Annotated in this window: 54 protein-coding genes and 1 tRNA gene (2 of these 55 running past the window's edge); 32 read left to right on the top strand and 23 right to left on the bottom strand. The window is 67.7% G+C overall.

Translation table 11 applies throughout. The annotated features are described in order from the left end of the window. The 6 genes in view from ACFXHA_RS09855 to ACFXHA_RS09830 are tightly spaced (at most 35 nt apart) and all read right to left on the bottom strand, a layout consistent with a single transcriptional unit that may run on beyond the window. On the bottom strand, positions 1-651 hold the 5' portion of the coding sequence (locus tag ACFXHA_RS09855; protein WP_379354831.1) for an LLM class F420-dependent oxidoreductase. 210 nt of this gene lie to the left of the window's left edge; only the first 651 of its 861 coding nucleotides appear in the window; the start codon lies at positions 649-651; its stop codon lies beyond the left edge, outside the window. Between the two features lie 14 nt (positions 652-665). Continuing rightward, positions 666-2138, bottom strand: a complete 1473-nt coding sequence (locus tag ACFXHA_RS09850; RefSeq protein WP_379354829.1) for an FAD-dependent oxidoreductase — start codon at positions 2136-2138, stop codon at positions 666-668. Positions 2139-2167: 29 nt separating this feature from the next. After that, complete coding sequence (locus ACFXHA_RS09845) at positions 2168-2542, bottom strand: carboxymuconolactone decarboxylase family protein (RefSeq protein WP_379354827.1); 375 nt, start codon at positions 2540-2542, stop codon at positions 2168-2170. Beyond that, positions 2539-3366 carry an NAD(P)-dependent oxidoreductase gene (locus ACFXHA_RS09840; protein WP_379355055.1) on the bottom strand — a complete coding sequence of 276 codons (828 nt, stop codon included), beginning with the start codon at positions 3364-3366 and terminating at the stop codon, positions 2539-2541. Before ACFXHA_RS09840 ends, ACFXHA_RS09845 begins: the two co-directional genes overlap by 4 nt. A 35-nt stretch (positions 3367-3401) precedes the next feature. After that, on the bottom strand, positions 3402-4154 hold the full coding sequence (locus ACFXHA_RS09835) for an SDR family oxidoreductase (RefSeq protein WP_379354825.1): 753 nt from the start codon (positions 4152-4154) through the stop codon (positions 3402-3404). Positions 4155-4165: 11 nt separating this feature from the next. Next, positions 4166-5635: an aldehyde dehydrogenase gene (locus ACFXHA_RS09830; RefSeq protein WP_379354823.1), complete on the bottom strand. Its 1470-nt coding sequence runs from the start codon at positions 5633-5635 to the stop codon at positions 4166-4168. Positions 5636-5868: 233 nt separating this feature from the next. Between ACFXHA_RS09830 and ACFXHA_RS09825 the strand changes: the two genes are divergently transcribed. The 8 genes from ACFXHA_RS09825 (at position 5869) to ACFXHA_RS09790 (ending at position 14802) form a co-directional block, all read left to right on the top strand. Further along, the gene (locus tag ACFXHA_RS09825; protein WP_379354821.1) at positions 5869-7074 is read left to right on the top strand and encodes a cytochrome P450; all 1206 of its coding nucleotides are present in this window, start codon (positions 5869-5871) and stop codon (positions 7072-7074) included. After that, positions 7074-7850, top strand: coding sequence for an SDR family oxidoreductase (locus ACFXHA_RS09820; RefSeq protein WP_379354819.1), 777 nt, complete (start codon positions 7074-7076; stop codon positions 7848-7850). The genes ACFXHA_RS09825 and ACFXHA_RS09820 overlap by 1 nt, the downstream gene beginning before the upstream one ends. A 55-nt stretch (positions 7851-7905) precedes the next feature. After that, on the top strand, positions 7906-8424 hold the full coding sequence (locus ACFXHA_RS09815) for a nuclear transport factor 2 family protein (RefSeq protein ID WP_379355053.1): 519 nt from the start codon (positions 7906-7908) through the stop codon (positions 8422-8424). Next, the gene (locus tag ACFXHA_RS09810; RefSeq protein ID WP_379354817.1) at positions 8418-9674 is read left to right on the top strand and encodes a hypothetical protein; all 1257 of its coding nucleotides are present in this window, start codon (positions 8418-8420) and stop codon (positions 9672-9674) included. Before ACFXHA_RS09815 ends, ACFXHA_RS09810 begins: the two co-directional genes overlap by 7 nt. Positions 9675-9698: 24 nt before the next feature. Next, on the top strand, positions 9699-11309 hold the full coding sequence (locus ACFXHA_RS09805; RefSeq protein ID WP_379354815.1) for an acyl-CoA synthetase: 1611 nt from the start codon (positions 9699-9701) through the stop codon (positions 11307-11309). Positions 11310-11350: 41 nt separating this feature from the next. Further along, a complete protein-coding gene (locus ACFXHA_RS09800; RefSeq protein ID WP_379354813.1) occupies positions 11351-12058 on the top strand; it encodes an acetoacetate decarboxylase family protein in 708 nt (235 codons plus the stop codon). Further along, positions 12055-12825, top strand: coding sequence for an SDR family NAD(P)-dependent oxidoreductase (locus ACFXHA_RS09795; protein WP_379354811.1), 771 nt, complete (start codon positions 12055-12057; stop codon positions 12823-12825). Before ACFXHA_RS09800 ends, ACFXHA_RS09795 begins: the two co-directional genes overlap by 4 nt. Before the next feature lie 192 nt (positions 12826-13017). Continuing rightward, positions 13018-14802: an ABC transporter ATP-binding protein gene (locus ACFXHA_RS09790; RefSeq protein ID WP_379354809.1), complete on the top strand. Its 1785-nt coding sequence runs from the start codon at positions 13018-13020 to the stop codon at positions 14800-14802. A gap of 4 nt (positions 14803-14806) precedes the next feature. Here ACFXHA_RS09790 and ACFXHA_RS09785 read toward each other — a convergent pair whose 3' ends face one another. Beyond that, positions 14807-15628 carry a crotonase/enoyl-CoA hydratase family protein gene (locus ACFXHA_RS09785; protein ID WP_379354807.1) on the bottom strand — a complete coding sequence of 274 codons (822 nt, stop codon included), beginning with the start codon at positions 15626-15628 and terminating at the stop codon, positions 14807-14809. Positions 15629-15761: 133 nt separating this feature from the next. Between ACFXHA_RS09785 and ACFXHA_RS09780 the strand changes: the two genes are divergently transcribed. Beyond that, complete coding sequence (locus ACFXHA_RS09780; RefSeq protein ID WP_379354805.1) at positions 15762-17351, top strand: succinic semialdehyde dehydrogenase; 1590 nt, start codon at positions 15762-15764, stop codon at positions 17349-17351. On the opposite strand, the gene ACFXHA_RS09775 is transcribed toward ACFXHA_RS09780, so the two are convergent. Beyond that, entirely contained in the window at positions 17348-17953 is a 606-nt protein-coding gene (locus ACFXHA_RS09775) for a YbhB/YbcL family Raf kinase inhibitor-like protein (RefSeq protein WP_379354803.1), read from the bottom strand. The two genes, ACFXHA_RS09780 and ACFXHA_RS09775, sit on opposite strands and share 4 nt — an antisense overlap. A 121-nt stretch (positions 17954-18074) precedes the next feature. Between ACFXHA_RS09775 and ACFXHA_RS09770 the strand changes: the two genes are divergently transcribed. Then, positions 18075-18932 (top strand): helix-turn-helix transcriptional regulator, encoded by an 858-nt coding sequence (locus ACFXHA_RS09770; protein ID WP_379354801.1) that lies wholly within the window; start codon positions 18075-18077, stop codon positions 18930-18932. A gap of 47 nt (positions 18933-18979) precedes the next feature. Beyond that, positions 18980-20182 carry a cation:proton antiporter gene (locus ACFXHA_RS09765; RefSeq protein WP_379354799.1) on the top strand — a complete coding sequence of 401 codons (1203 nt, stop codon included), beginning with the start codon at positions 18980-18982 and terminating at the stop codon, positions 20180-20182. Positions 20183-20254: 72 nt separating this feature from the next. Here the strand turns inward: ACFXHA_RS09765 and ACFXHA_RS09760 are convergent. The 4 genes from ACFXHA_RS09760 to ACFXHA_RS09745 form a co-directional block, all read right to left on the bottom strand. After that, a tRNA-Pro gene (locus tag ACFXHA_RS09760) sits at positions 20255-20328 on the bottom strand. 65 nt (positions 20329-20393) lie between these two features. Continuing rightward, positions 20394-21176: a hypothetical protein gene (locus ACFXHA_RS09755; RefSeq protein WP_379354797.1), complete on the bottom strand. Its 783-nt coding sequence runs from the start codon at positions 21174-21176 to the stop codon at positions 20394-20396. A 289-nt stretch (positions 21177-21465) separates the two neighbouring features. Beyond that, complete coding sequence (locus tag ACFXHA_RS09750; RefSeq protein WP_379354795.1) at positions 21466-22434, bottom strand: hypothetical protein; 969 nt, start codon at positions 22432-22434, stop codon at positions 21466-21468. Between the two features lie 52 nt (positions 22435-22486). After that, complete coding sequence (locus ACFXHA_RS09745) at positions 22487-23452, bottom strand: metallophosphoesterase (protein ID WP_379354793.1); 966 nt, start codon at positions 23450-23452, stop codon at positions 22487-22489. A gap of 83 nt (positions 23453-23535) precedes the next feature. Here ACFXHA_RS09745 and ACFXHA_RS09740 point away from each other — a divergent pair, with 83 nt between their 5' ends. Then, the gene (locus ACFXHA_RS09740; RefSeq protein ID WP_379354791.1) at positions 23536-24000 is read left to right on the top strand and encodes a GatB/YqeY domain-containing protein; all 465 of its coding nucleotides are present in this window, start codon (positions 23536-23538) and stop codon (positions 23998-24000) included. 56 nt (positions 24001-24056) lie between these two features. Here ACFXHA_RS09740 and ACFXHA_RS09735 read toward each other — a convergent pair whose 3' ends face one another. Further along, the gene (locus ACFXHA_RS09735; protein WP_379354789.1) at positions 24057-26423 is read right to left on the bottom strand and encodes a penicillin-binding protein; all 2367 of its coding nucleotides are present in this window, start codon (positions 26421-26423) and stop codon (positions 24057-24059) included. 301 nt (positions 26424-26724) lie between these two features. On the opposite strand from ACFXHA_RS09735, the gene ACFXHA_RS09730 reads away from it, so the two are divergent. Further along, the gene (locus tag ACFXHA_RS09730; RefSeq protein ID WP_379354787.1) at positions 26725-27048 is read left to right on the top strand and encodes a WhiB family transcriptional regulator; all 324 of its coding nucleotides are present in this window, start codon (positions 26725-26727) and stop codon (positions 27046-27048) included. Positions 27049-27195: 147 nt separating this feature from the next. Here ACFXHA_RS09730 and ACFXHA_RS09725 read toward each other — a convergent pair whose 3' ends face one another. Then, the gene (locus ACFXHA_RS09725) at positions 27196-28377 is read right to left on the bottom strand and encodes an ArsA family ATPase (RefSeq protein ID WP_379354785.1); all 1182 of its coding nucleotides are present in this window, start codon (positions 28375-28377) and stop codon (positions 27196-27198) included. Between the two features lie 2 nt (positions 28378-28379). Further along, positions 28380-29402, bottom strand: coding sequence for an ArsA-related P-loop ATPase (locus ACFXHA_RS09720; RefSeq protein WP_379354783.1), 1023 nt, complete (start codon positions 29400-29402; stop codon positions 28380-28382). Positions 29403-29517: 115 nt separating this feature from the next. On the opposite strand from ACFXHA_RS09720, the gene ACFXHA_RS09715 reads away from it, so the two are divergent. The 3 genes from ACFXHA_RS09715 to ACFXHA_RS09705 all read left to right on the top strand — a co-directional run bounded on the left by ACFXHA_RS09715 (position 29518) and on the right by ACFXHA_RS09705 (position 31019). Beyond that, the gene (locus ACFXHA_RS09715) at positions 29518-29682 is read left to right on the top strand and encodes a hypothetical protein (protein ID WP_379354781.1); all 165 of its coding nucleotides are present in this window, start codon (positions 29518-29520) and stop codon (positions 29680-29682) included. Continuing rightward, positions 29682-30137: a RidA family protein gene (locus ACFXHA_RS09710; protein ID WP_379354779.1), complete on the top strand. Its 456-nt coding sequence runs from the start codon at positions 29682-29684 to the stop codon at positions 30135-30137. Before ACFXHA_RS09715 ends, ACFXHA_RS09710 begins: the two co-directional genes overlap by 1 nt. A gap of 75 nt (positions 30138-30212) precedes the next feature. Next, positions 30213-31019 carry an MBL fold metallo-hydrolase gene (locus tag ACFXHA_RS09705; protein ID WP_379354777.1) on the top strand — a complete coding sequence of 269 codons (807 nt, stop codon included), beginning with the start codon at positions 30213-30215 and terminating at the stop codon, positions 31017-31019. Positions 31020-31081: 62 nt separating this feature from the next. On the opposite strand, the gene ACFXHA_RS09700 is transcribed toward ACFXHA_RS09705, so the two are convergent. Further along, complete coding sequence (locus ACFXHA_RS09700; RefSeq protein WP_019044571.1) at positions 31082-31756, bottom strand: Crp/Fnr family transcriptional regulator; 675 nt, start codon at positions 31754-31756, stop codon at positions 31082-31084. Between the two features lie 273 nt (positions 31757-32029). Beyond that, complete coding sequence (locus ACFXHA_RS09695) at positions 32030-32272, bottom strand: hypothetical protein (protein ID WP_153802894.1); 243 nt, start codon at positions 32270-32272, stop codon at positions 32030-32032. Between the two features lie 244 nt (positions 32273-32516). On the opposite strand from ACFXHA_RS09695, the gene nth reads away from it, so the two are divergent. From nth to ACFXHA_RS09675, 4 genes are read left to right on the top strand one after another with little or no spacing between them, the layout of a single operon-like run. Then, entirely contained in the window at positions 32517-33224 is a 708-nt protein-coding gene (gene nth, locus ACFXHA_RS09690; RefSeq protein WP_379355051.1) for an endonuclease III, read from the top strand. Then, a complete protein-coding gene (locus ACFXHA_RS09685) occupies positions 33221-33883 on the top strand; it encodes a TlpA family protein disulfide reductase (RefSeq protein WP_379354775.1) in 663 nt (220 codons plus the stop codon). Before nth ends, ACFXHA_RS09685 begins: the two co-directional genes overlap by 4 nt. Then, the gene (locus ACFXHA_RS09680) at positions 33880-34608 is read left to right on the top strand and encodes an NUDIX hydrolase (RefSeq protein WP_379354773.1); all 729 of its coding nucleotides are present in this window, start codon (positions 33880-33882) and stop codon (positions 34606-34608) included. The genes ACFXHA_RS09685 and ACFXHA_RS09680 overlap by 4 nt, the downstream gene beginning before the upstream one ends. Further along, positions 34605-35798, top strand: coding sequence for a MarP family serine protease (locus ACFXHA_RS09675; RefSeq protein WP_379354771.1), 1194 nt, complete (start codon positions 34605-34607; stop codon positions 35796-35798). The genes ACFXHA_RS09680 and ACFXHA_RS09675 overlap by 4 nt, the downstream gene beginning before the upstream one ends. A gap of 49 nt (positions 35799-35847) precedes the next feature. On the opposite strand, the gene ACFXHA_RS09670 is transcribed toward ACFXHA_RS09675, so the two are convergent. From ACFXHA_RS09670 to acs, 4 genes are all read right to left on the bottom strand, one after another. Beyond that, positions 35848-36798 carry an alpha/beta fold hydrolase gene (locus ACFXHA_RS09670; protein WP_379354769.1) on the bottom strand — a complete coding sequence of 317 codons (951 nt, stop codon included), beginning with the start codon at positions 36796-36798 and terminating at the stop codon, positions 35848-35850. A gap of 23 nt (positions 36799-36821) precedes the next feature. After that, positions 36822-37337, bottom strand: a complete 516-nt coding sequence (locus ACFXHA_RS09665) for a phage holin family protein (RefSeq protein WP_379354767.1) — start codon at positions 37335-37337, stop codon at positions 36822-36824. 41 nt (positions 37338-37378) lie between these two features. Beyond that, positions 37379-38605 carry a Na+/H+ antiporter NhaA gene (gene nhaA, locus ACFXHA_RS09660; RefSeq protein ID WP_379354765.1) on the bottom strand — a complete coding sequence of 409 codons (1227 nt, stop codon included), beginning with the start codon at positions 38603-38605 and terminating at the stop codon, positions 37379-37381. Between the two features lie 203 nt (positions 38606-38808). Continuing rightward, on the bottom strand, positions 38809-40758 hold the full coding sequence (gene acs, locus ACFXHA_RS09655) for an acetate--CoA ligase (RefSeq protein ID WP_379354763.1): 1950 nt from the start codon (positions 40756-40758) through the stop codon (positions 38809-38811). A gap of 241 nt (positions 40759-40999) precedes the next feature. On the opposite strand from acs, the gene ACFXHA_RS09650 reads away from it, so the two are divergent. From ACFXHA_RS09650 to ACFXHA_RS09630, 5 genes are read left to right on the top strand one after another with little or no spacing between them, the layout of a single operon-like run. Next, a complete protein-coding gene (locus ACFXHA_RS09650) occupies positions 41000-42664 on the top strand; it encodes an ABC transporter substrate-binding protein (RefSeq protein ID WP_379354761.1) in 1665 nt (554 codons plus the stop codon). A gap of 5 nt (positions 42665-42669) precedes the next feature. After that, entirely contained in the window at positions 42670-43596 is a 927-nt protein-coding gene (locus ACFXHA_RS09645) for an ABC transporter permease (RefSeq protein WP_379354759.1), read from the top strand. Beyond that, entirely contained in the window at positions 43589-44536 is a 948-nt protein-coding gene (locus ACFXHA_RS09640; protein WP_379354757.1) for an ABC transporter permease, read from the top strand. Before ACFXHA_RS09645 ends, ACFXHA_RS09640 begins: the two co-directional genes overlap by 8 nt. Before the next feature lie 4 nt (positions 44537-44540). Further along, positions 44541-46229, top strand: a complete 1689-nt coding sequence (locus ACFXHA_RS09635) for a dipeptide ABC transporter ATP-binding protein (protein ID WP_379354755.1) — start codon at positions 44541-44543, stop codon at positions 46227-46229. 35 nt (positions 46230-46264) lie between these two features. Beyond that, positions 46265-47011 (top strand): oxidoreductase, encoded by a 747-nt coding sequence (locus tag ACFXHA_RS09630; protein WP_379354753.1) that lies wholly within the window; start codon positions 46265-46267, stop codon positions 47009-47011. Between the two features lie 436 nt (positions 47012-47447). Here the strand turns inward: ACFXHA_RS09630 and ACFXHA_RS09625 are convergent, their stop codons facing one another. Continuing rightward, entirely contained in the window at positions 47448-48248 is an 801-nt protein-coding gene (locus ACFXHA_RS09625) for an HAD family hydrolase (RefSeq protein ID WP_379354751.1), read from the bottom strand. Between the two features lie 457 nt (positions 48249-48705). On the opposite strand from ACFXHA_RS09625, the gene ssd reads away from it, so the two are divergent. The 7 genes from ssd to ACFXHA_RS09590 all read left to right on the top strand — a co-directional run bounded on the left by ssd (position 48706) and on the right by ACFXHA_RS09590 (position 53955). Continuing rightward, complete coding sequence (gene ssd / locus ACFXHA_RS09620) at positions 48706-50043, top strand: septum site-determining protein Ssd (protein WP_379354749.1); 1338 nt, start codon at positions 48706-48708, stop codon at positions 50041-50043. 153 nt (positions 50044-50196) lie between these two features. Next, positions 50197-51393 (top strand): TadA family conjugal transfer-associated ATPase, encoded by a 1197-nt coding sequence (locus tag ACFXHA_RS09615; protein ID WP_379354747.1) that lies wholly within the window; start codon positions 50197-50199, stop codon positions 51391-51393. A 171-nt stretch (positions 51394-51564) separates the two neighbouring features. Then, positions 51565-52377: a type II secretion system F family protein gene (locus tag ACFXHA_RS09610; protein WP_379354745.1), complete on the top strand. Its 813-nt coding sequence runs from the start codon at positions 51565-51567 to the stop codon at positions 52375-52377. Beyond that, positions 52374-52973: a type II secretion system F family protein gene (locus ACFXHA_RS09605; protein WP_379354743.1), complete on the top strand. Its 600-nt coding sequence runs from the start codon at positions 52374-52376 to the stop codon at positions 52971-52973. The genes ACFXHA_RS09610 and ACFXHA_RS09605 overlap by 4 nt, the downstream gene beginning before the upstream one ends. Positions 52974-53051: 78 nt before the next feature. Then, positions 53052-53246 (top strand): DUF4244 domain-containing protein, encoded by a 195-nt coding sequence (locus ACFXHA_RS09600; protein WP_379355049.1) that lies wholly within the window; start codon positions 53052-53054, stop codon positions 53244-53246. A gap of 35 nt (positions 53247-53281) precedes the next feature. Continuing rightward, positions 53282-53596: a TadE family type IV pilus minor pilin gene (locus ACFXHA_RS09595; protein WP_379354741.1), complete on the top strand. Its 315-nt coding sequence runs from the start codon at positions 53282-53284 to the stop codon at positions 53594-53596. After that, a complete protein-coding gene (locus ACFXHA_RS09590; protein ID WP_379354739.1) occupies positions 53593-53955 on the top strand; it encodes an Rv3654c family TadE-like protein in 363 nt (120 codons plus the stop codon). Before ACFXHA_RS09595 ends, ACFXHA_RS09590 begins: the two co-directional genes overlap by 4 nt. 347 nt (positions 53956-54302) lie before the next feature. Here ACFXHA_RS09590 and ACFXHA_RS09585 read toward each other — a convergent pair whose 3' ends face one another. Beyond that, positions 54303-56446: the 3' portion of a DEAD/DEAH box helicase gene (locus ACFXHA_RS09585; protein ID WP_379354737.1), read on the bottom strand. It continues 253 nt past the right edge of the window; 2144 of the gene's 2397 nt are visible here — the last part of the coding sequence; the start codon falls outside the window, past its right edge — the gene reads right to left on this strand; the stop codon is at positions 54303-54305.

Genomic DNA, 56446 nt, shown 5'->3' with positions numbered 1-56446 from the left:
CAGCAGCGAAGTGGAGGCGGAGACGTCGGATTCGGTGGGGGTGGTGATCCAGCCGTCGGCGGAGCGGGCGATCCATTTGAAGGTTTTGTCGGTGCCGCCGGCGCCGATGAGGAGGGGGATGTGGGATTGGGTGGGTTTGGGGTAGGCCCAGCTGGGGCCGAAGGAGACGAAATCGCCGGAGTAGGAGGCTTCTTCCTGGGTCCAGAGGGCGCGCATGGCTTCGATGTATTCGCGCAGGACTGTGCGGCGTTTGTTGCCGGGGACGCCGTGGTCGGTCAATTCGTCGGTGTTCCAGCCGAATCCGGCACCCAGGGTGACGCGGCCGCCGGAGAGGTGGTCCAGGGTGGCGATCGTCTTGGCGAGGGTGATGCAGTCGCTTTCGGTGGGAAGCGCTACGGCTGTGGACAGTTCGATGCGGCTGGTGACGGCGGCGGCGGTGCCCAGGGCGACCCAGGGGTCGAGGGTGCGCAGGTAGCGGTCGTCGGGGAGGTCGGCGGTGCCGGTGCCGGGGTGGTTGGCCTCGCGTTTGATCGGGATGTGGGTGTGTTCGGGGACGAAGAAGGAGTCGAATCCTCGATCTTCGGCGGCTTTGGCGGCGGTCGCGGGGGTGATGCCGCGGTCGCTGGTGAACAGGACGATGCCGAAACGCATGGGGGAGGGTCCTTTCAGAGCTGCTTGGCGGCGGAGATGCCGGCGCGGCGACCGTAGAAGCTGCCGTCGCCGAGGGAGCAACCGGAGGCGTAGCCGCCCGCGCAGATGCCGGAGGTGACGCGGCCCGCCGCGTACAGGCCGGGGATGGGGTCGCCGGAGACGTGCAGGACCCGGGAGTCCAGGTCGGTGCGCAGGCCGCCGAGGGTGAAACCGCCGGTGTAGCCGCGCAGGTCGTAGGCGCCCAGGGGAGTGCGGATCGGTTTGACCCACTCGGGCTTCTTGTTCAGGAAGGGGTCCGAGCCCTGTTCGGCGTGGTGGTTGTAGAGGTCGATGGTGGACTGCAGGGTGTTCTCCGGCAGGCCCATTTCGCTCTCCAGCTCCGCGACGGTCTCGGCCACCCAGGTGGGTGCGATGCGCAGGAACGACAGGGAGGACTGGCTTTCCATGGCCTCCTCCAGCGCGATCTCGTCGATCACCAGATACGCCTGGTTGTCCTGATTCTGCAGGACCGCCTGGCCCATGCGGCCCGCGTAGGTGTCCTCGGTGATGAAGCGCTGGCCGCGGCCGTTCACCAGGATGCCGCGGGCGACCAGTTGCGGGTCGGCCACCAGGGCGACCTCGGTGGCGTCCATGTGCGCCAGATCCGCGCCCAGGGCTTGCGCCACCTGGATGCCGATGCCGTCGTGTTCTTCGACGGTGGCGGTGGGGCGGCCGAGGATCTTGGGGGCGTACTGCTCCACCATGGCGTGGTTGTAGGCGAAGCTGCCGGTGGCCAGGACCACGCCGCGGGTGGCGCGGACGTTGACGGGTTTGCCGTAGCGGGTGGCGGAAACGCCTACGACGCGGCCGGTTTCGTCGACGATGAGGCGGCGCAGGCGGACGTCGTATTCGTGGCGGACGCCGAGTTCTTCGGCCCGCTGGGCGAGGGGCTCCATCAGCATGTAGCCGCCGCCCTTCTCGCCCAGTTTCTTGTCCTTGGTCCAGGCGAGGTGGCCGCGGGGGGCCGGCGGGACGAGATCCTTGAAGGGTGCGGCGTTTTCGCCGCCGGAGTACATCAGGCCCTGGTCGCCGGGCGGCTCGTAGCCGGGCTCACCCCAGAACTCCTCCTTGAACGGGACACCGTGGGCGACAAGCCAATCGAAGTGGTCGACGCTGCCCTGGCAGTAGTCGTGGATCTTGGCCTTGTCCACGCCGGGGCCCAGGGCCGCGGTGAGGAATTTCTCCATGTTCTCGACGGTGTCCTCGAAGCCGAGCTTCTGCTGCAACGCCGTGCCGCCACCGAGGTAGATGAAGCCGCCGGACATGGCGGCCGCGCCGCCCCAGCCGCCGGTGCGTTCCAGGACCAGGACGTCGGCACCCGAATGTGCGGCCTCGATGGCCGCGCACACCCCGGCTATACCGAAGCCCACGACCACCACATCGGCCTCGTGGTCCCAGGTTTCGACGTCGCTGGCCTGTAACGGCCGGACGGTTGCGGTTTCCGCCATGTCTGTGAATTCCTTACTGCGGGTAGGGATTACTTCTTCTTGTCCTTGGCCAGCGTCTTGCGAATCGCGCCGTCCAGCTTGGTGGCGGCGGGCCAGCCCACGTAGTGGGCCAGGAACACCGCGATCTCGCGCAATTGGTCCGCGTCGAGTTCGCCGTTGCGCAGGGCCGCGCCGACCTGGATCTCGGCGATCTCCGCATGTCCTTGCGCGGTAATGGCTCCGAGCAGCAACAGGCGGCGGTCGCGCAGGGACAGGCCGGGGCGATTCCAGATATCGGCGAACAGGTGGTCGACGGTGACCTCGAAGAACGGGTCGCCTTCCAGGTTCGGGAGGTCGAAACCGTAGACCTCCGACATCTTCTTCAGGCCCGCCTGCCGGACCTCGGAGGGCTGCTGCTCGGTCATAACTGCTCCTTTGCGATCGGGCCGGGACCTACGCCGAGTCCGTCACCCAGGTCGTGCAATGCGTGTTGTGCCAGCGGCAGATTCACATCCAGCCGGGTGGCGAGATCCAGGGCCAGGGACAGGTCCTTCTCGCCGAGATCGCGGACGTGGCCGAGGATGGGGAACCAGAAATCGTCGGGCTCGACGGGGGCGGTGGTCTTGCGCAGCATGATCGCGCCGGGACCGCCGGTGTGCGAGTCGGAGTGGCGGACCACCTTGCCGAGGGCGGCGATGTCGAGTCCGGCGGCCTCGGCGAGGCGCTGGGCTTCGGCGGCCGCGGTGAAGGCGACGAAATGCAGCAGGTTGCGGGCCAGCTTCATGCGGGTGCCCGCGCCGACGTCACCGGCGTGGATGACGAGGGAACCGAAGCGGGAGAACGGTTCTCGGACGGTTTCGAAGGCGGTCGCGCTGCCGCCGACCATGACGGCCAGGGCGCCGCGCTGGGCGGCGGGAGCGCCGCCGCTGATCGGGGCATCGACGAATTCGATCCCGTGCGAGGCACATTCGGCGGCCAACTCGACGGCGGTGCGGTCGCTGATCGTGGAGTGCACGGCCACCACGGTGCCGGGTTTCGCGGTTTGCAACAGGTCGGTGACCACGGTGCGGACCTGATCGTCGTCGAGGACCACGATCGAGATGACGCGGCAGGATTCGGCGAGTACGGAGGGGTTTTCGGCTGCTTGCGCTCCGGCGTCGGTGAACGGTTGCACTGCGTCCGGGCGCATATCGCACACCACCAGCCCGCCCGGCCAGTCGGTCAGTCGTTGAGCCATCGGCGCGCCCATATTGCCGAGGCCGATGAAACCGATCGGGAAGTCGCTCACGGCCGGAACACCTGCCCGCCATCGACATTCAGGACCTGCCCGGTCACCCAGGCGGCATCGTCGGACAGCAGGTACAGGCAGGCCCCGACCATGTCTTCGGTGGTGCCGAGCCGCTTCAACGCCATCTGCTTGACCAGCTGATCGACGAACTGCTCCGGCACGATGCTGCGGGTCGCCTCGGTATCGGTCGGGCCGGGCGCGATGGCGTTGACGCGGATCTTGGAGTGGCCCAGCTCGTGCGCCAACTGCTGGGTCAGGCTGTTGATTCCGGCCTTGGCCAGCCCGTAGAAGCCGGAGTAGGTCCAGGCGGCGGTGGAGGATTGGTTGACGATCGAGCCGCCGCCCGCCTTGGCGAGGTGCTTGTAGACCGCGCGGGTCATGTTCAGTGCGCCGTCCAGATTCACGGCCATGAACTTCTTGTAGTAGTCCCACGGCACGGTGAGCAGGATGTCGAGCTTCATATCGCCGTAGATGGCGGCATTGTTGACCAGGTGGTTGATGCCGCCGAACTCGGCGACGGTGAAATCGGCTACGGCCTTGGCGGATTCGGGGTCGGCGACGTCGAGTTGCGCGAAGACGGCGGTGCCACCGTTCGTGGTGATCTCCTTGGCGGTGGCCTCGCCCAGTTCGGTGTTCAGGTCGGCGACAACGACTTTCGCGCCTTCGGCGGCGAGTGCGCGCGCGTACGCCGCGCCGATGCCGCGGGCGGCTCCCGTCACGATGATCGACCTGTCGGTGAAACGGCTCATGTCGGTACTCCTCAGCAGCCGGTCGCGATGAGTTTGGTCTCGGTGTATTCCTCGAAGCCGAGGACGCCCATTTCCCGTCCGATGCCGGACTGCTTGTAGCCGCCGAAGGGCGCGTCGGCCGAATACCAGATGCCGCCGTTCACGCTGAGCGTGCCGGTGCGGACGCCATTGGTCACCGCGCGCAGGCGCTCGGGATCGCGGCCCCAGACCGAGCCGGACAGGCCGTAGGGGGAGTCGTTGGCGATGCGGACGGCGTCCGCGTCACCGTCGAACGGGATGACGGTGAGGACCGGGCCGAAGATTTCTTCCTGGGCTACCCGGGAAGAGTTCGGCAGGCCGGTGATCAGGGTCGGTTCGATGAACCAGCCGGCGGTTTCGGGGCGGTTGCCGCCGGTGACGATGGTGCCGCCCTCGGTGCGGGCGAGTTCCAGATAGCGTTCGATGCGGGCCAGTTGGCGTTCGGAAATGACGGGGCCGCAGACGGTTCCGGGCTTGGCGGGGTTGCCCGGCTTGATGTTCGCCAGGGTGCGCGCCGCTGCTTCGACCGCCTGATCGTGGTGTGCTCTGGGAACCAGGAGCCGGGTGCTGATCGCGCAGCCCTGGCCCGCGTGCACGCAGACGCCGAAGGCCGCGTAGCTCGCCGCCGCCGCGATGTCCGCGTCGTCGAGCACGATGAACGCCGACTTGCCGCCGAGTTCCAGGAAGACCTTCTTCAAAGACGCTGCCGCCGTGGTCATCACGGCCTTGCCGGTGGCGGTGGAGCCGGTGAAGGAGATCATGTCCACGCGTGGGTCGGCGACCAGTTGCGCGCCCAGTCCGTGATCGTCGGAGGTGACGATATTGACGACACCGGCGGGAATATCGGTGTGCTCGGCGATGATCCGGCCCACCGCGGCCGCGCACCAGGGGGTGTCGGGGGCGGGTTTGAGGACGACGGTGTTGCCGGCGGCCAGGGCCGGGCCGAGCTTGGCGAAGTTGATCTGGTGCGGGAAGTTCCAGGGGGTGATGGCTCCGACCACGCCGATGGGTTCGCGGCGCAGGGTGCGGGAGCTTTTGATGCCCATGGGGGAGGCGATGCCGAGATCGGTTTCCCAGGCATAGGTTTCGGCGAGGTCGGCGAAGTAGGCGAGGTCGGCGACCGGGCCCTCGAGTTGGGGGCCGCTGGTCAGCATGCGGGGTGCGCCGGCCTCGGCGATGGTGATTTCGCGGAGGGCCTCGATGTTGTCCTGCAGGGCATCGCGGAGTTGGCGGAGACCTTTGGCGCGGACCTTCGGATCACGCGACCAGTCGGTGGTGTCGAAGGATTGCCGGGCCGCGGCTATCGCCGCGTCCATGTCGGCCGCGTCGGCATTGGCGGCCAGGCCTAAGGGTTGCCCGGTAGCCGGATTCGACGTGCTGAACACGCCGCCGCCGCCCGGCGTCAGCTTGCCGTCGATCAGCAACCGCGAACCGGTCTCGGGTACGAGATCGCTCGGGCTCATAGGTAGCTCCCATGCTGTCCGGACACGTGTACGGACTATATGTACGTAGCTCGGATACGCGCAAGAACATGTTTCAGTTCTGGACACCGCGTCCGCGCTCGGTTTCGGGATTCCGTTGTCAGACCATCCCGTCGCTAGTACCGTACAGACACATGTCCAGCTATGTGTCTCCGTTGCTGGAAAACGTTCGTCAGAGCCGATGAACGCGTTATCGAATACGAGGTGCAGACCTTATGACCGCAGCCTCCCTCGAGCCGCTGCTGTTCGACCCCTACGACTACCGAATGCACGAGGACCCGTACCCCGTGTACCAGCGGTTGCGCGCCGAGGCCCCGGTGTATCACCACGCGGAACTCGACTTCTGGGCGCTCTCGCGGCACGTGGATGTGGCCGCCGGATTCCGTGACGGTGCCCGGCTCTCCAGTGCCAATGGGGTGTCCCTGGATCCGGCCGCCTGGGGGCCGCACGCCTGGCGGACCATGTCCTTCCTGGCGATGGACGACCCGCGCCACCTGCGGCTGCGCAAGCTGGTCTACCAGGGGTTCACGCCCCGGCGGGTCAGCGAGATGAGCGACCGCATCCGTGAGATCACGCTGCGCTACCTCGAACCCGCGCTGGCGAGCGGCGATTTCGACTGGATCGACGCGGTTGCCGGGCAGGTCCCGATGGATGTCATCTCCGAACTGCTGGGCGTGCCGGACTCCGATCGGGCCGAATTGCGCAGGCTCGCCGATCTGCTGGTGCATCGCGAGGAGGGCGTGCTGGACGTGCCCGTCGCGGCCATGGAAGCGGCGCTGCAGCTGGCGGGGTACTACAACGACATCCTGGCGGCCCGCAAGAAGCAGCGCGGCGATGATCTGACCTCGGCTCTACTGGATGCCGAGGCGGACGGGGACCGGCTCACCGACGAGGAAATTCTCGGGTTCATGTTCCTCATGGTGGTCGCGGGCAATGAGACCACCACGAAACTGCTCGGGAATGCCCTGTATTGGGCGGGCCGCAATCCGGAGCAGTACGCGAAGGTGGCCGCGCATCCCGAACTCGTCGATGACTGGGTGGAGGAGACGCTGCGTTACGACGCGTCGAGTCAGATCCTGGCCCGGACCGCGGCCGTGGACCTCGAGTACTACGGGCGGACGATTCCGCAGGGTTCGAAGGTGCTGCTGCTCATCGGATCCGCCAATCGCGACAGTGCGGCCTTCCACGAACCGGACCTTTTCGATATCGAACGGGCGGACAAGGGCGGGCTAATCAGTTTCGGGCGCGGCGTGCATTTCTGCCTGGGTGCGCACCTGGCCAGGTTGGAGGCCTCGATCGTGTTGCGGGAGTTCGCTACCCGGGTGCGGGGGTATGGGATCGGTGAATCCGGGATCGGCCGGGTGCATTCGGTGAACGTGCGCGGGTTCGCGCAGCTGCCCGTGTCTGTGGAGGTGCGGTGATGGCACGATTCGCACCGCATCCCGACCGGCGGCCGGCGATCGTCGCGGGCGCGTCGTCCGGCATCGGCGCTGCCACGGCGGAAGCGCTTGCCGCGCTGGGTCATCCGGTCGCGCTGGGTGCGCGCCGGGTGGAGATCTGCGAGACGCTTGCCGAGAAGATCCGGGCGACCGGAGGCGAGGCGTTCGCCGGGCGGCTGGATGTCGGGGATACCGCTTCGGTCGATGAGTTCGTCAGTGCCGCCGAGGAAGCGCTCGGGCCCACTGAAATTCTGGTGTCCGGGGCCGGTGACCTCGAATTCGGTCGTGGCTGGGAAATGGATCCCGACCTGTTCGAATCCCAGGTCCGGGTGCACCTGGTCGGCGCGCAACGGCTCGCGCACCGGGTCCTGCCGGGCATGCTCGAACGGCAACGCGGCGACTTCGTGATCATCGGCTCCGATTGCGCCGTGCGTGCCCGGCCCGGCGCGGGCGCGTACAACGCGGCCAAGGCCGGCGTCGAGGCCTTCGCCACCCAGCTGCGCATGGAGTTGGAGGGCACGGGTGTTCGCTCGTCCATCGTGCGGCCCGGCCAGACCCTGACCGGAATGGGCATGCAGGCCACGCCCGAGGTGGTGGGCCCGCTACTGGAGAACTGGGTGAAGTGGGGATTCGCCCGGCACGCGCACTTCCTGCGGCCCGCTGATCTGGCGGCCGCCGTGACGGCGGTCGTATCCATGCCCCGTGGCTCGCATCTCGTCCTGGTCGAGGTGCAGCCGGAAGCTCCGATTACTCAATAGATATCGATAGATTCAGGAGGCCGTCGTGGCCTGGTCCCGTGATGAGCTCGACGAGATGGTCCGCCGCTGGGTGGACGAGAACAAACAATGTGAGGCAGCGGGGGACTGGAAACCCCTGGAGCACTTCTACACCGAGGACGCCACCTACGGGTGGAACTACGGTCCGCAACAGGAGTTCATGGCCGTCGGGCGGGACGAGATCCGGGAGATCGCGCTCGGGCAGGAGATGTTCGGGCTCGAGGGGTGGACTTATCCGTATCAGGAATTCGTGGTCGACGAGCGCAACGGGTCGGTGATCGGGTTCTGGAAGCAGGTCAACGACCAGCAGCGGGCGGATGGTCGGCCGTACTCACCCGAGGGGATCGGGGGGAGCTGGTTTCGCTATGCCGGTGATTTTCAGTGGAGCTGGCAGCGTGACTTCTTCGACTTCGGCAATGTGACAGCGCTTTTCGTGGAAATGATCTCGAACGACGCGCTTTCTTCCGGCATGCGCAAGCGCATGGAACGGTCCATGTCGGGTCAGCCGCTGCCCGGCTGGTACCCGATCGGAAAGGGGCCGGTGCCCCTGTGGTGACCAGCAGATACGAATCGCTGACCAGATCCGAACTGGCGCTGCTGGTTCCGGAACTACTGCTGTGCGGGCACCTCATCGACCGGTCCGGTATGGCGCATGTGCTGGGCGCGCTCGGGCGGCCGGGCATGACGGCGGTGGCCATCGACGAATGGCAGCTGGCCAGTCCGGTGTACACGCGGCGAATGCGCAAGGCGCTCAATATCACCGGTGACGGGGTGAGCGATATCTTCAAGGGCTTCCAGCTGGATATCGGTGCGCCACCGCAGTTCATGGACTTCCGGTTCCGGGTGATCGACCACGATCACGGGGAGTTCCATCTGGATCATTGTGGTGCGCTCGCCGATGTCGAGCCGATGGGGACCGAGTTCGTGGTCGCCATGTGCCACGAGATCGAAGATCCGACCTTCGATGCGACGGCCCTGGCCACCAATCCGTTCGCGCAGGTGCGGCCGGTGCATCGGCCGCCGCGGGTACCCGCGGATCGGAAGCCGGTGTGCGCGTGGACGGTGGTGATCGATCCCGCCCATGAACCGCCGGTCGCCCCGCCCGGTGCGGAATTGATCGCAGGATCGGAGGCGGCGGGGACGATCCTGGCTCCGATCGATCCGGATGATGACGGGATGCGGGACTATTCGGGTCCGTTGCTCAACGATCTGCGCTTCGCGGATTTCTCGCGTTCGGCGCTGATCCGGATCGCCGACGAGGTGAGTCTGCAGCACCATCTGCTCACCCTCGGGTATCGAGCGGCGGTCGAATCTCGGACGAAACCGGAAGTGGCGCTGGATATTCTGCGCAAGCAGTTCACCGGGATCGCCGGACTCACCGCCGAACGTCTGCGCACCGCCCTCGGACTCGGTGATGATTTCGCCGCCCTTGCCAAGATCTTGCGGGTGCATCCGGCGTTCAATCCAGCCGCGTACGTGGATATCGAGGTATCCAGTGAGACCACCGGCGGCGAGCAGTCGGTGGAATTGCGAATCGGGCGGGCCTGCGGGGCCGGCGATGACGGTGCCTGGGCGGCGCTGCTGGATCCAGAACATCTGCAGCCGTTGGATGCGCTGGTGCGCGGGGTGAATCCGCGCTTCTTCACTCAGGTGCGGGAGGCCACCGACTGCGCGCTCACCCTCGAGATCCGCCGGGCGGACATGCCCTTCCGGGTCGCCGACGAGGTCGCCATCACCCGGTTCAGTTCGGGGGCGGGCTTCGCCTTCGCCGACCGGGGCACGCCCCTTCCGCTCACCGTGTTGTAGCACCGACCACCAGGAGATACGGCCGTGGCCTGCAATTTCGCCGACCTCTACGAACACATCGCCGATGCCGTGCCGGATCGGATCGCCGTCATCGAAGGCGAGCGGCGGCGCACCTTCGGCGAACTCGACGCCCGTGCCAACCGGCTGGCCCATCACCTCGCGGCGGCGGGGGCGGGGCCGGGAACGCATGTCGGGTTCCATATGCACAACAGCATCGAATCGCTCGAAACGCTGTTGGGCTGCTACAAGATTCGCGCGGTGCCGGTGAATATCAATTATCGGTACCGGGCGGAGGAGCTGCGGTATGTCTACGACAACGCGGACCTGGAAATGGCTGTGCATCACCGGTGTTACGCGCCGCTGATCGAGGAGATCCGGCCGGCATTGCCGAAGCTGCGGCACACGGTGGTGGTCGAGGACGATCAGGGCGGGGCCGGGTTGTCCTCGAACTCCTTCCCCTATGAGCAGGCTCTCGAATCAGGCGCGCCAGGACGGGATTTCGGTCCGCGCAGCCCCGACGACCACTTCATCATGTACACCGGCGGAACCACCGGCCTGCCCAAGGGCGTGATCTGGCGCCAGGAGGACATGTGGCGGGTGCTGGGCGGCGGGATCGACTTCTATACCGGGGAGCCGGTCGCCGACGAATATCAGCAGTCCCGCATGGGTGCGGCCAACTCCACGCCCATGACCTGGTTCGTCCTGCCGCCGTTGATCCACGCCGCCGCCATGATGCCGACCTTCACCGCATTGTGGTCGGGCAATGCGGTGCTGTTCCAGCCGCGCTTCGATCCCGACGAGGTCTGGCGGGTGGTGGCGCGGGAGCGGCCGCACGTGCTGGTCGTGACCGGGGATGCCATCGCCCGGCCGCTGGTGGACTCCTATCGGGCCGCGCCCGTGGACGCCGCCTCGCTGATCTCCATCGGGTCGGGTGCCGCGCAGCTCACCCAGCCGGTGAAGAACGCGCTGCTGGAACTGTTTCCGAGCACGCTGGTCACCGAATCCATCGGATCGTCCGAAACCGGGTTCGGCGGTATCGGATTCGCGCAGAAGGATGACGATCCGGCCCGCGCGCCGCGGGTCACCACCGGGCGCGGCGCGCTGGTGGTGGATGACGACGGGCATCCGGTCGGTCCGGGCGCCGAGGGCTGGGTGGCCAAGACCGGGAATGTGCCGATCGGGTACTACAAGGATCCGGTCAAGACCGACAAGCTGTTCCGGACCGTGGACGGCGTCCGGATGGTCATCACCGATGATCGGGCGCGGGTCGAGGCCGACGGGTCGGTGACCTTGATCGGGCGCGGGAACATGGTCATCAATACCGGCGGCGAGAAGGTCTTTCCCGAGGAGGTCGAGTCGATCCTCAAGGCCCATCCGGCCGTGTACGACGCGATCGTCATCGGGGTGGCGCACGAGCGGTGGGGGCAGCAGGTGGCGGCGGTGGTGTCGGCGGCCAGCGGTGCGATCGACTTCGAGGCGCTGGCGGCGCATGTGCGTGCGCATCTGGCGGGATACAAGCTGCCGCGCCGGATCTGGGTGGCGGAGTCGGTGTCACGGACGCCGAGCGGCAAGCCCGACTACCGCTGGGCCAAGTCCTGCGCGGAGTCCGCCGAACCGAATTGGGAAAGTCGATGAAACCACTGACACCCGGTACTGAAACCTGTTCTAATTTTGGCGTGGAGGCGCATTCCGTACTAGGCGAACAGGTCCGCATGCCGGTGGAGATCCGGCACGCCGACGCCTGCTCGGCGCTGTTCCTGGTCGATGCCGTCGCCGCCCGCGGGCTGCTCGCCGACGCGGGGCTGCAACCGGTCACGATGCTCGGAAAGGCCGTGCTGTCACTGGCTTTCGTGCGATACGTGGACGGCGATCTCGGGCCGTACCACGAGTTCGCCTTCTCGCTGATGGCCAAGCAGCGCGGGCGCAAGAACAGCACCGGGGCCTACATCCACTGGTTGCCGGTCAATCAGAGCTTCACTTGTGAAGCCGGACAGTCGATCTGGGGCTTTCCCAAGCTGATGGCTGATATCACCATCACCCCGGCCGGTCGCGGGCATCGGTGCGAGGTGCGACTGGACGGGCAGTTGGTGATCGCCATGCGTGTCGGGGACGGCATCCCGATGCCCGGCGGCGCGGGCGGCGCGTCCATCGACGCCTACACCTCGCGCAATGGAATCCTGCGCCGCACACCGTGGGTCATGAATCCCGGCGCGGTGACCGGGCGGCCCGGCGGGACGCGCGTGGAGCTCGGCACCCATCCCGTGTCCGACCAGCTGCGGGCCCTCGGGCTGCCGAAGGGGGCCTTGTTCTCCAGCCGCATCGGCGCGCTCCGGATGACCTTCGGGGAAGCCGCCACGGTATTGCAGACCAAGGAGGTCCGATGACCCGGACGGCACTCGTCACCGGCGCTGCCAGTGGCATGGGACGCATTGTCGCGCAACGGCTCGCGGCCGCTGGATGGACCGTGGCCGCGGTCGACATGAACGGCAACGGTCTGGCGGAGACCGCCTTCCGGTCGCCGAACATGCACACCTACACCTGTGATGTGTCCGATCCCGGCCAGGTGCGTGCGGTCGTCGACAAGGTGCGCTCGGAGCTCGGCACCATCGATCGGCTCGTGCACGCCGCGGGCATGTGCCACGTGCACGCCTCCGTGCTGGATCACGATGTGGCCCAGATCCGGAAGATGATCGACGTCAACTACATCGGCACCGTCAATCTTTGTCAGGCCGTCATCCCGGCCATGAAGCAGGCGGGCGCCGGCACCGTGGTGCTGTTCGCCTCGCTGGCGGGCTGGCTGCCGTCGCCCGGGATGGCCGGGTACACGGCCTCCAAGCATGCGGTGATCGGGTTCGCCGACAGCCTCTCCTACGAACTGCACGGCACCGGGGTCCGTTTCCTGGTGCTGTGCCCGCCCATGGTGGAGACGCCGTTCCTGGATGCGGTGCGCAAGGAGAACGCCAGCGTGCTCGGCAATACCGGCGGGGCCTCGCCGGAGAGCATTGTGGACGCGCTGGAAAAGGCGCTGGCCAAGCCGAAAACGCCATTGTTCGTCTTCCCCGGGCAGGCCCGCCCGGCGTATCTCATGCGGCGTTTCCTGCCGAATATCGCCCGGTCGATAGTCCGGAGCTCGGTGCATCCCACCGAATAACCCCCGCACGTGGATGTCGGCAAGTGCTCCGCTCGACATCCGCACCCGGCGCTGGGCAGCCATGATCCTGTGGCTGCTCAGCGCCGACAATCCAGCTACCGGCCGGCAATAATTCGGTGGCGGAACCATCTCCTCGACGGGCACTGTGGGCTGTCTGCACTGCTCACGAGCACCTGTCGCGAGAGGAGATGAATGAGTTCGCGCACGTCCGCTGTGATGCTGGTTCTGCGCTATTACGGCCGGGAGATGTCCCGGCGCAAAGTGATAACGGCCCTGGGCATGCTGGGACCGGCCCTCGGAAAAACCTGTCAGCTGTATATCGCGCCGCTGCTGGTCGCGGTACTGGTCGGCAAGGTGGCCACCACCGGTGACTCCTCCCTCGGTACCGTCGGACCGTACGTCCTGGCCTTCGCCGGGGTGTTGCTCCTGTCGGAGGTGTTCTGGCGCATCGGAATCCACTTCCTCAACCGGCTCGACGCCTACGGTATCGAGAACCTCTACAACGTTGCCATGGACGAGCTGCTCGCCAAGGACGCGGCGTTCTTCCACGACAACTTCGCGGGCTCACTGACCAAGCGGTCGCTGAGCTTCGCCACCCGGTTCGAGGAGTTCGCCGACACCCTCGCCTTCGAGATCGTCTCCGCGCTGGTGCCGCTCGGCTTCGCGTGCGTGGTGCTGTGGCGCTACGACCCGATGCTGGTGGTCGCCCTGCTCGGCCTGATCGCGCTGTGCGGCGTGGTCGTCACCCCGCTCATCAAGCGGCGGCAGCGACTCGTCGACGAGCGGGAGGCCGCGGTCGCGCTGGTCTCCGGGCACGTCGCGGACAGTCTGTCGAATATGCAAGCGGTGCGGGCCTTCTCGGCCGAACCGCAGGAGGCTGCCGAACATCGGCGTCGAGTCGTGGGGCAGCGGCGCAAGACGCTGCTGTCGTGGGACTACAACAATCTGTTCATCGACACCGCGGTCATGCCGCTCATGGTGATCGTGAACGTGCTCGGCCTGCTGATCGCCCTGGGCATCGACGGCGGGCACGCCTCGGTCGAGGTGATCATCGTGGTGTTCACCTACTACTGGAACGCCACCGAGATCATGTTCCGGTTCAACCAGATCTACCGGCGCTTGGAGAGCTCCACCACCGAGGCCGCACAGTTCACCGAACTGCTGCTGGAATCGCCGACCGTGGTGGACGTGGCGCAGCCGGAGGCATTGCGGCCCAACGGGTCCGGCATCCGGTTCGAGCGGGTGGACTTCGCGCACGCGGGGGCCGCCCCCTTGTTCCGGGGGCTGGATCTGGATGTGCCGAGCGGATCGCGCATCGGGCTGGTCGGGCGTTCGGGCGGTGGTAAGAGCACCATCACCCAGCTGCTGCTGCGCATGATGGACATCGACGGCGGTGCGATTCGGATTGGCGGGCAGGATATTTCGCGGCTTCGCCAAAGTGATCTCCGCAGCCTGCTGGCCTACGTGCCGCAGGATCCGGCCATGTTCCACCGGACGCTGAGCGAGAACATTCGCTTCGCCCGGCCCGACGCCACCGATGCCGAGGTGCGCCGTGCGGCCAAGGCCGCGCACGTCACCGAATTCGCGGACGGGCTGCCCGAGGGCATGGACACGCTCATCGGCGAGCGTGGCGTGAAACTGTCGGGCGGACAGCGGCAGCGGGTCGCGCTGGCGCGCGCCATCCTGCGGGACGCGCCCATCCTGCTGCTGGACGAGGCCACCAGCGCCCTCGACTCCGAGAGCGAAATCCTGGTGCAGCAAGCACTCTGGGAGCTGATGGAAGGGCGTACGGCGCTGGTGGTCGCGCACCGGCTGAGCACGGTGGCCGATATGGATCGGCTGGTCGTGCTCGATCGCGGGCGGATCGTCGAACAGGGCAGCCACGAGGAGCTGTTGCGTGCCGAGGGCACGTACGCCTCACTGTGGCGGCACCAGTCCGGCGGTTTCCTGGGTGAGGAATTGGCCGTTCGGCCGTAACCCCTTACTTGCCTTGGAAGTTCGGCTTCCGCTTCTCGGCGAAGGCGCGAGGGCCCTCCTTCGCGTCTTCGCTGCGGAAGACCGGCAGGCCGACGCGGGCGTCGATCTGGAAGGCGTCCTCCTCGTGCATGCCCTCGGTGTCACGGATGACCTTGAGGATCGCCTGGACCGCCAGCGGCCCGTTGTTGTTGATCAGCTCGGCGATCTCCAGGGCCTTGTCCAGCGCGGTCCCGTCCGGCACCACGTGCCCGATCAGCCCGAAGTTCAGCGCCTCGGTCGCGGTGATGTGCCGGCCGGTCAGCAGCAGTTCCGCCGCCACGGTGTACGGGATCTGACGCGGCAGCCGCACCGCCGACCCGCCCATCGGGAACAGGCTCCACTTCGCCTCGGAGACACCGAATTTGGCGCTCTCACCGGCGATGCGGATATCGGTGCCCTGCAGGATCTCGGTGCCGCCGGCGATGGCCGCGCCCTCGACCGCGGCGATCAGCGGCTTGGTCAGGCGGCGGCCCTTGAGCAGGCCCGGCATCCGGGTCGGGTCGAAGGCGGAGCCCTCCGACATGCCGTCGCTGGGGCTGCGCTTGTTCATGGCTTTGAGGTCCGCGCCCGCGCAGAACGCGCCGCCCGCACCGGTGAGGATGCAGGAGCGGATCTCGGGATCGTTGTCGACGGTGTCCCACGCCTCGGTCATGATGGCCAGCATCTCGCCGGTCAGCGCGTTCTTGGACTTGGGCCGGTTCATGGTGACGATCAGCGTCGCGCCGCGCTTCTCGACCAGCGCGTGCGGCTCGGTGTTGCTGGGCGTCTCGGTAGTCGCTGCGGTCATCGCCGACCCTTCTTCCACTTTTAAGGCTGATTCCGGCACGAAACTACCCCGCACCGTTGTCCTGAACAATAACGTGTTCTAGTTTGGATCATGGTGACCGCCGTCACGGGCGGCAAGTACTGGAGAGAGTCCCATGAGCACAACGAGCAAGGCGAAGCTTCCGCCCCGCGTCACGGAATCCCTCATCAACCGGCTGACCGCCATGGTGACGGCCGGCCAGGCGGGCGAGGCTCGCGAGCCCTTCGAGATGACCGAGGTCTACACCGGCGACGTCGTCGGCTACCTGCCGCAGTCCTCGCCCGAGGACGTGGTCGCGGCCGCCGAGATGGCGCGCGCGGCGCAGAAGGAGTGGGCGGCCCGGCCGCTCAAGGATCGCCTCGCCGTATTCGAGCGTGCTCACGAGTTGATTCTCTCGGAGATCGAGACCCTCGCCGACCTGATCCAGATCGGTTGCGGCAAGGCGCGACGCATGGCCATCGAGGAGGCCTGCGATACGCCCATGGTCATCGCGCACTACCTCAAGACGGCCGAGAAGACCCTCAAGCCCAAGAAGCGCTCCGGGCCGATGCCGGTGATCACCTCCTCCACCGAGGAGCACCGGCCCAAGGGTGTCGTCGCGGTCATCGCGCCGTGGAACTTCCCGTTCGCCATCTCCATGTCCGACTCCACCCCGGCGCTCATCGCGGGCAACGGCGTGATCATGAAGCCGGACAACAAGACCGCGCTGTGCACCCTCTACGGCATCGAACTGCTGCAGAAGGCGGGCCTGCCGCGCGGACTGGTCCAGGTCGTGTGCGGCGGCGGGCCGGACGTCGGCCCCACGCTGATCGACAATGTCGACTTCGTCATGTTCACCGGTTCGACCGCCACCGGCCGCACCATCGGTGAGCAGGCCGGGCGCAACCTCATCGGCTGCAGCCTGGAACTCGGCGGCAAGAACCCGATGATCGTGCTCGACGACGTCAACCTCGACGAGGCCATCCCGTCGGCCATCTTCGCCGTCTTCGGCAACACCGGCCAGGCGTGCATGCACATCGAGCGGATCTACGTGCACGAGCGCATCTACGACGAGTACCTGCGCCGATTCGTCACCGCCGCAGAGGAACTCGGCAAGACCATGGGCGCCAGCTACGACTTCGACCCCGAAATGGGTTCGCTGGTCTCGGTCGACCACATGAAGCGGGTCGCCTCCCACGTCGACGAGGCTCGGGACAAGGGCGCGACCGTCGTCACCGGCGGCAACCCCCGCCCCGACATCGGCCCGGCCTTCTTCGAGCCGACCGTGCTCACCGGCGTCACCAAGGACATGGCCCACGCCACCATGGAGACCTTCGGGCCCGTGGTCAGCATCTACAAGTACGGCTCGGTCGACGAGGCGGTGGAGCTGGCCAACGACACCGCCTACGGGTTGAACGCCAGCATCTGGACCGGAAACATCGAGCGCGCAACGAAACTCGCCGAGCGCATCGAATCCGGGGCAATCAACATCAACGACGGCTTCGTGACCAGCTACGCCGCCAAGGGCACCCCGTCCGGTGGCGTGAAGCAATCGGGCGTCGGCACCCGCCACGGGGCGGCCGGTCTGCTCAAGTACACCGACACCATCAATGTCGGGGTGCAGAAGAAGCAGATCATGGCCGCCCGCGCGTCCATGCCTTACGAGAAGCAGCTGAAGTCCACCCTGGTCACGTTGCGCCTGATGCGCCGCCTGCACCTGGGCTAGCGCTGGGCCGTCAGGCTCAGCTTCGCCACGCCGATGATGTGCGATCCCATCGAGAAGGACGCCACCGTCGGCGTGGTGGCAGCGGGCAGGCCCAGGCTCGGGGTGTCCAGGGCCAGCACCGAGATCTGGTAGGTGTGGGCCTTGTCGCCCGCGGGCGGGCACGGGCCCAGGTAGCCCGGTGCGCCCGCGTCATTGGCTCCGGCCACGCCCACCGTGCCCGCCGTGAAATCCGTTGCGGTGGTGGGGATGTCCCAGTTCATCCAATGCCAGAAGCCCGCGCCGGTCGGGGCGTCGGGGTCGAACATGGTGACCGCGAAGCTCTTTGCGGCCGCCGGCGCTCCGGACCAGGCCAGGTGCGGGGCGTGGTTGGCGGCGGTGCAACCGAAGGCACCGGCGTAGAAGTCGGCGGGGAAGGTGCCGGTGGCATCGGCGGTGACGGTGAAGGTCGCGGCCGTGGCCGGAACCACCGGCCGAACCTGGACCGACGTCGGTGCCGGGCTGGTGGTCGCGGTGCTCGAATTCTGCTCGCTGCCACATGCGGTCAGCCCGGCCAGGGCCGCCACGGCGAAGGTTGCGGAAACGATGCGTGCGGTGCGGTTCATGGCGATCCTCCTCGGTGTTTCGAATGCTGAGATCAGATTCCTGCAATTCGAGACCGGCTGGGAGATCCTGCGCAGCCTGGTATCCCGCATACCACCCGGGATCGCCGCCTAGGCTGGACCGGTGAACAGTACGGAATCCGGTAAGGAGCTGGGCGCGTTCCTGCGCGCGATGCGGGAGCGGCTCGCGCCGGAAGACGCCGGGCTCGCCACCATCGGCACCCGACGCACTCCCGGGCTGCGGCGGCAGGAGGTCGCGCAGCTGGCGGCGGTGAGCATCGACTGGTACATCCGGCTGGAGCAGGGGCGGGTCGGCATGCCGGGAGCCGCGATCCTCGACGCCCTCGCCGAGGCGCTGCGGCTCACCGATGCCGAACGCGCGCACCTGCACCTCATCGCCCGCGGCGCCCAGCCGCCCGCCCGGCGCACCACGGAGCCGCCCGCCTCCCTGCGCGCCATTCTCGACGGTATGCCGTCGCTTCCGGCCTATCTGAGCGATTTCCGCCTGGACGTACTGGCCCGCAATACCGCCGCCGCGGCCCTGTTCGGCCCGGAATTCGGGCCCGGCACCAATGTGGCCCGCCTGACCCTGCTCGATCCCGCCACCCGTGCCACCCAGCTCGACTGGGACCGCATCGCCCGCGAGACCGTCGGCAACCTGCGCCGCAATCTGGCCCGGCACCCCGACGATCCGCGACTACGCGAGGTGATCGCCGGATTGCGCACGGAGAGCCCGGAATTCGCCACCTGGTGGGACGATCACGCCGTCCAGGACCGCAGCCACGGCAGCAAGCGCATCCGCCACCCCGAAGCCGGTGACCTGACCGTCCACTACGACAACCTCACCAGCCCGGACGGCGCGGACCACAGCCTCACCGTGCTGACCCCCGCCGACGCGGCCACCGAGGTGGCGCTGCGCGACATCCTCACCACCCACGCGAATCGACTGGGCGGCACCCGCCTTCGACCCGTCGCGGGCTGACCCGCTTCGTTCGCGAACTGTTCGGTTTCGTCTGCCAAGATGGCTGAATGATTGCCACCATGCTGGCGGTTGCCGTCTCGCTGACTGTCTGGGCGCTGTTCGCAGCCAAATTCGACCAGTGGCGCATCTCCGCGCCCATGCTGACGGTGTTCGCCGGTGTCGTGGTCGGGCTCATGGTGCGCGACTCCATCGGCGGCACCCTCGACACCGAGACCGCGCTGCACGCGGCGGAAATCGTGCTCGCCGTGCTGCTGTTCGTGGACGCCACCGAGGTGCGCGGCGGACTCTTCGGCCGCAATCCCGGTGCGGCACTGCGGCTTCTGCTCATCGCGCTGCCGCTGAGCCTGGCGGCGGCGGTCGGCCTCGGGATGTGGTTGATTCCAGGTACCGGCTGGGCGCTGATGCTGGTGATCGCCTGCGTGGTGGTGCCCATCGACTTCGCGCCCGCCGCCGCGATCCTGCGCGATCGGCGAATCCCGGTGCGCGTCCGCAACATCCTCAATGTGGAGAGCGGCTACAACGACGGCATCGCCTCGCCGATCATCCTGTTCGCCCTGATCCTCGCGGGAGACCTGACCCAGGATCACACCCCGATCAGTGCCCTCGGCACCGTCGGACCCGCCGCGCTCAAGGCGCTACTCGTCGGCGCGGGATGCGGTGCGGCCCTGGCCTTCCTGACCAACCGCGCCGATGCCGCGCGCCTGATGAGCCTGCAATCCAAACGCCTCATCATGGTCGCCGCCCCGCTGGGCTCCTACGCTCTGTCGGTCGCGATCGACGGCAACGGCTTCGTCGCGGCCTTCATCTGCGGCTTCGTGATCCACCGCGTCCGCAAGACCGAAGAGCATCACCGTGAACTCGAACTCATCGACGACATCGGCTTTCTGCTCACCGTGGTCATGTGGTTCGTCTTCGGCGCCGTCGCCGTCTTCACCCTGTGGGGCGGCGTGAACTGGCGTCTGCTGCTGTACTGCGCGGGCGTGCTGACCGTCGTGCGCATCGTGCCGGTCATGCTGTCGCTCATCGGCTACCGGCTCACCTGGATCGAGAACTTCCTCATCGCCTGGCTCGGCCCGCGCGGCACCACCTCGATCGTCTTCGGCCTGCTGGCCTTCAACAAACTCCGCGAGGATCGAGCCGAACTGGCCCTGACAGCAATGGTGATCACGGTGCTCGGCAGCGTTCTCCTGCACGGCCTCGGCTCCCCGTTGACCGCCCGCGGCTATCGCCGCCGCATGGCCAAACGTTGAAAACCCCCGGATACGAGTAAGGCCCTGACCGGAAAACCGGCCAGGGCCTACTGCTGTGTCTCAACCAACACGTCGGGGTGACAGGATTTGAACCTGCGACCTCTTCGTCCCGAACGAAGCGCGCTACCAAGCTGCGCCACACCCCGTGATGCGAACCTGGAGTAGCTTAGCGCACCCGTTGTCCAGGTGTTAAATCGGCTGGTCAGATGCCCTAAAGGAGACGGAAAGAGGCGAACATTTTACGCGCGGAATCGGCGGTGACCGAGTGATCGATGCCCGTGTCGGCGACGATCGCCAGCACCAGTGATCCCTTGCCCGTGGTGCCGACGCTGATGGCGAAGGTGTAGACGGAATAGGTCGTGGCGCAGCCGGCGGGCGAGGTGAACGCGCCGCTGGTCTCCAGGAAGATGCCGTGCAGATTGCCGTCGGTGGTGCTGAGTTGTTGCGGCGCACCCGCGGTCAGCGAGGTCTTGGCCGCGTAGCCGATGCGAGCGGAGTGCGCGCCGACATCGGTGGCCGCCGCGGTCGCGTCGTCGATATTCGAATTGCTCAGGAACATGGTGGTGCGGGTGTTGTCGGTGCAGTAGTCCACACCGTCCTGTGCGTAACCCACGGCGGGAATGCTGTCGCTGCTGGTTCCGAAGATCGTGATGCTCTGATCGATGCCCCAATCCTTGGGAATGTCCCACGCGGCCTTCAGATCTTTGGGCACATCGACCTGGTAGCCCGAAATTTGCGGCGTCAGCGTGGACTGCGGTGCGGTGGTGGTGGTCGGGTGCGGTGACGTGGTGGCGGGCTTGGTGGTGGAGCTCGCGGGTGCCGCCGAGGTGCCCGAATCATGCGTCACCACCACGATCGCCACGACCGTGACGACGACCACCACCAGCGCGCCCACGGCCGCGAGTAGCCAGATTCGACCGCGACCGGGCGGGGGAGCGCCGCCGGGAGGCATGGGCGGGAACATGTTCGGACCCGACAGATACGGGTTCTGCACCGGTGGAACGGGATTAGGACCAGCCTGGTACGGCCTCGGCCCCGTCGCATACGGATTCGGCGCGGAGACATACGGATTCGGGCCGGAGGAGTGCGGATTCGGCCCGGAAACTTGCGGATTCGGCCGTGGATACGGTGGCTGCGGTGGCGGGTTGGGCGGGCTCGGCCGTCCGCCCACCGGTCCCTGCCACCAGTCCCCGCTGGAGGTGGTCCGCTCCGGGTCGATGTTTCGGTCGTCGTTTCCACTGTTCATCGTCTGACCCCCTGTCTGACGAGTTGTGCTGTCGCCCTTATTGAATCGGGCGGATGCTGGCGAGGATCTTCTTGGCCATGGTCGCGTCGACCGCCTGGTCCACCCCGGTGTCGGCCGCGATCGTGAACACGAACGCGCCGTTGTCGCCGGGGAAGGCGAAGGTGTAGACGGAGAAGGTCGAGGCACAGCCCGCGGCCGCCTGGGTGGTGCCCTTGGTCTCGAGGTAGATGCCCTGCAACTGCTCGTCGGAGGAATGGAACGACTCCGGCGCGCCGGAGGTCGTACCGCTGGCCCCGGACCAGCCGATGCGACCCAGCCGCGTGCCGATATCGGCGGCCGCCTTGGCCGGATCCGACTCCCCGGACTGGGTCAGAAAGATGTTGGTGCGCACATTGTTCGGGCAGTAGTCGCTGCCGTCCTGCGCCAGCCCCGCCACCGGAATGGCGTCCGCGCCGGAACCGAACGAGCTCTGCCCGCTGCGATCCACCTTCCAGCTCTGTGGAATGTCGTATGCCGCACCGTTGTCCGGGATCACCACCACCTGGTAGCCGGGAATCACCGCGGCGGGTGTGGAAGTCGGCTTCGGACCGGTGGTCTTGGTGGCCGTCGGACGGTTCGACCCCGTCGGCTTGGCCGTGGTCGAGGTGAGCGCGCTGATCAGCGACGGTGTGGTGTTCGACTTCGCCGCCGGCTCAGCGGAATTCCGGTTCACCAGCGCGACGACCACGACCGCCGCGACGATCGCCAGCACCAGCGCACCCAGGCCCGCGAACAGCCACCCGCGGCCCTTGCCGCCACCGGGCGGTGCCGGAGGCGGGGGATAGTAGCCGGGCGGCGGCGGGCCGAACGACTGCGTCGGCTGGTAGCTCGGCTGACTCCACGCCGGCTGCGGGGCAGGCGGATACACCGGCTGCTGCTGCCAGGCCGGCTGCTGGGTCGTTTCGCCCTGCCACCAATCGGGTTGCTGCCGACCGGGCTCGTTGCCGCGGTCGTTTTCATTGGTCACGGTTGCCCCCTGACTGACGACTACATACCGCGTTATGTATCGCGGCAGGCGCTCACCGCGCGACAGCCTCCGACGACGCGGTGCGACCGCGCCCCGACTCGGTGGCGGGCTTCTTCGGCGGCGCGCCGACCAGGGTCAGCAGGGTGGCTTCCGGACGGCAGCAGAAGCGGTAGGGAGCCCACGGCGAGGTGCCCAGGCCCGCCGACACGTGCAGCCGGGTGTGCGCGCCCCAGCGTGAGGCGCCCTTCACCCGGGCCCGGTCGATCCCGCAATTGGTCACCAGCGCACCGAAACCCGGCACGCACAGCTGCCCGCCGTGGGTGTGGCCCGCCATCACCAGGTCGTAGCCGTCGGCCGCGAACCGGTCGAGCACCCGCGGCTCCGGCGAATGGGTGAGCCCGATGCTCAAGTCCGCCAGCGGATTCGGCGCGCCCGCGATGGTCTCGTAGCGATCCCGCTGCAGATGCGGATCATCCACGCCCGCGGTCGAGATCTTCACCCCGGCGACCTCGAGATCGCGGCGCACGTGCGTCAGATCCAGCCAGCCCCGCTCGGTGAACGCGGCCCGCATGTCCTGCCACGGCAGCGGATCACCGTAGACCCGCTTGTGGTCCTTCTTGAAGTACTTCAGGGGGTTCTTCGGCACCGGCGCGAAGTAGTCGTTCGAGCCGAAGACGAAAATGCCGGGGCGCGCGAGCAATCCGCCCAGCGACTGCACCACCGACGGCACCGCCTTCTGATGCGACAGGTTGTCCCCGGTGTTCACCACCAGATCCGGCTCCAGCCGGTCCAGCTCGCGCAGCCAGGCCTGCTTCAACTGCTGACCCGGCATCATGTGCAGGTCGCTGATGTGCAGCACGCGTAGTGAGGGCTTGCCCGGTTCCAACACCGGTAACGTCGCCTCCCGCAGCGTGAAGGCATTGCGCTCGATGAGCGTCGCGTATCCGATTCCGGCGACCGCGACCCCGGCGGCTCCGAGTGCGGCACGGCTGAGGTTGGAGGTCGAGAAGACGGGCATTTGCCCAGAATAGGCGACCCGGCGGAGAAACATCGAGTCAAATGAGCTGGACCACGATAGAAGTCCCTCGTACCGTGTCGCTCATGTCGGAACTCAAAACCAAGCTGCGCTCGGATATGACCACCGCGATGAAGAGCAAGGACACGCTGCGCCTGGGCACCCTGCGCATGCTGCTGTCCGCGATTCAGAACGCCGAGGTCGCCGGTCCCGCCGCCCGCGAGCTTTCCGATCCCGAGGTCGTCGCCGTCCTGCAGAAGGAGGCGAAGAAGCGCAACGAGTCCGCCGTCATCTACGAGCAGGCCGGGCGCGGCGAGCTGGCCGCCAACGAGCGCGCCGAAGAGCAGATCATCGACGAGTACCTGCCCACCCAGCTCACCGACGCGGAGGTGGCCGATATCGCCGACACGGCCATCGCCGACATCGCCGAGGAGATCGGGGAGCGGCCGGGCATGAAGCAGATGGGTCAGGTCATGAAGGTCGCCACGGCGCTGGCCGCCGGGCGGGCCGACGGGTCGCGGATCTCGGCGGCGGTGCGCGCCAGGCTCTGATACCTCATCAATACGAAAGACCCGGAGTGACCATGTCACTCCGGGTCTTTCTTTGCCTACCGCGGGATCGGGATGGGGATCGGGATCGGTGGCAACTGCGGAATCGTGATGCCCGGCAATCCCGGTATCGACACCGGTGGCGCATTCGGCGCGGGCGCGGGTATCTGACTGCCGTCGCTGACGTACAGCGTGATCACCGAGCCCGGAATCGCCGACCCGTTGGGCGAGACGTTCATGACCGTCCCCTTGGCCGCGCCCGGCTGGGTCGTCACCGAGACCTGGAAGCCCGCCGCGACCAGCGTCGAGGTGGCCTCCGCCTGCTGCATGCCGATCACGTCCGGAATCTGCGAATTGTTCGATCCGCGAACGTACTTGTCATCGGTCGGCGGCAGCGCCGCCGGCGGGAACCGGTCGAGCACGTTCTTCATCGCGCCCAGATAGGTCCGAGCCGGCTCGTTACCGCCGTACAGGTTTCCGCTGCCACAGCTGCGCAGCGGGTAAGAGCAGATCTCGCCCGGGGTCGGGCTGTCACCGTAGATGTAGGAGGCCCCGGCGAAGCCGTTGGTGAACGCGAGGAACGCCGAGGACCGGTGGGTCTCGGTGGTGCCGGTCTTGGCGGAGGTCGGGATGTTCCAGCCGACCGCATGTGCCGACGCCGCACCGGTACCGCCCACCACGTCCTGGCTCAAGGCGTTGGCGAGGGTATTGGCCAGACCGGGATCGACCACCTGCTCACACGCCTGCTGGGTCAGCGGCACCGACTTGCCGTTGCGGTCCACCACCTCCTTGATCGGGGTGGGCGGGCACCACTTGCCGCTGGAGGCCAGGGTGGCGGCCACATTCGACAGTTCGAGCGGGTTGATCGCGACCGGGCCCAGCGTGAACGAGCCCAGGTTCTGATCCTTGACCATGTCGGCCAGGCTCTGGTTGCCGTGGCCGGAGGTGCCCGGCTGGGTGTAGGAGCGCATGCCCAGGCGCACCGCCATATCGACGGTCGGGGATACGCCGACGGCCTGGATCAGCTTGACGAAGGCCGTGTTCGGCGAGGTCGCCAGCGCCTGCGTCACCGACATCGAGCCCGCGTAGTTACCCGCGTTCTTCACGCAGTAGGTCTCCGGCGGGCAGCCGGGGGTACCCGAGTTACCCATGCCCTTGGCCTGGAAGTTGGCCGGCACGTCCAGCGTGGCATTGATGCCCAGGCCCTTCTCCATGGCCGCGGCCGTGGTGAAGATCTTGAAGATCGAGCCCGCGCCGTCACCGACCATCGAATACGGCTGCGGCTGCACGGTTTGATGCGCGTTCGCGTCCAGCCCGTAGACGCGGCTCGAGCCCATGGCCAGCAGCGGATGCGAATCCTGGCCGGGGGCCACGATATTCATGACCTCGGCGATATCGTCCAGATTCGGGTTGGTGTTGGCCGCCAGCGAATCGCGCACCTGGTCCTGGACCGCCGGATCCAGGGTGGTGCGAATCAGGTAGCCGCCCTTCTCGATCTGATCGCGGCTGATGCCCGCGTTGTTCAGATACTGCAGCGCGTAGTCGCAGAAGAAGCCGCGGTCGTTGGCGGCGATGCAGCCGCGCGGCAGGCTCTTGGCCTCGGGCAGCACGCCCAGCGGCGCCTCCTTGGCCTTGCGGTACTCGTCGGCGCGGTTGGGCACGTTCTGGATCAGGGTGTCGAGCACCGTGTTCCGCCGCTCCAGCACGCCGCTGGGGTTGGTGTACGGGTTCAGCTTGGAGCTGGACTGCACCATGCCCGCCAGCATCGCCGACTGTGGGACGTTGAGGTCCTTGGCGTCCACGCCGAAGTAGGTCTGCGCGGCGTCCTGGATGCCGTAGGAGCTGTTGCCGAAGGGCACCAGGTTCAGATACCGGGTGAGGATCTCGTCCTTGGTGAGCCGCTTGTCCAGCGTCAGCGCCATGCGGATCTCACGGATCTTGCGGGCGGGGGTGGTCTCGGTGGCGGCGCGGCGCTCGGCATCGGTCTTGGCGACCACCAGCAGCAGGTAGTTCTTCACGTACTGCTGGTCGATGGTCGAGCCACCCTGCGAGACCTGGCCACCGGAGGTGTTGGTCAGGAACGCGCGGAACGTGCCCTGCCAGTCCACACCGTGATGGTCGGCGAAGCGCTTGTCCTCGACCGAGACCAGGGACAGCTTCATGTCATTGGAGATTTTGTCGCTGGTGACCTCGAAGCGGCGCTGCTCGTAGAGCCACGCGAATGGCGTCCCGTTGGCGTCCACCATGGTCGAGACCGCTGGCACGGTTCCCTCGACGAGTTCGGCGGAGACATTGTCGACGGCGTCGGCGGCTCGGTTGGAGATGAACCCGAAGCCACCGGCCAGAGGGAACAGCAGTCCGGCGAGCAGCACGGCGGCCAGCACGCAGCTGCCGGCCAGTCTCCAGAGCGTTCGTGTGATCGGCACGGGCCCTAGCCTAATTGGCCTTTCGGACACTCGGTGTTCGCCCGTCCGGGTGTCCTTTCGTCCGGAAAGGTACGGACTGCCCGGTTCCATGCAACGAATGCGTGGACGGACGTACCAGAAAATCTCGGGACGGTCTTGCGCTGGCCATACACCTTTACCTAGATTGAGAACCCAGTGTGATAGAGCTAACACTCAAAGTGGAATGTGGTGCAGAACGCAGTGGGGTTGGGTAACTGCGCGCTGCACTCGCGATTCTGGAGCGCCGTTGACCCGGTGTTCGGACTGCAAAGGGGCACACCAAATGCACATGACTACCCCGATCGCTCGATTGGACGTGGAGCAGGCCGAAGCGAGAATCGCCTGGGTTTCCCAGGCCCGATGCAAGGAAGTGGATCCCGACCAGCTGTTCGTGCGTGGCGCAGCGCAGCGCAAAGCGGCCACCATCTGCCGGCACTGCCCGGTGTTGATGGAGTGCGGGGCGGACGCCCTGGACAACCGTGTCGAGTTCGGTGTGTGGGGCGGCATGACCGAGCGGCAGCGTCGTGCGCTGCTGAAACAGCATCCGGAGGTGACTAGCTGGGCGGACTTCTTCCGCGTCCAGCGATCACAGAAGATTGCGATGTAGCCGAGTATCCCTTACCCAGATCCCCCCTATAGGCAGAACGGATCGAGCCCGCGGAAGCGGGCTCGATCCGTGTCCGGGGTCAGATCGGGCAAAAGTCGCACTTGGGTCGAAAGACCCCGGGCGTGTCAGGCGGACTTGGCAGTCATGTCAGGCGGATTTGGCAATCCCGGCGTCGACCAGTTGGTCACCCACGGCCCGCAGCGCTTCCAGGTCTGCGACCTCGAAGGGCAACGCCGTGACCGCCACGATCGGGACGCTCGGATGGGCGCCCGTGAAACGGTGCAGCAGATGCTGTTCCCGCTTGGCGGTGGCCGCACGCTGGGCATGAATGCGCAGCACCGCGGCCGCGAGCGCCTCGGGAGTCTCGGGTGCGTCGTCCGGATTCGTGCCGTTGCCCGGTGTCTCGGGGGCTAGACGGTCCGCGGCCACCTGCGCCTGCTCGGCCGACAGCGAGCTCAGCACCGGATGCGTCCGATTGAGCACCAGACCGGCCAGCGGCATCTTGTCGGTCGAGAGCCGATCGACGAAGAAGCTGGCCTCGCGCAACGCGTCCGGCTCGGCCGCGGCCACCACCACGAAGTGGGTGCCCGGCCGCGACAGCATGGCGTAGGTGCGGTCGGCGCGATCCTGGAACCCGCCGAACATGGATTCCAGTGACTGCAAGAAGACACTGGCGTCTTTGAGCAATTGCCCGCCGACAATGGTCGACACCCCGCGCAGGGCCAGACTCATGGCCCCCGCGACCAACTTCCCGACGCCGCGGCCCGGGGCCATGATGACCCGGATCATCTTGCCGTTGAGGAAGGTTCCCAGCCGCTTCGGCGCATCCAGGAAGTCCAGGGCGTTCCGCGAGGGCGGGGTGTCGACCACGATCAGGTCCCACTCCCGCTTGGACGCGAGCTGCCCGAGCTTCTCCATCGCCATGTACTCCTGGGTGCCACCGAAGGAGGACGCGACGGTCTGATAGATCGGGTTGGCGAAGATCTGCTCCGCCTTCTCGGGATTGGTGTGCTCGAGCACCATTTCGTCGAAGGTGCGCCGCATGTTCAGCATCATGGCGAACAGCTCGCCCTTGGCGTCCGGCCCGAGTTCGACCTTCTGCGGGACGTTTCCGAGATCGCTCACCCCCAGCGACTGCGCCAAACGGCGGGCCGGGTCGATGGTCAGCACCACGACCTTGCGGCCGGCTTCGGCCGCGCGCAGCGCGATGGCCGCGGCCGTGGTGGTCTTGCCGACGCCGCCGGAACCGCAACACACCACGATGCGGGCCGCGGGATCGGCGATGATCTTCGAAACATCCAGGGGCACAGTGCCTGCCGGAACGACCATGACTAGCGAACCCCCTGCGCGCTCAAGACTTCGGCCAGCTCGTAGAGCCCGCCCAGATCCATGCCGTCGGTCAGCGACGGCAGGTACAGCCGCGAGATGTCGACCGCGGACAGCTCGGCGGCGCTCTCGTCCTGGGCGGCCAGTCGCGTGGAATGCTCCACGGTCTCGGCGACCAGGCCCTGGAAATCGGCCTCGGACAGGGTGATTCCGGCCTCGGCGAGTCCGGCCTTCAGGGCGTCGACATCGACGTCGCCCGTCGCGGCGCGTTCCCGGACCGGGCGCGGGAGGAAGCCCTCGCCGGCCCGGTTCACGATCACGGTGCCGATATTCAGATCATTGGCCGTGAGTTCGGCGATGGCGTCGGCGGTTTCCTGCACCGGCAGCGCCTCCAGCAGCGTGACCAGATGAATCATCGTCTGCGGGGAGTGCAGCAGCTTGGAGACGCCCTCGGCCTGCGAGGCGATCGGCCCGCCGCCGGCGATCTCGGCCATGGCCTGGGTGACATCCAGGAAGCTGGCGATGCGGCCGGTCGGCGGCGCGTCGATGACGATCTCGTCGTAGGCGGGCTTGCCGGTCTTCTTGTCGACCCGCACCGCGCATTCCTTGATCTTGCCGGTGAGGATGACGTCGCGGAGGCCCGGCGCGATGGTGGTGACGAACTCGATGGCCCCCACCCGCTTCATGGCGCGACCGGCGAAACCCAGGTTGTAGAACATGTCGAGGTATTCCAGGAAGGCGTGCTCGACATCGAGCGCCAGCGCCAGCACTTCGCCGCCGCCGTCCGCGGTGGCGATGCGAGTCTCGGTGGGCGGCAACGGCGGCAGATCGAACAGCTGCGCGATGGACTGTCTGCCCTCGACCTCGACCAGCAGTACCCGGCGTCCACCCGCCGCGAGTGCCAATGCCAATGCCGCGGCGACCGTCGACTTACCGGTCCCACCCTTGCCGGATACATAGTGCAAGCGGGCCTTGTCCGCACGCTCCGGCCACCCTGCTTCGACCCCCGGCTCAACCGAAACGGGCACTGCTATCGGTACTCCCACGCTCGCGAGCCTATAACCCGTTCCGGATTCTCGCCCATAGGCTCGACGAACTGTCTGATACACCACTGTCTCTTGCGGTCGGGGCTACTCTCAGGCCATGAGTGAACTGACCGCGTGGGAGTACGCGACGGTGCCCCTGCTGACCCATGCCACCAAGGCCATTCTGGACCAGTGGGGTTCCGACGGCTGGGAACTCGTCTCCGTGCTTCCCGGTCCCACCGGCGAACAGCATGTCGCCTACCTCAAGAGGAGGAAGAGCTGATGGGTTGGGCCGAGAACCTCGAAAAGCTCGGACTGGAACTGCCGCCCGCCCCGCCGCCGGTCGCGGTCTACGTGCCGGGCGTGCGCAGCGGTAACTACGTCTACACCTCGGGCCAGCTGCCGTTCGTGAACGGGCAGCTACCGCTCACCGGCAAGGTCGGCGCCGAGCTCACCATCGAACAGGGCGCCGAGATGGCCAAGCTGGCCGCGCTCAATGCCCTTGCGGTGGTGCACGATCTGGTCGGACTCGACAATGTCGTGCGCATCGTGAAGGTCGTCGGTTTCGTCGCCTCCGCGCCCGGTTTCAACGATCAGCCGCTGGTCATCAATGGCGCGTCGGAACTGCTCGGCGAGGTGCTCGGCGAGGCGGGCGTGCACGCGCGCTCGGCGGTCGGCACTTCGGAACTTCCCAAGAACACCCCGGTAGAAGTGGAACTCATCGCCGAAGTGCGTTGAAAACGCTTGGCGCACAATCGAAACGCGATGGGTCCAACTCTGGACTCATCGCGTTGTGTGTATTAGGACGAAGATATGACCCTCACGCATCCCGCGTATGAGCAACTGCGGCAAGTGACTCCGTCCGCCGCCGTCGTGCTGGCCGACAATCCCAACGGAATGACGTTGCAGGGCACCAACACCTGGCTGTTGCGCGCACCCGGCGCGACGGAGTACGTGCTGGTGGATCCGGGGCCGAAGGATCGCAAGCACACCGAGGCGCTGGTCCGCGAGACCGGCGGCGAGATCGTGCTGACGCTGATCACCCATAAGCATCACGACCACACCGGCGGCATCGACCACCTGGTGAAGGCCACCGGGACTCCGGTGCGCGCGAAGGATTCCGAATTCCTGCGCGGCTCGGGCACGGTGCTGGCCGACGGTGAGGTCATCGAGGCTGCGGGCCTGCGCATCACGGTGCTGGCTACTCCCGGGCACACCGAGGATTCGCTCAGCTTCCTGATCGACGGACCCGATGGCGAGCGGGCGCTGCTGACCGGTGACACCGTCCTGGGGAGTGGTACGACCGTGCTGGAACCCTGGGACGGCGCGCTGGCGGCCTATCTGGACTCGCTGGATCGCCTCGTGGCGGTCGCTCCGGGCCGGCACCTGCTCCCGGCCCACGGACCCGACCACGTCGACGCCGAACCGGTCATCCGCTACTACATCTCGCACCGCGAGGAACGGCTGAACCAGGTCCGGGCGGCGCTGGTGAAGCTCGGGCCCAAGGCCGGATCGCTGCGGATCGTCGCCGAGGTCTACGCCGATGTGGACAAGCGGTTGTGGCCGGCGGCGCAGAGCTCGGTGAAGGCGCAGCTCGAGTACCTGCGCGCACGGGGTTAGCAACCACGAAAGGACCGGGCATCACCTGCGGGGTGATGTCCGGTCCTTTCGTTATGGCTCTTTTACCGGGCCCGTCGGGCCAGGCGCTCCGAGTCGGAGATCAAGACGCTCTTGCCCTCCAGTCGCAGCCAACCGCGGTGCGCGAAGTCGGCCAGGGCCTTGTTCACGGTCTCGCGGGAGGCGCCGACCAGCTGGGCGATCTCTTCCTGGGTCAGGTCGTGGGTCACGCGCAGCGCGCCCGCTTCCTGGGTGCCGAAGCGCTGTGCGAGCTGCAGCAGCGCCTTGGCGACACGACCCGGGACATCGGTGAAGATGAGGTCGGCCAGGTTGTTGTTGGTGCGGCGCAGGCGGCGGGCGAGGACCCGCAGCAACTGCTCGGCGATCTCCGGCCGCTGGTCGATCCACGCCTTGAGGGCGTCCCGGTCCATGGTGACCGCTCTGACCTCGGTGACGGTGGTGGCCGTCGAGGTCCGCGGACCCGGGTCGAAGATCGACAGCTCGCCGAACATGTCCGACGGCCCCATGATCGTCAGCAGGTTCTCGCGACCATCGGGCGAACGGCGTCCGATCTTCACCTTGCCTGAGGTGATGATGTACAACCGATCTCCGGGTTCGCCCTCGTTGAAGATGACGTGGCCGCGCGGAAAGTCAACGGGCTGCAGCTGTTTGGCGAGAGCCGCCACCGCGGTGGGCTCGACGCCTTGGAAGATGCCTGCTCTGGCGAGGGCCTCGTCCACGAATGTGCTCCTTATGGGAAATGGCTCTGTCCTGGACCGAAACGACTCGGCCGACAGTGCAGTCTACTTTGCAATACCGCCGGGTAGTGATAGACACCACGCGCCGAGCTCATTCTCAGACACGCGGAGCCCCAGTACGCGCCACACAATGACGGTTTCGCGACACGCTTCCCTACGAATCTACGACACGCCGTGAGACCGGTGTCATGAAGATCGTAAAAAGTGGTCCGGAGCCCTCGGCTGCCGGACCACAGGAGCTTTGCGCCGACCAGCTCAGCTGGCCTGCGCCACATCCAATCCCTTGGCTGCGGGCCGGGCGCGCCGCGGACGCGCCGCCGCTGCCGGGAGTCCCAGCTTGGTCAGATCGCTGACCTCGGCGTTCGTGGCACGATCGAGGTACTGCTGGACTTCGGGGTCAGGTTCGAGAAGTTTGCGAAGCCGATTCTCGACCCGTTCCATCACCAACGCGAACAGCATCAGCGCTATCGGAAACAGCACCACAGCGAGTCCTTGCATAGGCAGCAGTAAACACGCCGAAGGTCTCAGATGGAACACGGCGGGTAGTCAGCCCGGTTGTGGCGCAGGGGTGGTTCCGTAAGGTGGACGCGTGCGTGTCTCTGAATCCAACGCGGCCGTGACCGGGGCAGACCCGGATAATTCGGGCGTCCCCGCCGGTGCTGACGCGGCTTCGGCTGATGTCTCGGATGCGCCACGGTTCTCGCGGCCGAGCAAAACGAACAAGCGCGCCAAGGAGACTCGGATAGGGCTGGTACGCAGGGCAAGGCGCATGTATCGGGATATGACGGCGGAGTTCCCAGATGCGCACTGTGAGCTTGATTTCACTACGCCCCTCGAATTGGCGGTCGCCACAATTCTTTCCGCCCAGTGCACCGATGTGCGGGTCAACCTGACCACGCCCGCGCTGTTCGCGAAGTACCGCAGCGCAGCCGATTACGCGGGCGCGAATCGCAGTGAGCTCGAGGAGTACATCCGGGCCACCGGCTTCTATCGCAACAAGGCCAATTCGCTGATCGGGCTGGGCCGGGAGCTGGTGGAGCGCTTCGACGGCGAACTCCCGGGCAACCTGGACGAGCTGGTCACGCTGCCCGGCATCGGGCGCAAGACCGCGAACGTCGTGCTCGGCAATGCCTTCGACGTTCCCGGCATCACCGTCGACACCCATTTCGGGCGGCTGGTGCGGCGCTGGAAGTGGACCGACGAGGAGGATCCGGTCAAGGTCGAGCACGCGATCGGCGAACTGGTCGAGCGTCGGGACTGGACCATGCTGTCGCACCGGGTGATCTTCCACGGCCGCCGGGTGTGCCACGCCCGCAAGCCCGCCTGCGGTGCCTGCTTCCTGGCGAACGAATGCCCGTCCTACGGCGAGGGTCCCACCGATCCGGCCGAGGCCGCCAAGCTGGTCAAGGGACCGGAGACCGAGCATCTGCTCGAGCTGGTGGGGCTGTGAGCGCCGGATCGGCGATCGGCAAGACCTGGTGGCGCTGGGCGCTGGCGGCGGTGATCGTCGCGGTGGCGGCGGTGGTCGCGCTGTGGCCGCAGCTGAGCAAGGATTCCGGGAAGAACACCGCCACCGGATCGACGACGGCCGCGCCACCGGCCGAAGCGGCTGTGTCCGAAGCCGATCGGACCGCCGCGGCCCTGGCCCCCTGCCCGCAGCCCAGCGGCGCGCCCGTGGGCGACAGCCCGCTGCGCGGCATCACCCTGAACTGCCTGGCCGACGGCAAACCGGTGGATCTGGTTGCCGCGCTGGCCGGTAAGCCCGCCCTGCTCAACCTGTGGGCGTACTGGTGTGGCCCGTGTGCCGAGGAACTGCCGCTGCTGCAACAGTTCTCGCAGCAGGCCGGAAGCGCTGTGACCGTGCTCACCGTGCACAGTGATCGAGGCGCCGACAAGGCGCTGTCGCGGCTCACCGGCCTGGGCATTCATCTGCCCGGAGTCGAGGATCCGGACACCAAGGTTCGCAACGCGGTCCACGCTCCGGCCGTGCTGCCGATCTCCGTGCTGTTGCGCGCCGACGGCACCGTTGCGAAAGTCGTGGTCCGTCCCTTCACCAGTGTCGAGGACATTTCCGCCACCGTCGCGGCCGAATTGGGAGTGAAAGCGTGAGACTCGAGGCGTCTGCCAACGGAATTCCCGGTTGGCTGCGCGGTGTGGCCGAACATGATCCGGCCGATCCGGCGGGGGTGAATCCGGTGCTGCGGCGAAATACGATGATGCGCTTCGCCGCCGCCGCGACCAAGCCGCGGCAGGCCGCGGTGCTGGTGCTGTTCGGCGGGTCGCCGGACTCCGATCCGGCGGGGCCGGGCGGACTTCCGTCCGATGCCGATGTGCTGCTCACCCAGCGCGCCGCCACCCTGCGCCAGCACAGCGGCCAGGTGGCCTTTCCGGGCGGTGGCGTCGAGCCGCAGGACGACGGCCCGATCAGCACCGCGCTGCGCGAGGCGTGGGAGGAGACCGGCCTGGACGCCGCGGGCGTGGAGCCGCTCGCGATCCTGCCGAAGATCTTCGTGCCGCCTTCGCGGTTCGACGTGACACCGGTGGTCGCCTATTGGCGCACTCCCGGTGAGGTGGGTGTGGTGAGCGAGACGGAGGCATCGCGCGTGGTGCGGGTGCCGATCGCCGAGCTCATCGATCCGGCCAACCGTTTCGTGGTGCGGCATCCGCTGGGCTATATGGGTCCCGCGTTCGCCGTGGACGGAATGCTGGTGTGGGGGTTCACCGCCGGCGTGCTCGCCGGGCTGTTGGCGGTGTCGGGGTGGGAAACCGAATGGGACCATCACGATGTACGTGATCTGCAGGCCTCGTTGGCCGCGGTAGGGATGACATTATGAGCGCCTCTGGCTGGCTCGACCTCGGAATCATCATTCTGGCGTTGCTGGCCGCCACCTCCGGGTGGCGGCAGGGCGCGGTCGCCTCGGCGCTGGCGTTCCTAGGTGTGATTCTCGGTGCGGTGGCGGGCATTCTGATCGCCCCGCACATTCTCAAGCACCTCAGCGAGGGCCGGACCCGGGTGCTGGTGGGCGTGCTGCTCATCGTGGCGCTGGTGATCGTCGGCGAGGTCGCGGGCATGGTGCTCGGCCGGGCCGCGCGCGGCGGCATGCGAGATCCGTTCACCCGCACGGTGGACAGCGTGGTCGGCGCGGGGCTGCAGGCGGTGGCGGTGCTGGCCACCGCGTGGCTGCTGGCGTTGCCGCTGACCAACTCCTCGCAGCCGGGAATCGCGGCCGCGGTCACCAACTCTCAGGTGTTGCGCAATGTCGACCATGTCGCGCCGGACTGGTTGCGGCGGGTGCCGACCGACTTCTCCAACCTGCTCAATACCTCCGGGCTGCCGGACGTCATCGGCCCGTTCGGGCATGTCCCGATCACGGCCGTGGAGCCGCCCGATGCGAGTGTGCTGCAGTTGCCGGTGGCTCAGCAGCTGCAGACCAGCGTGCTGCGCATCCGTGGCATCGCGCCCAGTTGCCAACGGCAGCTGGAGGGTTCGGGCTTCGTGGTGGCGCCGGAGCGCATCATGACCAACGCACACGTGGTCGCGGGCACCAATACGGTGAGCGTGGACACCGCGCGCGGGTCGCTGCCCGCCACCGTGGTGCTGTTCGATTCGAACAAGGACATCGCGATTCTCGCGGTGCCCGGTCTGCAAGCGACCCCGCTGACGCTGGCCCCGGCCGACGCCACCTCGGGGGAGAGCTCGATCGTGCTCGGCTACCCGGGCGGCGGGCGCTACACCGCCAGTGCGGCGCGTGTGCGCGAGACCCTGAACCTCAAGGGACCCAACATCTACCGTGACAACGACGTCAAGCGTGAGGTGTACACGATTCGCGGTCAGGTGCGGGCCGGTAACTCGGGTGGACCGCTGGTGGATACCGACGGCCGGATCCTGGGCGTGGTGTTCGGCGCGGCCGTCACCGACGACGACACCGGTTACGTGCTGACCCTCGACGAGGTGCGGCCCGAACTGACGTCGGCGGCAAGCCAATCGACGGCGGTCGGTACCGGCAGCTGTGTGCTGAGCTGAGACGGGAAGCGGCCCCGGCGAATTCGATTCGCCGGGGCCGCTTTCGTTATCAGGCCAGGAGTTTCGCGATCTCCGCCGTGACCGCTTCCGGATTCTCCTGGTGCGCATAGTGCGCCGCGTCCGGGATGGCCACCACGCGTCGCTCGGGGGAGAGCTGTGCGCCGCGGCGGATGGTGTTCGGCAGGATGTAGTCGTCCTGCTCGCCGTAGAGCGCCAGGGTGGGCACCCGCACCGGTTCGCTCATCGCCGCCATGAAACGGCGGCCGTCGGGCCGCCACTGGCTACGAAAGGCCCAGCGCTGGTATTCCAGGGCACAGTGCGCCGCGCCGGGGATCCTGATCGCCGTGCGCATGCGGCGGGCGGTGTCGGCGAATTCCTCGGTGGCCGAGAACTGTTGGCCGACCCGGTCCCGCAGCATGAGTTCGATCTCGATGCCGTCGTCGCGGGTGAGCCGGTTCTCGGGCAGGCGCGGCAGCTGGCAGTTCAGGAAGCTCGGCAGCCAGGCGCTGCGCTGGCGTTGGTCGCGCAGCACGGCCCGCTTCAGGGCCACCGGATGCGGGGAACTGATGAGCGCGATGGAGCGCACCACGCGCGGATGCAGCACCGCGGTCGCCCAGCAGACCAGTCCGCCCTCGGCGTGGCCCACCAGGGTGGCCTCGGTGTGGCCGAGCGCGCGGATCAGACCGGCGACGTCGCCGGCCAGGGTCCAGCCGTCGTAGCCGCGCGGCGGTTTGTCGGTGTCGCCGTAGCCGCGCAGGTCCACCGCCACCGTGCGGAAGCCGCGCGCGGCCAGCCCGGTGAGCTGATGCCGCCACGACCACCAGAAGTCGCCGAAACCGTGCAGCAGCACGACCAGCGGCATGTCCGGGTCGGTGTAGGCCGTCCCGGCGGGGACGGCCTCGACCACATGGAAGCGAATGCCGTTGGCGCGCACATCCCGATGGGTCCACGGTCCGTCGTAGCGGACTGCGGAGGGATCCGGCTGCGAATTAGACGACACGCCGAAGGAGCGTAATCGAAGGTCTAGGTCCGAGGCTTGCCGAGTTCGACCGTGGCGTCGATCGTTTGCTCATCGGCGTGGCCGAAACCACTGGGCAGCAGGGTCTTCGCCTCCTTCAGCGACTCGATGGTCTTCGCCGGGGCGCGCAGCTTGCGCACCTTCAGATAGCCCAGCAGCGCGAAGGCCGCCACCGCGGCGATCATCAGCAGGAACACCACCAGGAACGCGGCCCAGCGGTACAGCCACACGTCCAGCAGTTCGGCGAGGAAGAAGAAAAAGAAGAACGAGCTGAACAGCAGGATGGTCAGCGCCAGGATGAAGTAGACGCTGCCCTGCAGGCCCTTCTTGATCTCACCGGTCACCTCGGCCTTGGCCAGCTCGACCTCGGCGCGCACCAGCGTCGACATCTGTTCGGTCGCGTCGCGCACCAGGGTGCCGAAGGTGGCCGCCTGATGGGCGTCGACATCGGACAACGGAATCGAGGTGACGGTGCGGGTGCGGTTCCCGTCGTAGCCGTTACCGCCCTGTGTGAAGCTCAATTGCTCGACCCTTCTCCATGTCCCGGTAGTACTGTCCGGTGTCACTCTTGACGTTGCAGCGCCTGCGCGTCCCGTTGTGCCTGGTGAGCACGCCCACGACGCAACAGTAGCGCCGAACCGGCCAGGGAAGCCGCCAAAGACGTGAGCAACACCGCCGCTTTTGCGAGTTCGGCCTCACTGCCGTCGCCGACGTCTTCCAATGCCAGTTCTGCCACCAAGAGGCTAACCGTGAAGCCGATCGCGCCCAGTACCGACAGGGCGAACATGTCCCGATAACCGAGATCACCGGGGCGTTCGGCGATGCCCAACCGCACGGCGAGCCAACTGGATCCGAAGATGCCGACGGTCTTGCCGATCAGCAGACCCGCGATGATGGCCAGCGAGAGACGATCCGTGAACAGCTTGGAGAGCACGTTCGAATCCAGCGGCACGCCGGAGGCGAACAACGCGAACAGGGGTACGCACACCACCGCCGAGATGGGCTGGAAGAAATGCTCGAGCTTGGCGGCCGGGACGCAGTGCTCGTCCTCGCCCGGGTCGGGCCGGACCCGGGTCAACAGGCCGCAGGCGACGCCGGCGAGGGTGGCGTGAATTCCGGCCTCGTGCAGGGCATACCAGGACAGCAGGCCCAGCGGCAGGTAGATGAGCGGGCTGCCGAGCCGGAACTTCTGGGCCAGCGCCCAGCCCGCGAAGCAGGCGATCGCGATCAGCAGCCACAACATTTTCAGGGTGGTGGTGAACAGCACCGCGATCAGGAGGATGGCGATCAGATCGTCCACGACCGCGAGACTGAGCAGGAACACGCGGGCGCTGGCCGGGATTCGCGATCCGGTCATGGCCAGCACGGCCAGCGCGAAGGCGATGTCGGTGGCGACCGGGATGGCCCAGCCGCGATCCATGCCGGGCGCGCCCCAGCCGACCGCCATCGCGATGAGCGCGGGCATCAGCACGCCGCCCAGGGCCGCCACGATGGGCAGGGCGGCGCGTTTGCGGTCGGCGAGTTCGCCCACCACGAGTTCGCGTTTGAGTTCGAGTCCGGCGACGAAGAAGAAGATGGCCAGCAGGCCGTCCTTGGTCCAGTCGGCCAGCGTGAGATCCAGGTGCAGCGCGGGAATCGCGAGCTTGGCGTCGACCATCGTGGTGTAGCTCGCGCCCCACGGCGAGTTGACCCAGATCAGCGCGCCGGCGGCCGCTATGAGAAGCAGTGCGCCGCCGAAGGTTTCGGTTCTGAGATAGCGGGCCAGCTCCGAGCGGACCTGAGCGATCACGGTGTGCACCTTCCGGTCGTAAAGTCGACAGAACAGCGGCGTGCACACCACTGACGGGCTCCTCGGCACAACCGCATGCCGACCAGACTTCCCGGCACACCTTTTGCGCAATTCTAACGGTTTGCCCGGTACTTCTTGACCACCCCATACGCCGAGAGGCCCCGTGACCAGTGGTCACGGGGCCTCTCCGACGGTCCTAGCGCTTACGCTTTTCCGGCGCGGATCGCCTCGAAAACGTTGGGGTCCACCAGGGTTGAGGTGTCACCGAGCTCGCGGCCCTCGGCCACATCGCGCAGCAGGCGACGCATGATCTTGCCCGAGCGAGTCTTGGGCAGTTCCGGCACCACGTGGATCTCGCGCGGGCGGGCGATCGGGCTGATCTCGTGCGAGACCTCGGCCTTGAGTTCGGCGATCAGATCGTCGCCGGTGTTCTCGGCCTCGGCGGTCAGGATCACGAACGCCACGATGCCCTGACCGGTGGTCTCATCCGACGCGCCGACGACCGCGGCCTCCGCGACACCGGAGTGCCCGACCAGCGCCGACTCGACCTCGGCGGTGGAGATGCGGTGGCCCGACACGTTCATGACGTCGTCGACGCGGCCGAGCACCCAGAGGTCCCCGTCCTTGTCGAGCTTGGCGCCGTCACCCGCGAAGTACCAGCCCTTCTCGCCGTAGCGAGCCCAGTAGGTCTCCTTGTAGCGCTCGTTATCGCCCCAGATGCCGCGCAGCATGGACGGCCACGGCTCGTCCAGCACCAGGTAGCCGTTCGCTTCGGTCTCGCCCAGCTCGACCGGATTGCCTTCCTCGTCGACGACCTTCGCCGAGATGCCCGGCAGCGGGGTCATGGCCGCGCCCGGCTTGGCCGCGGTGACGCCCGGCAGCGGCGAGATCATGATCGCGCCGGTCTCGGTCTGCCACCAGGTGTCCACGATGGGAGTCTTGTTGCCGCCCACCACATCCCGGTACCAGCGCCACGCCTCCGGGTTGATCGGCTCGCCGACCGAACCCAGCAGCCGCAGGCTCGACAGATCGTGCGACTCCGGGATCTCGCGACCCCACTTCATGAACGTGCGGACCAGCGTCGGCGCGGTGTAATAGATGCTCACACCGTACTTTTCGATGATCTGCCAGTGCCGGTGCTCGTCCGGGAAGTTCGGGGTGCCCTCGTAGACGACCTCGGTGGCCCGGTTGGCCAGCGGGCCGTACACGATGTAGCTGTGCCCGGTCACCCAGCCGATATCGGCGGTGCACCAGTAGACGTCCTTGCCCGGCTTGTGGTCGAACACCTGGTGGTGGGTGTACGCCGCCTGGGTCAGGTAGCCGCCGGTGGTGTGCAGGATGCCCTTGGGCTTCCCGGTGGTGCCGGAGGTGTAGAGGATGAACAGCGGGTGCTCGGCGTCGAACGGCTGCGCCTCGTGCTCGGGGGAGGACAGCGAAACCGTTTCGTCCCACCAGATGTCGCGGCCCTCGACCATCGGGGTGTCCAGGCCGGTGCGGCGCACCACGAGCACGTGCTCGATGGTCGATTCGCCCTCGGCGAGCGCCTCGTCCACGGCGGTCTTGAGCGGGGCGGGCTTGCCGCGCCGCCACTGGCCGTCGGTGGTGATGACCAACCGTGCGGCGGCATCGTCGATGCGCTGGCGCAAGGCGCTGGGGGAGAAGCCCGCGAACACCACCGAGTGGGTCAGGCCCAGGCGGGCGCAGGCCAGCATGGCCACGATGGCCTCGGGGACCATCGGCATGTAGATGGCGACGCGGTCACCGGCCACCAGGCCCAGACCGGTCAGGTAGTTGGCCGCGCGCGAGACCTCGGCCAGCAGATCGGCGTAGGTGAGGTCGCGGGAATCGCCGGGCTCGCCCTCCCAGTGGATGGCGACCTGGTCGCCGTGGCCGTCGAGCACGTGCCGGTCCACGCAGTTGTAGGCGACGTTCAACTTGCCGTCGGCGAACCACTTGGCGAAGGGCGCGTCATCCCAGTCCAGGACCTGCGTGAAGGGCTGATGCCAGTGCAGGCGGCGGGCCTGCTCGGCCCAGAAGCCCTCGCGGTCGGCGTTGGCCCGGTCGTAGAGAGAGGCGTCGCCATTGGCGGCCGCCGCGAACTCTGCGCTGGGCGGGTACGCGTCCAGGTGCTCGGCAGAGGAATCCGTGGTCATCTCGTCTCTTCTTCTCTCGCGTGCAGGCCGCGCGGGGTGACGGCGGCCACGTTCGACCCTAACCGACTGTGACCTGCGTCGTGGTCGGCAGTCTCGATCGGTGGATGGTCCACGACGAACCTTGCAGAGTGCCTATGAACAAACCGTGAATGTTGCCGGATTGCTAACAAGCCGAACAATCCCGTTTCGATCCGCTGACAACTGGCACCCGGATGGTTAGTGTCCGATTCACCCAAGGCGAATGGTCATAACCACTGGCACCCCGGCGGTTATCGCCATCCCCTTCGCACTCCCTCGGATCAGGAGAGAAGCGTTGAGATTCAAGACGATTACCGCAGTGGCGGCGGCCGCGATAACGGCCGCGGCGCTGGTGTTGACAGGTTGTTCTTCCAGCGGTGGCGACAACACCGACCTCGTGACGGTCAATGGCGGTGAGCCGCAACGACCCCTGGTGCCCACCGACGTCAACGAGAACATGGGCGGCCGCGTGGTCGACCGGCTGTGGGCCGGACTGAAGTACTACGACGTCAACGGCACCGCCCGCGACGAGGTCGCGCAGTCCATCGAGACCACCGACCGGCAGCACTACAAGATCACCCTCAAGGACTGGAAGTTCACCGACGGGACGCCGGTGACCGCGAAGTCCTTCGTCGACGCCTGGAACTACGGCGCCCTCTCCACCAACGGTCAGCTGCAGAACTGGGCCTTCGACGGCATCGCGGGCTACAGCGATGTCTCCGCGGATCCGCCCAAGGCACAGACGATGTCGGGCCTGAAGGTGCTCGACGACAAGACCTTCACCGTCGACCTCACCAGCCCGTCCATCGACTTCGAGCTGAAACTCGGCTTCGCGCCGTTCTATCCGATGCCGGACGCGTTCTTCAAGAACACCAAGGACTTCGGGCAGAACCCGATCGGCAACGGCCCCTACAAGTTCTCCACCTGGCAGCACAACGTGAAGATCGAGGTGCTGCCCAACCCGGACTATCACGGCGGCCGCCCGCCCAAGAACAAGGGCCTGCGCTTCGTGATGTACCAGTCCTACGACACCGCCTACGCGGATCTGTTGCAGGGCAACCTCGATGCCCTCGACATCATCCCGGACTCGGCACTCGCCACCTATGAGAAGGACCTCGGCGACCGGGCCATCCACAAGCCCATCGCCTACAGCCAGCACATCGGCATCCAGCCCACCGTCGCGCACTTCGCCGGCGAGGAAGGCGTGCTGCGCCGCAAGGCCATCTCGATGGCCATCAACCGGGATCAGATCGCGCAGAACATCTTCCACGGCACCCGAGTGCCCTGCCAGGACTTCACCGCCTTCACCCTGCCCGGCTTCCGCAAGGACCTGCCCGGCTCCGACGTGCTGAAGTTCAACCCGGATCAGGCGAAAGCGCTGTGGGCGCAGGCGAATGCGATCTCACCGTGGTCGGGGACCTACCAGATCGCCTACAACGCCGACGGCGGACATCAGGCGTGGGTAGAAGCGGTCGCCAACAGCGTCAAGAACACCCTCGGCATCGACGCGGTCGGCGCGCCGTACCCGACCTTCAAGAACATTCGCGACGAGATCACCAACAAGACCATCGGCAAGGCGTTCCGCTACGGCTGGCAGGGCGACTACCCGTCCATGTTCGAATTCCTGACCGCGCTGTACCTCACCGGATCCGGCACCAACAACACGCAATACGCCAACCCGGACTTCGACAAGATGCTCGCCCAGGCGCAGGCCGCGGCCACCCCCGAGGCCGCCTACGACATCCTCGCCCAGGCGCAGCAGCTGCTGTTCAAGGACATGGCCGACATCCCGATCTTCGACTACAACGTCGCGGCCGGGCGCTCGGACAAGGTCAAGGCCGAGGTGAGCTGGTCGGGCCTGTTCGACTTCGAGAACATCGAGAAGTAGCGGGCATGGCCTGGTACATCGTGCGGCGGTTGCTCCAGATGATTCCGGTCTTCCTCGGAGCAACCCTGCTCATCTACGCGATGGTGTTCCTCATCCCGGGTGACCCGATCCAGGCGCTGGCCGGGGATCGACAGATGACCCCGGCGATCGAGGCGACGCTCAAGGCGCGCTACCACCTGGACCAACCCTTCTACATCCAGTACCTGCAATACCTGAAAGGCATTGTGACGCTGGACTTCGGCACCTCGTTCTCCGGACGGCCGGTGCGCGAGGAGCTGGCCCGCGCCTTTCCGATCACCTTCCGGCTGGCGGTCATGGCGGTGTGCGTCGAGTTCTTCTTCGGCGTCGCCTTCGGGCTGGTGGCCGGGTTGCGCAAGGGCAAGCTGTTCGACTCCACCATGTTGGTGCTGAGCCTGGTCATCATCGCCATCCCGATCTTCGTGCTCGGATTCCTGGCGCAGTACCTGCTCGGCATCAAATGGGGGATCGCGCCGGTGACCGTGGGCAGCAAGGCGAGCTTCACCGACCTGCTGGTGCCGGCGTTCGTGCTGGGGTCGCTGTCGTTCGCCTATGTGCTGAGGCTGACGCGAAACGCGGTGGCGGAGAACATGAACGCCGATTACGTGCGCACCGCGACCGCCAAGGGCCTGAGCCGCCCGCGGGTCATCGTGGTGCACATCCTGCGCAATTCGCTGATCCCGGTCGTCACCTTCGTCGGCTCGGATCTGGGATTCCTCATGGGCGGCGCGGTCGTCACCGAGGGGATCTTCAATATCCCGGGCGTCGGCGGCACGCTGTACCAGGCCATCACCCGCGGTGAACCGCCCACGGTGGTGGCCTTCGTGACCGTGCTCATCGTGATCCTGCTGCTGACCAACCTCATCGTCGATCTGCTCTATGCCGCACTCGATCCGAGGATCCGCTATGCCTGAAGCGATCGAAACACGGCCCGGGCAAGAACATTTCGTGGCCCCGGCCGACGAGGTCGAGGTGCTGGCCACCGACCGGGTCACCGAGACCGCCGCCCCGACCAGTGTGTGGCGGGAGGCCTGGCAGCAGCTGCGCCGCAATCCGATCTTTCTGATCGCGGCGCTGCTGATCGCGTTCATCCTGCTCGTCGCGATCTGGCCGCAGCTGTTCAGCGGCCAGGATCCGCGGTACTGCAGCGGCGATTTCAGCATGCACAAGCCGTCCGGCGGGCATCCGTTCGGCTTCGACAAACAGGGCTGCGACATCTACGCCCGGACCGTCTACGGGGCGCGCGCCTCCGTAACGACCGGGCTGGGTGCGACCGTGCTGTTCGTGCTGATCGGTGGCACGCTCGGGGCGCTGGCCGGATACTACGGCGGGCTCTTGGACGCGGTCATCTCACGGATCGCGGAGATCTTCTACGCGCTGCCGCTCACCCTGGCCGCCATCGTGCTCATGCAGCTGCTGCACACCCGGACCGTGTGGACGGTCATGGTGACGCTGGCGTCCTTCAGCTGGCCGCAGGCCGCCCGCATCGCGCGCGGGGCGGTGATCGAATCCCGCAACAGCGAATACGTCACGGCGGCAAAGGCGTTGGGTGTCTCCAGATTCCGGACGCTGATCCGGCACGTGCTGCCCAACTCCGCCGGACCGCTGATCGTGGTCAGCACCATCTCGCTCGGCGTCTTCATCGTCACCGAGGCGACACTGTCCTACCTCGGGGTCGGGCTGTCGCGGGAGATCGTGTCGTGGGGTTCGGATATCGCCGCGGACCAGAAGGAGATTCGCACGTCCGGCATTTTGTTCTATCCCGCGACCGCCCTGGCGCTCACGGTGCTCAGCTTCATCATGCTCGGCGACGCGGTGCGCGACGCGTTGGATCCCAAGGCCCGGAAGAGGTGACGACATGACCGAACCACTGCTCGAAGTCCGGGATCTGAACGTCTGTTTCAGCTCCGAAGGCCAACAGGTCCCGGCGGTCCGCGGGGTGGGCCTCACCGTCTACCCCGGCCAGACCGTCGCCATCGTGGGCGAATCCGGGTCCGGCAAGTCGACCACCGCGCACGCCATCATCGACCTGCTGCCCGGCACGGGGCGAATCACGTCCGGCTCCATCATGTTCGACGGCAAGGACCTGTCGAAGGCGTCTTCACGCGACATCGTCGCGGTGCGCGGGCGCGGCATCGGGTTCGTGCCGCAGGACCCCATGTCGAATCTGAATCCGGTGTGGAAGGTCGGATTCCAGATTCGGGAGACGTTGGAGGCCAACGGCATCGCCAAGGGCCGGGCCGCCCGGCAGCGGGCCGTCGAACTGCTGGCCGAGGCGGGCATGCCCGACGCCGAACGCCGCGTCAACCAGTACCCGCACGAATTCTCCGGCGGCATGCGGCAGCGCGCGCTCATCGCCATCGGGCTCTCGTGCCGACCCAAACTGCTCATCGCCGACGAACCGACCTCCGCCCTGGACGTCACCGTGCAACGGCAGATCCTCGACCACCTCGACACGCTCACCGGCGAACTGGGCACCGCGGTCCTGCTCATCACCCACGACCTGGGCCTGGCCGCCGAACGGGCCGAGCACCTGGTGGTCATGTACCGGGGCCGGGTGGTGGAATCCGGTCCGGCACTGCAGATTCTGCGCAACCCGCAGCATCTGTACACCAAGAAGCTGGTGAACTCGGCACCCTCGCTGGCCTCGCAGCGGCTGTCCTCGGTGCGCGATCGCGCCGAGGTGCGTGAGCAGGCCGTCCAGGTGGCGAGTCAACTGGCCGAAACCGACGCCGAATTCGCCAGTGCGCCGGACGATGTGCTGGTCGCCGACAAGCTCCGCAAGGTGTACCGCATCCGGGGCAACGCGCCCTGGAAATCCACCGAACTCGTTGCAGTGGATGATGTTTCGTTCACCATGCGGCGCGGCACCACCACCGCCATCGTCGGTGAGTCCGGCTCCGGTAAATCCACCGTGGCACAGCTGGTCCTGGGTCTGCAGCCGCCGACCTCCGGTCGTGTCACCTTCGACGGGCGCGAGGTCGCCACCCTGAATGCGAAGGCCGCCTTCGCCTTCCGTCGCCGGGTACAGCCGATATTCCAGGATCCGTACGGGTCGTTGGATCCGATGTACTCCATCTACCGCACCATCGAGGAACCGTTGCGCACCCACGGCATCGGCACCCCGAAGGAGCGGGAGGCCACCGTCCGCGACCTGCTCGACAAGGTTTCGCTTCCGGCCTCGGCCATGCGCCGCTACCCGAACGAACTCTCCGGCGGCCAACGGCAGCGCGTGGCGATCGCCCGCGCGCTGGCGTTGTCCCCGGAGGTCGTGGTCTGCGACGAGGCCGTATCCGCCCTGGATGTCCTCGTCCAGGCGCAGATCCTGCAGTTGCTCAACGAACTTCAGGCCGAGCTCGGACTGACCTACCTGTTCATCACCCACGACCTCGCCGTGGTCCGGCAGATCGCCGACGACGTCCTGGTCATGTGCCAGGGCAAGGTCGTCGAGGCCGCCTCGACCACCGAGGTCTTCGACCACCCGCAATCCGACTACACCCGACGACTCCTGGAGGCCATCCCGGGCCGTGACCTGCTGGTCGGCTGATTCTCCCGGCCGCGGGGCCGCTAGCCTCGTAACTCGTGACCGACCCGCTGCAGCCCCTCGTCGATCTGCCCGGTGTGCGCGAAGCCTCCGACAAGGCCCGTGACAGCCTTGCCGAGGTGCACCGCCACCGGGCCAATCGGCGCGGCTGGCCCACCACCGCCGCCGAGGCCGCCGTCCGTGCCGCCCGCTCGTCCGCGGCCATCGACGGCGGCACCATCGACCTGCCCGCGGACGGCAATGTCGCCGACCCGATCCTCGCGGGCGCCCTGCGCGTCGGCCAGGCGCTCGACGCGGAGGCCCTCACCAACCTGGTCGGCGTCTGGCAGCGCGCCCCCTTGCAGGCCCTCGCCCGTCTCCACCTCTTGGCAGCCGCCGACCTGGTCGACGACCAACAGCAACTCGGCCGCCCCCGCAATGTCCCCGGCGTGGCCGAACGCCTCGACCTGCTGGCCCAAACCATCACCACCACAAAGGCCCCGGCCCCGGTGATCGCCGCCATCGTCCACGGCGAACTACTCTCCCTGCGCCCCTTCGGCACCGCCGACGGCATCGTCGCCCGCGCCGCCTCCCGCCTCGTCGCCGTGTCCAGCGGCCTCGACCCCCACAGCCTGGGTGTCCCGGAAGTCTTCTGGCTCCGCCGCCGCCAGGCGTACCTCGACGCCGCGGCCGCCTTCGGCATGGGCACCGCGGAAGGCGTCGGCGGCTGGGTGATCCTCACCTGCGGAGCGCTGGAAGACGGTGCGAGAGAGGCTCGTTCGATCGCCGACGCGGCCGCCCCGTAATAGCCCTTACGCATAAGAGCGGGCGGCGTTGTCGCTGTCTGCGACCTCACCGCCCGCTAGCACGGATCACCTGGTTACCAGGCGTGCTTCTCGAGTTGTGTCTGTTCGGCCTCGGCGAGCTCTCCAGGATCCGGTGGTTCATCCCCGCATGGATGCGAGGCCCTCGCCGTCGAAATCCCAGATAACGCAGGCCCACAACTTCTGTTGCCCTGTCGCGGCGTGCTCCGCGTGGGTGCCTGATGTCCGTGCTGGAAAGGGTGGGATGGGAGGTCGAAACCTTCTCTTCCGGTCCGATCTTGGCCGTCCGTCCTTCCGTGCATCCATTGTTACCCCGTGATGGGCGTCACAGCAAGACCTGGGGAAACATTCAAATTACTCGGTGTGTCCGAGGGTTTTTACCTCCGGGCGTTTCGGTCGGCGGCCCAGTTGTGCCCGGTCAGCGCCGACGGCGCAGCAGCCGGTAGGTGAGCGCGCCCATGGCGACCGCACCGAGTCCGACCGCGGCCGTCGCGGCCACCGTGGTGGTGGTCGGGGCCGGCAGTCGCGCCCACAGCGAGACCGGATTCGAGAAGGTGAGCACGGGCCAGCCGCGCGTGCCGGCCTCGCGGCGCAGGGCCCGATCCGGATTCACCGCGGTCGGGTGGCCGACCACCTCGAGCATCGGTAGATCGGTGCTGGAGTCGGAGTAGGCGTAGCAGCGTGCCAGGTCGTAATCGTATTGGGCCGCAAGCTTTTCGATGGCCTCGACCTTGCCGGGGCCGTAGCAGTAGAATTCGACTTCGCCCGCGTACTTACCGTTTTCGATGACCATCCGGGTCGCGGCGAAATGATCGGCGCCCAGCGCCGCGGCGATCGGCGCGACCACCTCCTCGCCGGAGGCCGACACGATGATCACGTCGTGCCCCCGAATCCGGTGGTCCGCAATGAGATCCGCGGCCTCGGCGTAGATGAGCGGATCCACGATGTCGTGCAGGGTCTCAGCGACGATCGAGCGCACTTGGTCGACATCCCAGCCCGCGCACATCTTGGTGAGATGCTCGCGCATGCGCTCCATCTGATCGTGGTCGGCGCCCGATAGCAGGAACAGGAAGTGCGCGTAGCTGCTCTCGAGCACGGCACGCCTGCTGAGCAGGCCCTGGTCCAGGAAAGGCTTGCTGAACGCGAAGGCGCTCGACCTGGCGATCACCGTCTTGTCGAGATCGAAGAAGGCGGCGACTCGTCCGCGTTCGGCTGTCACGCGTCCAGGATATGGTCCGGCGGCGCGTCGCGGGAATCTTGGGCGTGGCGCGCGGGTCCCGCGATTACCTGGCCTTTTCATGCGGCGCGGCGGTCACGGTGTCGGGCATCACTTTCGGCGTGGGTTTTGTCCGGGTTAGCCAGTCGGAAGCCGGGCCGTCGGGGCGGGAAAAAGACTCGCCGGGCGGACTTGCAATCCGGCCGGGGCTTGGGTGTAGTATCGCTGTTACCTGGACATAGTCCAGGCGCGTTCAGCCCGACCCCCCGGGGCTGAACCCCGACGGCCCCAGCCTCCTCCCCCCCCGGCTGGGGCCGTCCTCTATCTCCGGACAGGTTCCACGATTCCGGGCGACTCCGAAGTCCTTCCCGCGACTCGAGTTCTGCACAGGCCGCGTGTTATCCACACTCGCCGAGGACCCCTCTTTCACCGCTTCGCCAATCGGGCGACGCTGACCAGCATGAACTCCGACGCCGCCACACCACCGGCCCTGTCGCTCGTCGCCGATCCCCGTCTGCGAGACGAGATCCGCCGCATCGCCGCCGCGGCCGACCGTCCGCTCGAGGAGCGGGTGCCGGCCCCCGGCCGCCACGCCTGGACGTCCGCGTCCGCCATCGTTCTCGATACCGCGGCCGCGCGTAGCTGTGCGTCCGCCGAACACCCCCGCCGCGCCGGAATTCTCCTGGTGACCGACGGAGAGCCGAGTTTGCTCGACTGGCAGGCCGCCACCGCCGTGGGCGCCGAGCTGGTGCTGTCCCTGCCCGCCGACGCCGACGCCTTGGTGGCGGCCTTCGCGGCGCACGACGGCCGCCGGCCCGGCGACGGGGCGGTGCTCGCGGTGGCGGGCGCGGGGGCCGGGGCGGGTGCCTCGGTCCTCGCCACGGCCGTAGCACTCACCGCCGCAGGCCGTTTCCGCGACCGCACCCTGCTGGTCGACTGCGCACCCTTCGGCGGCGGCCTGGATCTGCTGCTGGGGCTGGAGAATTCGCCGGGTCTGCGCTGGCCCGATCTCAGCATCGAACACGGGCGGGTGTCCGCCCCGGCCCTGCACGCCGCCCTTCCCGCCACCTCCGGCCTGGCGTTGTTGTCGTGTGGGCGGGGTGTCGACACGAGCATCGGCGGAACACAGTCACCGACAACGGATCTCGATACCAGCGAGGGCGCTCGCGATCAGCGCGACACGCTCGCACCGGGATTCGATCGGTCTGCGTCCTGCCTGGTGGATCGGGGAGCCACGGTGAGCGCCTTCGAAGCCCCTGGTGCTTCGGGCTGCACGCTCGCGCCCGCCGCCGTGCGGGCGGTCATCGAGGGTGGGCGTGCCGCAGGCGATCTGGTGGTGGCCGATCTCTCCAGCGAGCACGGGCCGCATACCGAGCAGGTCCTCGATATCGCCGATCTGGTGGTGTTGGTGACTCAGGCTCGGGTGCGATCGGTCGCGGCCGCGAAATCCGCTGCCGCCTATTGCCGTACTCGTAATCCCAACGTGCGGGTCGTCGTACGTGGCCCGGCTCCGGGCGGTCTCATGGCCGGCGATATCGCCGAGGCCTTGTCGCTGCCGCTGCTGGCTTCCGTGCCGTCCCAGCCGGGGCTCGCCGAGCGGCTGGAACGTGGCGGGCTCACCGTCCGGCGTCGTGGGCCGTTGCGCACCGCTGCCGAAACCTGTCTGACGGCACTGTTTTCCGATGGTCCCGCGCAGCGCCAGGCCGCCGCGCAGCCGGGTCCCGGGTGGTGGCGTGTCGCGCGTTCGCGAGGCGCGTACTGCGCGCCGGTCTCGGAGCCTGCGGGGGTGCGGAAGTGAGCGCCAGGTGTCGGCGGTGCGCACCGCGCCGCAGGACCGGTCCGTCGATTCTGCTCGGCGTGTGGCCTCCGCCGCGCGGATCCCGTTCCGGATACTGCCGTCTCGGGTCGGGCGGTGGTTGTCGATGGCTGCGCGTCGGGGTGGAGGTTCGCGATGAGTGAGTTGCTGTCGGCGGAACTGCTCGAGCGGGTGCGGGAGCGGCTGGCCGAGGGCGCGGCCGATCCGGATCCGGCGCAGGTGGCCGCGGCGGTCCGGGCCGAGGCGGGCGGGGTGCTCGCGGATACGGATCTGTTGCGCGCCTTGCGATTGCTGCAGACCGAAATGACGGGCGCCGGGGTGCTCGAGCCGCTGCTGCACGATCCGGAGGTGGCCGATGTGCTGGTCACCGGGCCGGACGCGGTGTGGGTGGATCGCGGGCGCGGGCTGCGGCGGACCTCGGTGCGGTTCGCGGATGAGGCGGCGGTGCGCAGGCTGGCCCAACGGCTGGCACTGGCGGCCGGGCGGCGGCTCGACGACGCGCAGCCGTGGGTGGACGGCCGACTGGCGGGAAGCGAAGCAGCACTGGGGGATTCCTTCGGGGTGCGATTGCACGCGGTACTCGCGCCGATCGCGCACGGCGGCACCTGTCTGTCCCTTCGGGTGCTGCGGCCCGCCACCCAGGGCTTGGACGCGCTGGCCGCCGCCGGGGCGGTGCCGCCGGCGGCGAAGGTGCTGCTGGAGCGCATCATTCGCGCCCGGCTCGCGTTCCTGGTGGTAGGCGGCACCGGTGCGGGGAAGACCACGATGCTGTCGGGCCTGCTGGCCATCGTCGACCCGGCCGAGCGCATCATCTGCGTCGAGGACGCCGCCGAGCTCGCCCCGCCGCATCCGCATGTGGTCCGCCTGGTCGCCCGTCCCGCCAATGTCGAAGGGGCGGGCGCGGTCACGGTCCGCGATCTGGTCCGCCAGGCGCTGCGCATGCGGCCGGATCGCATCGTGGTGGGTGAGGTGCGGGGCGCGGAGGTCGTCGATCTGCTCACCGCCCTGAACACCGGACACGACGGGGGCGCGGGCACCGTGCACGCGAACTCGCCGGGCGAGGTGCCCGCTCGGCTGGAGGCCCTCGCAGCGTTGGGCGGTATGCCCGCGGCGGCCCTGCACAGTCAGCTGGCGGCGGCGATTCAGGTGATCCTGCACGTCCACCGCCACCCGGATGGCCGCCGCACCCTCCGCGAGATCGGCATGGTGACCGCCTCCGACGGCCGAGTCCGGATCACCCCGGCCTGGACCGCCGATGCGCGCCCCGCTCCGGCCGCGGCAGCCCTCGCTCGACTCCTCGACGAAAGGACCCGTGATGACCGCTCCGAATGACGGCCGCTCCGCACCTGCGAGTAATCCCCTGTGTTGCAGCCCGTTTCGGGGCCGGAACTCGCGATTTCCCGGACTTCGGCTGGGCTGGCGCGCGAACTGCCGGTGCCATGAACATGCCGATTCTGCTGGGGTCGAGGAGGATTCGGGCTCCCGTCGGTGCGGTGGGTGCTGATGGAACCGAATGTCACTCCTGGCGTGTTGATCCCGATCTGCGTCGCGTGCGCGCTCCTCATGCTGCCGCTCCGAGCCGGTCGGCGGCGTCTGGCGAGGCTCTTCCCGCGCCGCCTGGATGCGCGAAAGAGTGTGCAGGGCAGGTTAATTCAAGTCATCGTGCCGCTGGTGGTCGTTGCTTCGCTGGTGGCAGGTCCGGGGGGCTCGATAGCCGCCTCGCTGATCACGGCCACCATCGCTCAGCGTCGTCGCCGCGCTCGACACGATCGCTCGCGGGCCATCGAGGTGGCCGGACTGTTGGCGGGGCTGGAGGCGGTGATCGGGGAACTGCGGATCGGAGCGCATCCGAGCGCTGCGGCGGCGGTGGCGGCCGCAGAGACCACGGGGGAAGTGGCCCGCGCCTTCGCCGTAAGTGCCGCGTGCAGTCGGTTGGGCGGGTCCGGTGCGGAGGGGCTGCGGCGGCCCGGCAGCGTGGTGGCCGAGGAGTTGTCGCGGGTGGCCGGCGCCTGGCTGGTGGCGGAGCGGCACGGGCTCTCATTGGCCGAGCCGCTGGCCGCCGCACGCCTGGATCTGCTGGGCCGCAAACACTTCCGGGATCGCACCGAGGCCGCGCTGGCCGGTGCGCGGGCCACCGCGCTGGTGCTGGCCCTGTTGCCGGTGCTGGGCATCGGCCTGGGACAGCTGATGGGCGCGGCACCGCTGCACGTGCTGTTCATATCTCCGGCCGGGACCGTGCTGCTGCCGCTCGGTGTGGCACTGACCTGTGCCGGGCTGCTGTGGGCCGACGCCATCACCGGCCGGGTGCTGCGATGACACCCGCCCTCGCGGTGGCGGTGTCGGCGGCCGCGCTGCTGATGCTGCCGGGTCGGGCCGAGGCCGGGCGTCGACTGCGCCGACTCGGTGTCCCGGTTCCCGCTGCGCCGCTGCCGGTCTCGCGTCCGGGCCCGGATCCGCTGGGTGAAGTGTCGGCCCTCGATCTGCTCGCGTCCTGCCTGCGAGCCGGATTGCCGGCTGCCACCGCGGTCGGCGCGGTCGGTCTCGAAAGCCCCGAGCCATTGGCCTCGACCCTGCGCCGGGCGTCGGATCTGCTCGCGCTCGGCGCGGATCCCGCAGCCGTGTGGGATCAGCCCAGCGGGCACGCCGGGCACACCGAAGATGTGGCGACGGCGCTGGCCCGGTTGGCCCGCCGGTCGGCGCGCTCCGGCAGCGGATTGGCCACGGCCGTCGCCGAATTGGCTCAGCGCCGCCGTGCGGAGCTCGAGGATGCCGCCGCCGCGCGGGCCGAACGGGCCGGGGTTCTGATCGGTGGTCCGCTCGGCCTGTGCTTCCTGCCGGCCTTCCTGTGCCTGGGGATCGTCCCCGTCGTCATCGGCCTCGCCGGGCGGGTACTGGAAGGCGGCCTGCTGTGACCGTCCCCGACTGTGCCGGTGCGGAACCGCCGCGCCGGAGCGAGAGAAGGAGTGACCGTGGGAACGACTGTCCGAAACCTGTGCTGGGAACTGCGAACTCGGCTGCTGCGCGCACTGACCGCCGAGGACGGGATGAGCACCGCGGAATACGCGATCGGGACCATCGCGGCGGCGGCGTTCGGAGCGGTGCTGTACACCGTCGTGACCGGCGACAGCATTGTGAACGCCCTGACGAAGATTATCGACAAGGCCCTGAAGACTCCCGTCAAGTGACGTATGCCACACCATCGCCCGATGCCGAGGCGGGCATGGCAACCGTTGAGGCGGCCATTGCGCTGGCCGCGCTGGTGACGGTGCTGGTGCTGACGGTCGGTGCTCTGCTGGCGGTGTCGGCACAGGTGCGCTGTGTCGATGCCGCCCGCGAGGCGGCCCGCCTGGCCGCCCGCGGAGATCCGGAAATGGGCATTTCGACCGCTCGCCGGGTCGGGCCGCCCGGTGCACGCATTGCCGTTCACACCGAGGGTGGTCTGGTCGTCGCCGAGGTCAGCGCCCGTGCGGCCGTGTTTCCGATCACCCTGCACGCGGCGGCGGTGGCAGCCCGCGAGCCGGGTGAGTCCCGATGAGGGCCGGGGGCCGCGAGCAAGCCGAGGCGGGCGGCGTGACGGTCACGGCGTGTATGGCCCTGATCGGGTTGCTCATGGTGGGGGTGCTGATCGCGCAGGTCGGGGTGGCCGTCATCGCTCGGCATCGGATGCAGTGCGCCGCGGACCTGGGAGCGCTCGCCGCGGCGGGTGCACTCGGCGGCGGCAAGGCGTCGGCCTGTGAGCAGGGCGCGAGAATCGCCGATCGAATGGGTGCGCTGCAGACGGGGTGCGCGGTGACGGGATGGGATGTCGCGGTGACCGTCGAGGGTCGGATATCGCTGGGTCCGTTGGGCGAACACGCGGTGCGGGCGATGGCTCGCGCGGGTCCGGTGGAGTAGGGCCGATCGCGAATAGCTCGTACCGAGCGGTTGGTTAGAAATGCGATGGCGCGGGCCACATCCAGTGGTGATCAATGTCGAAATTCGATGAATGGGATAGCCGAATGGATTGGGTATCGATCACTTTCCAATTCGTTCCGCGAGACTCATTGGAATGAATGCACAGGTAAATCCAAGAGCGACATTATCGAACGGAGCAACCCTTCAGTTAACAGGATCACATCCCTTTTTAATCGACTTCGAGCCGTGCGTGTCGCGGACGCCCCCGGACACCCCGATATCTACCAGTTGACACGTCCGACTGGTTGGTCGGGTGGCGCTCCGGTCTCGTGCCGGAGTCGGCGGCGTCACGGTTCGGGGTGACGGCCGTCACTTTCCCCGAGCTCGGCCAGCACCGCCCGCAGCAGCCGGGCCGCACCGGCCTTGTCCAGTGGATTGTTCCCGTTCCCGCACTTCGGGGACTGGACGCAGGACGGACAGCCGCCCAGGCACACACACGACTCGATGGCCCCGAGGGTCGCCGTCAGCCAGTACCGGAGCTGGGAGAACCCGCGCTCGGCGAAGCCCGCCCCGCCCGGATGACCGTCGTAGACGAAGACCGTCGGCAGCCCGGTGTCGGCATGCTCGGCCGTCGACACGCCGCCGATGTCCCAGCGATCGCAGGTCGCGACCAGCGGCAGCATGCCGATCGCGGCGTGTTCGGCCGCATGCAGCGCGCCCGCGGCGTGTCGCGCGTCGATCCCCGCCCGGACCAGCAGGTCCGGCGTAACCGTGTAGAACACCGCGCGGGTGGGCAGCGTCTGTGCCGGGAGATCCAGCGCGACCATGTCCAGCACCTCGCCGCTGGGCAGTCGGCGCAGGTAGCCGATCACCTGCCGGGTCACCAGCACCTGCGCCAAAGCCGTTGTGACCGAGCCGTATCGGCGTTCCTCGGTGACGGCCTCGATCTCCAGCGAGGTCACCGCCCGTGCACTGGTGCTCCAGCCCGGGGTGTCGGCGTGCACCAGCGCGACGCCTTCCTCCAGGTCCAGCTCGTCGACCACGTAGCTCTCGCCCTGGTGCAGGTGCACCGCGCCCGGATGCAGGGTGGCCGGGGCGCGCCCCGCATCGGTGGTCCCGAGCATGCGCCCCGATTCACCGTCCACCACCGCGACCGCGCTGCCGATGCCGCCGCGCACGTCGACCGCGTCGTGCGGATGCGCGTCGGCGGTCACGAACCAGCGCGCGGTGCCGTCCCGCGCGACCCCGGTCCGGCGCCGGATCAAACCCTGTTCGGCCAGGTCGGACAGCAGATCCCAGGCTTGGAAGGCGTGTACCTCGGCATCGCTGAGCGGCTGTTCCAACGCCGCGCACAGCAGATGCGGCCCGAGCACGTACGGGTTGTGGGGGTCGGTGATGGTGGCCTCGAGCGGTCGTCCGAGCAGCGCCTCCGGATGATGCACGAGGTAGGTGTCCAACGGGTCGTCGCGTGCGATGAGCAGCACCAGCGACCCCTGCGTGCGCCGCCCGGCGCGCCCGGCCTGCTGCCAGAACGAGGCCACCGTGCCCGGATAACCCGCCACCACAACGGCATCCAGTCCCGCGATGTCCACGCCCAGTTCCAGGGCGTTCGTGGTGGCCGCGCCCAGCAGCGAGCCCTCCGACAACGCCGCCTCCAGCGCCCGCCGATCCTCGGCCAGATACCCGGCCCGATAGGCCGCGACACGCGACGGGAGCTGGGCGTCTACGTCCGCGAGGAGGCGCCGCGTGTCCATCGCCACCGACTCGGCCCCACGCCGCGACCGGACGAAGGTCAGCGTGCGCGCCCCCTCGGCCACCAGATCCGCCATCACCGTGGCAGCCTCCGCCCCGGCCGAACGGCGAATGGCCGCACCGTTTTCCCCGGTCAGACCCGCCCCGAGCAGCGGCGGCTCCCACAGCGCCACGGTCCGCGCGCCCTGCGGCGACCCATCCTCGGTGACCGCGACACACGGTGCGCCGATCAGTTTCTCGGCGGTGGCGGCCGGGTCCGCGGTGGTCGCCGAGCACAGCACGAACACGGGATCCGCCCCGTACCGCTCGGCGAGTCGCCGCAGCCGGCGTAGCACCAGCGCCACGTGCGACCCGAAAACTCCACGGTAGATATGACATTCGTCGACCACGACGTATTGGAGCTGCCGCAGCAGCCGCCCCCACCGCTGATGCGAGCGCAGCATTCCGACGTGCAGCATGTCGGGATTGGTGAAAACCCAGCGTGCGTGGGCGCGTACCCATTGCCGGATCTCGGCCGGCGTATCCCCGTCGTAGGGTGCGGGGTGCACGTTCCGCAGCGGATCCTCGCTGGTCAGCTCGTTGACCATGCGCAATTGATCGGCCCCGAGCGCCTTGGTCGGGGATAGATACAGCGCGGTGGCCCGGGGATCGGCCTGCAGCGCGGTCAGTACGGGCAGTTGATAAGCCAGCGATTTCCCGGACGCCGTCCCGGTCGACACCACTACGTGCCGCCCGGCCG

The organism is Nocardia sp. NPDC059240, assembly GCF_042753865.1.
Lineage (GTDB): Bacteria > Actinomycetota > Actinomycetes > Mycobacteriales > Mycobacteriaceae > Nocardia.
This window is presented reverse-complemented; position numbering and strand designations above follow the sequence as displayed.

Bases quoted from the DNA above. Each gene is read 5' to 3' on its own strand.
- ACFXHA_RS09850 (WP_379354829.1), bottom strand. From the start codon at position 2,138: ATGGCGGAAACCGCAACCGTCCGGCCGTTACAGGCCAGCGACGTCGAA.
- ACFXHA_RS09845 (WP_379354827.1), bottom strand. From the start codon at position 2,542: ATGACCGAGCAGCAGCCCTCCGAGGTCCGGCAGGCGGGCCTGAAGAAG.
- ACFXHA_RS09840 (WP_379355055.1), bottom strand. From the start codon at position 3,366: ATGGGCGCGCCGATGGCTCAACGACTGACCGACTGGCCGGGCGGGCTG.
- ACFXHA_RS09835 (WP_379354825.1), bottom strand. From the start codon at position 4,154: ATGAGCCGTTTCACCGACAGGTCGATCATCGTGACGGGAGCCGCCCGC.
- ACFXHA_RS09830 (WP_379354823.1), bottom strand. From the start codon at position 5,635: ATGAGCCCGAGCGATCTCGTACCCGAGACCGGTTCGCGGTTGCTGATC.
- ACFXHA_RS09825 (WP_379354821.1), top strand. From the start codon at position 5,869: ATGACCGCAGCCTCCCTCGAGCCGCTGCTGTTCGACCCCTACGACTAC.
- ACFXHA_RS09820 (WP_379354819.1), top strand. From the start codon at position 7,074: ATGGCACGATTCGCACCGCATCCCGACCGGCGGCCGGCGATCGTCGCG.
- ACFXHA_RS09815 (WP_379355053.1), top strand. From the start codon at position 7,906: ATGGTCCGCCGCTGGGTGGACGAGAACAAACAATGTGAGGCAGCGGGG.
- ACFXHA_RS09795 (WP_379354811.1), top strand. From the start codon at position 12,055: ATGACCCGGACGGCACTCGTCACCGGCGCTGCCAGTGGCATGGGACGC.
- ACFXHA_RS09790 (WP_379354809.1), top strand. From the start codon at position 13,018: ATGAGTTCGCGCACGTCCGCTGTGATGCTGGTTCTGCGCTATTACGGC.
- ACFXHA_RS09785 (WP_379354807.1), bottom strand. From the start codon at position 15,628: ATGACCGCAGCGACTACCGAGACGCCCAGCAACACCGAGCCGCACGCG.
- ACFXHA_RS09780 (WP_379354805.1), top strand. From the start codon at position 15,762: ATGAGCACAACGAGCAAGGCGAAGCTTCCGCCCCGCGTCACGGAATCC.
- ACFXHA_RS09775 (WP_379354803.1), bottom strand. From the start codon at position 17,953: ATGAACCGCACCGCACGCATCGTTTCCGCAACCTTCGCCGTGGCGGCC.
- ACFXHA_RS09765 (WP_379354799.1), top strand. From the start codon at position 18,980: ATGATTGCCACCATGCTGGCGGTTGCCGTCTCGCTGACTGTCTGGGCG.
- ACFXHA_RS09745 (WP_379354793.1), bottom strand. From the start codon at position 23,452: ATGCCCGTCTTCTCGACCTCCAACCTCAGCCGTGCCGCACTCGGAGCC.
- ACFXHA_RS09740 (WP_379354791.1), top strand. From the start codon at position 23,536: ATGTCGGAACTCAAAACCAAGCTGCGCTCGGATATGACCACCGCGATG.
- ACFXHA_RS09730 (WP_379354787.1), top strand. From the start codon at position 26,725: ATGCACATGACTACCCCGATCGCTCGATTGGACGTGGAGCAGGCCGAA.
- ACFXHA_RS09725 (WP_379354785.1), bottom strand. From the start codon at position 28,377: ATGGTCGTTCCGGCAGGCACTGTGCCCCTGGATGTTTCGAAGATCATC.
- ACFXHA_RS09715 (WP_379354781.1), top strand. From the start codon at position 29,518: ATGAGTGAACTGACCGCGTGGGAGTACGCGACGGTGCCCCTGCTGACC.
- ACFXHA_RS09710 (WP_379354779.1), top strand. From the start codon at position 29,682: ATGGGTTGGGCCGAGAACCTCGAAAAGCTCGGACTGGAACTGCCGCCC.
- ACFXHA_RS09705 (WP_379354777.1), top strand. From the start codon at position 30,213: ATGACCCTCACGCATCCCGCGTATGAGCAACTGCGGCAAGTGACTCCG.
- ACFXHA_RS09695 (WP_153802894.1), bottom strand. From the start codon at position 32,272: ATGCAAGGACTCGCTGTGGTGCTGTTTCCGATAGCGCTGATGCTGTTC.
- ACFXHA_RS09675 (WP_379354771.1), top strand. From the start codon at position 34,605: ATGAGCGCCTCTGGCTGGCTCGACCTCGGAATCATCATTCTGGCGTTG.
- acs (WP_379354763.1), bottom strand. From the start codon at position 40,758: ATGACCACGGATTCCTCTGCCGAGCACCTGGACGCGTACCCGCCCAGC.
- ACFXHA_RS09650 (WP_379354761.1), top strand. From the start codon at position 41,000: ATGGTCATAACCACTGGCACCCCGGCGGTTATCGCCATCCCCTTCGCA.
- ACFXHA_RS09645 (WP_379354759.1), top strand. From the start codon at position 42,670: ATGGCCTGGTACATCGTGCGGCGGTTGCTCCAGATGATTCCGGTCTTC.
- ACFXHA_RS09640 (WP_379354757.1), top strand. From the start codon at position 43,589: ATGCCTGAAGCGATCGAAACACGGCCCGGGCAAGAACATTTCGTGGCC.
- ACFXHA_RS09635 (WP_379354755.1), top strand. From the start codon at position 44,541: ATGACCGAACCACTGCTCGAAGTCCGGGATCTGAACGTCTGTTTCAGC.
- ssd (WP_379354749.1), top strand. From the start codon at position 48,706: ATGAACTCCGACGCCGCCACACCACCGGCCCTGTCGCTCGTCGCCGAT.
- ACFXHA_RS09615 (WP_379354747.1), top strand. From the start codon at position 50,197: ATGAGTGAGTTGCTGTCGGCGGAACTGCTCGAGCGGGTGCGGGAGCGG.
- ACFXHA_RS09610 (WP_379354745.1), top strand. From the start codon at position 51,565: ATGGAACCGAATGTCACTCCTGGCGTGTTGATCCCGATCTGCGTCGCG.
- ACFXHA_RS09605 (WP_379354743.1), top strand. From the start codon at position 52,374: ATGACACCCGCCCTCGCGGTGGCGGTGTCGGCGGCCGCGCTGCTGATG.
- ACFXHA_RS09595 (WP_379354741.1), top strand. From the start codon at position 53,282: ATGGCAACCGTTGAGGCGGCCATTGCGCTGGCCGCGCTGGTGACGGTG.
- ACFXHA_RS09590 (WP_379354739.1), top strand. From the start codon at position 53,593: ATGAGGGCCGGGGGCCGCGAGCAAGCCGAGGCGGGCGGCGTGACGGTC.